The sequence below is a fragment of the Bacillus sp. 03113 genome (genome assembly GCF_006546985.1).
Classification (GTDB): Bacteria; Bacillota; Bacilli; order Bacillales; family Cytobacillaceae; genus VATK01.
Window position 1 is genome coordinate 180,266 of sequence record NZ_ML637008.1, and the last position, 57,671, is coordinate 237,936.

Consider the following 57,671-nt stretch of genomic DNA (forward strand, 5'->3'; position numbering starts at 1 on the left):
AAGAAAAGCGGAATCGCCTTGATCAGCCCTGAAGAAAAATGTTCGTTTGGGTCAAAAAGTGTTTTTTACTTTTAGAGACAAAGGGTTATTTTTCACAAGGGCTAGGCGATGGAGCTAGACAAAAAGAAAAGCGGAATCGCCTTGATCAGCCCTGAAGAAAAATGTTCTAATTTCAAAAAAATTATAATTTACTTAACTTAAATAAAGGAGCGATTAATATGAGTACAACAGTAAAAGAAGTAAACAACAATGTAGATGAAAAATACACAGAGGTGAATGAGTATATTCAGAAAGTTCTTCAGTTAATTGAAAAACAAGAGGTGACAAAAGAAGAAGCTGCGTGGATCACGCAAGAAACAGTAAATGGCTTTAAAGACCATGTGAACCCCGGGTTTCTTGAATATAGAAAAACAGTAACGATCGATACACAATTTGCAGCAGTAGAATGGTCTGATGAAGGTTCATGCTTTACTGATGTGAATGGAAAAAAATACATCGATTGCCTTGGCGGCTTCGGAATATACAATGTTGGCCACCGTCATCCGAAAGTAGTAAAAGCTGTTGAAGATCAATTAAAACGCCAAGCTTTGCACAGCCAGGATTTATTAGATCCACTTCGTGCGATGCTTGCAAAAATATTAGCAGACGTAACACCTGGGGATTTAAAATATTCTTTCTTTACGAATAGCGGTACGGAAAGTGTAGAGGCTGCTCTTAAGCTAGCAAAAATGTATAGCGATCGTACCACATTTATTTCAACGACTCGTGCATTCCATGGAAAAAGCCTTGGATCTTTATCAGGAACGGCAAAAGGTATGTTTCGTAAACCCTTTCTGCCATTAATTCCGGGATTCCGTCATGTTCCATTTGGAGACATCGAAATGATGAGAAAGACATTTGAGACATGTGCATTAGTAGGTGAAGATGTAGCAGCTGTTATTCTTGAACCGATCCAAGGTGAAGGTGGGATTATCCTTCCACCTGAAAATTATTTAAAACAAGTGCGAGAATTGTGTGACCAGTATGATGCTCTCCTTATTTTTGATGAAGTCCAAACAGGAATGGGTAGAACAGGAAAAATGTTTGCCGCTGATTTATATGAGGTTGTTCCAGATATTCTTTGTTTAGCAAAAGCATTTGGTGGTGGAGTTATGCCTGCAGGTGCCATCGTTGCGAAGGAACATGTATTCAAAAGCCTTTTTGACAATCCATTTATGCATACAACTACATTTGGAGGAAATCCACTTGCTTGTGCTGCAGCTATAGCTACTTTTAATGTGTTAATAGAAGAAAATTTACCAGAGCGTGCCGGTGAAATAGGGGAATATTTCTTAAATGAACTAAAAGAGGCTGCTAAAGGTCATGAAGATAAGGTTATGGAAATTCGCGGGAAAGGATTAATGATTGGGATTGAATTTCACCAAGATGAAGTGGGCTACGCATTATCGAAAGGGATGTTCGATGAAGGAATATTAGTAGCAGGAACACTCGTAAACTCAAAAACCATTCGTATCGAGCCGCCTTTAACGATTTCAAAAGATGAAGTAGATCATGTCGTGAGTAGCTTTAAGAAAGTATTATTAAACATTGGAAAATAAGAAGCTATCAAATTAGGATTCTTAAATATGCATAAGGATATTAATTTTCGATAGTTATTTAGATGTAATAAAAACAACGTTAGAAGATCTGCCAAGTTACAAGACAAAATTTTTATTATTGGTATATTAATAGTAAGTTAAAATGAATGAAAGTCAGTCATCTTTGGTGTAGGAATATTTACAAAGGATCAATAAATATTCCCCCTTTCCTTATAGTCAAAGAAAAACAAACTGGTCTAGATTTTTATAAAAATCATTGTGTTTATGCTAAATCTTACATTATGATGATTGACGTTCATTCATTATTTTTGCTTGATACTCTTCTTGGGGTTAATTTTCAAAATATTCAGTTTTATGATTAAAGGAGGAAGATAAATGGAAAATGCTACATTAAAACGTTCATTAGCATTATGGCAAATTGTATTAATGGGAATAGGTTATATGACCCCTATGGTTGTGTTCGATACATTTGGGATTGCTTCTGAGCTTACAGATGGACATGTCCCTTTAGCTTATATAATTGCGTTAGTTGGTATGCTATTAACAGCTGTTAGCTATAAAAAAATGATTCAAGTATTTCCTACAGCAGGTTCAGCATATACATATACACAAAAAACAATGAACGCTCATCTTGGATTTGTAGTTGGATGGTCTGCATTAATGGATTATTTATTTTTGCCAATGGTGAATGCACTAATTTTTCAAATTTATCTTCACTCTCTCTTCCCAAGCCTTCCTGAATGGATATGGGTTGTTGGATTTGTAGCTATTACAACAACGCTGAATTTACGAAGTGTGAATTTTACAGCTAACTTTAATACCTTTCTTGTTTTATTTCAAATTATCATATTAATTCTGTTTATTTCTGTTGCGATCAAAGGTCTTTTAAGCGGTGAGGGTACTGGTACGATCTTTTCTCTTCAACTTTTTTATGAAAAAGGACTAGACATATCAAGCCTTGTTGCAGGTGCAACATTGATGTGTTTCTCCTATTTAGGCTTTGATGCAGTTGCAATGCTATCAGAAGAAACGCCAAACCCTAAAAAAACAATCCCGCGAGCCATTTTTCTAACAGCTCTAATAGGTGGAATCATGTTCACAATAACAGCCTATTTTATTCAATCAGTTTTTCCGAGTCCATCAGATTTTAAAAATCCAGAAGCTTCCTCTCCTGAAATTGTTCTATATATGGGTGGAGTATTCTTTCAAATGGTGTTTCTTGCAGGTGGGCTTGCAGGTGTAATCGCTTCAGGAATTTCCTCTCATGCGAGCGTGTCAAGGCTTTTATACGTCATGGGGCGTGATAATATTCTTCCAAAAAAAGTATTTGGATATGTGCACTCTAATTTGAGAACCCCTGTTCTAAATATATTAATAGTAGGTTTAGTCTCATTGTCAGCCATCTTTTTTGACTTAGGAACGGCTACTAGCTTTATCAATTTTGGTGCCTTAATCGCATTTACCTTTGTAAATTTATCTGTTATCGCTCATTTTGTTTTCCGAAAGAAAAAGTATAAAACAACAAAAGAATTTTTCAATTACATCCTTATGCCTCTCTTAGGTGCAGCAGCCATTGCGATCCTTTGGCTAAATCTTGAAAAAAATTCTTTCATAGTAGGGATAGGCTGGGCTGCGATAGGATTTGTTTATCTTCTGTATATTACAAAATTCTTTAAATTTAATCCTGGAAAAATAGAATTTAAAGAAATGGATGAGCTTGAGCCGTCAAGCCAAATTGATATAGATGTTAAATCAATATAACAGAAAATTCAAAAAACCATGTTAGGAAATGTAACAAATATCCAGCGAATGATAAACAAACGTGGTATGATGCTTCTATCAATTAGATTTACCTCACAAAGATACAATATTGGTCTAGATTTTAATAGCAGAAATTCTTTTTGTGTTAAAATCTCTACGCAATATTGTGTTTATCACCTGGATTTACAGGAGGAGGTATTTTATTGCAACAATTAAAAGTACGAGAAGAAGAAATCTATCAAATTTTAAGAAAGGCAATCTTTAACACTGAGCTTTTGCCAGGAACTCAATTAATTGAAACTTCTCTTGCTGAAGCTTTTGGAGTAAGCCGTACACCTATACGATCTGTATTACAACGTTTGAAATATGATTCCTTAATTAAGATTATTCCAAATCGAGGGGCCTTTGTATATTGTCCGGATCCAAAGGAAGCTGAACAAATCTTTTTTGTTCGTCAAATTTTAGAACCGGAAGCAGCGGCTTTAGCCGCTATTCATGCTACTACGCTACAATTGGAGTTTATAAAAAATTGTTTAGATCAAGAACTTGAGTTTTATAATCAAAATGAACCGAAAAAGGCTCTTCCGATCATTGAACAATTTCGTATGAAAATCATTGAAGCTTCGGGTAATCCATATTTATTTGATAGTCTTAGGAAATTAATTTCTCTAACTCACATTATTTTAACATTTTATGATGTTTCAGATGATCATTGCTTTGATGTATATAATGAACATGTTTTATTATATGAAGCTATTAGCGCAAAAAATTCAAAAGAAGCGAAAAAGCTTGCTCATCAGCATATACCAATGATCATAAAGGATATCGATTTTTCGAAGAAATTTACTTCTTCACTTTCTATCAACCAAATTATAGAGAAATACACTTAATTTTCGGGCGCTATTGTATACAATAATTGTACTCAAAGAGGTTCGTTCTATATCCATTTAAATAATCCAGAAAAACTCAAGAAAGAACCTCTCTTTTTAAAATAAATTGTATACAATTTTTGTACACTAAAGGAGGATTCAAAATGTCATTTATTCAAATGAAAACAGCGATACCAGGACCTAAGTCAAAGGAATTATTAAAACGAAAAGAGGCAGTTGTCCCTCGAGGACCGTTTAATACAGTTTTGTCCTTTGCAGAGCAAGGTGAAGGAGCTTTGTTAACAGATATTGATGGCAATACTTTTCTAGATTTTGCTGGGGCGATTGGTACTCTTAATGTGGGACATCGTCCTGCTAAAGTCGTAGAAGCATTAAAAAACCAGTTAGATAAGTATATACATACTTGTTTTAATGTCATGATGTATGAACCTTATGTACAGTTAGCAGAGGAGTTAGTTCGAATTACCCCTGGTGATCACGCTAAGAAAGCTTTTTTTGCAAATAGCGGTGCTGAAGCAGTTGAAAATGCTATTAAAATTGCGCGGAAATATACTGGAAAAAAAGGAATTATTTCCTTTGAACGAGGTTATCATGGCCGTACACTATTAACCTTGTCGCTAACAAGTAAGGTAAAACCTTATAAATACGAATTTGGTCCTTTTGCACCTGAAACTTATAAAATCGGCCATCCTTATTACTATCGTAAGCCAGAAGGTATGACAAATGAGCAACTCGATCAGGAAATGCTGCAAAGATTAGAAACCTTCTTTATTTCTGAAGCTCCCGTTGAGGAAATCGCTGCTCTGATTATTGAGCCTGTTCAAGGAGAAGGAGGATTTATTGTTCCATCAGCAGCTTTTATGCAAGGGCTAAAGAAAATTTGTGAAAAATACGGAATTTTGTTTATTGCAGATGAAATTCAATCAGGATTTGCTCGTACTGGATCGATGTTTGCAATTGAACAGTTCGGTGTTGTGCCTGATTTAATTACGATATCTAAATCCCTTGGTGCGGGGCTTCCTATTTCTGCAGTTGTTGGCCGTTCAGAGATTATGGATGCTCCGAATCCAGGTGAGATTGGGGGTACATATGGTGGAAGTCCGCTCGGCTGTGTAGCTGCTCTTGAAGTAATAAAAATTATTGAGGAAGAAAAGTTAAATGAACGATCTCAAAAAATTGGGCAGCTTTTAACGAAACGTTTTCTTTCATGGAAAGAAAAATATCCAGAAATCGGCGATGTCCGCGGTTTAGGTTCAATGGTGGCGATTGAGTTTGTTAAGGATCCTGTAACAAAAGAGCCGAATAAAGAGATTGTTAGTCAAATCATTAGTGCTGCTCAGCAAAAAGGATTGATTCTTTTAAATGCTGGTATTTATGGAAACTGTGTTCGTATACTAGTACCAATTGTGATTACAGATGAGCAGCTCGAAGAAGGATTGAGCGTACTTGAGAATGTAGTTGATGAGTTACTAGGTAAACAAATTACTGTTTAAATCGTAAACTAGTCTGATTTTTTTAGATTCATATTTACTATATGGGGATAAGAGTCGCTATATTTTGTAAATAAATAGGAGGTAATTCATTAACTATTAGGGGGAATTTATATGAAAAAGCAGTTTCATCTATTATTATTTGCAATGATTCTTTCAATTATTTTAGCAGGTTGTGGAACCTCAAAAGAAAAAACTTCTTCAAATGGGAGCAATAATTCTTCTCAAGCCAGTAATACTTTAGAGGAAGCAAAGAAAAAAGGAGTATTAGTCGTTGGCTCATCAAATGATGCACCTTTTGCATTTATTGATAAAGATACAAAAGAATTCAGTGGCATTGATGCAGAAATTATTACAGAAATCGCTAAACGCCTTGGTATTCCAAAGGTTGAAATGAAGGAAGTAAAATTCGAGAATTTATTGCTTGAATTAAATAATAAAAACATTGATATGGTAACAGATGCAATGTATATAAAACCTGAACGCGAGAAAATTGCTAACTTTACAAACATCTGGTACACAGAAGGGGAAGCTCTTGTCGTTTCGAAGAATTCTTCTATTAAAGGGATTGATGATTTAAAAGATAAAGTTGTTGGTGGTCAAAAAGGTACAGCTTTTCTAGAATTTGCACAAAAGCTGCAAAAAGAAGGGAAAATCAAAGAGGTTACAGTCTTTGGTTCTCAGGCTGAACTATTATTAGCGGTAAATACAAACAAGATTGATGCTTGTATTACGGATAGTGCAGTTGCAGGTTACAGTATTACAAAAGATCAATCCTTAAACTTAAAATTAGTTTCTCCTTATAAAGCAGAAGCCGCTGGAAATATTGGAGCTGCAGTAAGAAAAAATGACACAGAGCTTTTAGAGGCGGTAAACAAAGAATTAGATAAATTAAAAGAAGAAGGCTTTATCTTAGAAGTTCTTAAAAAGTATGGCCTAAACGAAGATAATTTTGTTTCTGCAGGAAAATAAGGGAGAGAAAGGGGAGGATATCCTTCCCTTTCTTCTATATAAAGAGGTGATGGTATGAATGTGATAGAGAATTTAGATTTTGCAACAGCTTTTCGTGATCTTAGTTCTGTTTTATGGGAAGGACTTTGGATTGTTCTAGGTGCAACGTTATCTGGTTTTGCTTTGGCTCTTCTATTAGGAACATTAATTGCACTAGGAAGAATTTCGAAAATAAAAGTCTTAAATGGTTTTCTTGTGATACTAATAGAAATTATTCGTGGTACTCCTTTACTTGTTCAATTGGTGTATATGTACTATGTGGTTCCTTTACTGATTACAATAATAGGTCAAATCTGGAGCCCGGAATTTCAATTTAATCTTAGTCCGTTTATAGCGGGTACGATTGGATTAGGCGTAAACTATGGGTGTTATTTATCCGAGGTTATTCGTTCGGCCATTATTTCCGTAGATAAGGGACAAACAGAAGCAGCTTTGGCTCTAGGGTATACTAATCGCCAAGCCATGTGGTCTATTGTCATTCCACAAGCTTCCCGAATTGCTCTTCCAACCTTAGGAAACTATGTGATTATGATGATTAAAGATACCTCTCTCCTAGCTTTTATAACTGTAAATGAATTATTGCTTCGTACTCAAGCTTATGCCTCTCAAACATTTTTAACGATTGAATCCTATACGATTTTAGCTGTAGCTTATCTTATCTTAAGCTTACCTTTATCACAGCTAGTTCGGATAATGGAGAGGAGATTGATGCGTCATGTGTAAACCAATGATTGAAGTAGAGCAGCTTCATAAGTCATTTGGATCTAATGAAATTTTAAAGGGAATTGATTTAAAGATTACACAAGGAGAGAAGGTGGTTATCATTGGTCCTTCGGGATCTGGAAAATCCACACTTCTACGCTGCCTTAATTACTTGGAAATCCCGACATCTGGAACAGTAAAAATAGAAGGACATTATTTTGAAGAACCGAAAAAGAAATTTAATGAAAAGCATGTAGCTTCTCTTCGAACTGAAATCGGTATGGTATTTCAGCGTTTTAATTTATTTCCTACGATGACAGCACTCGAAAATGTCATGGCAGCCCAAATCAAAATTCGAAACAAGTCAAAAGAAGCAGCTAGAGAAACGGCAGAAAAATATTTAAGAAAAGTAGGACTGGAAGACAGGGTTAATCATTATCCAAGCCAGCTCTCTGGTGGACAGCAGCAAAGGGTAGCGATAGCTCGCGCACTTGCAATGGAGCCCAAAGTCATGTTATTTGATGAAGCTACATCTGCATTAGACCCTGAATTAGTCGGGGAAGTTTTGAATGTTATTCGTGACCTTGCAAAGGAAGGAATGACTATGGTTTTAGTTACCCATGAGATGAAGTTTGCCGAAGAAGTTGGTGACCGTATTATTTTTATGGATGGCGGAGTCATTGTCGAAGAGGGTCATCCGAAGGGATTTTTCCACAATCCTCAGCATGAACGGACTAAATCATTTATAAAGAAGGTTGAACATTAGGAGGAAAGAAATGCTACATATTGGATCGTATATTAATGGAAAAGAATTAAAAGGAGATGAACGGATACAGCACGAAGTTCGCAGCCCATACAATGGCGAGCTAGTAGGAATCGTTGATTTTTCTACTTTAGAAGATTTGGAGAGTGCTGTTCAATCTGCTCAACATACGTTTGAGCAAACGATGAAAAAAATGCCGGCACATCAACGGTCGGATATTCTGCGCAAGTCTGCCGATTTACTTGAAGCACAAGCTGAGGAATTCGCCCAATTGCTTAGTCAAGAAGCAGGGAAGCCGATTCGGGATGCGAGAGGAGAAGTGGCTCGTGCTGTGATGGTATTGCGTTTTGCTTCTGAAGAAGCAAAACGCAACGATGGAGAGCTTATTAAAATGGATTCAGCTGTTGGTGGGGAAGGCCGATTTGGATTAGCAAAACGAGTTCCAGTAGGGGTAGTGGCGGCGATTACACCATTTAACTTTCCTCTAAATCTAGTCCTGCATAAACTTGGTCCGGCAATCGCTGCTGGTTGTACAGTGGTCTTGAAGCCAGCGGAGAAAACACCGCTTTCAGCGATGAAATTAGTACAATTAATGACAGAAGCTGGCCTTCCAGAAGGAGCGGTTAATGTTATAAATGGATTAGGTACAGAGCTTGTACCACCTTTAGTTACACATCCTCATGTCAAAAATGTAACATTTACAGGAAGTGGTCCTGTTGGCTTTAAGATTAAAGAAATGGCTGGCAATCGAAAGGTCACTTTAGAGCTAGGATCGAATTCTCCTAACATTATTTTTCCTGATGCTGATTTAGAAGCTGCAGTAAATGGAGTGGTAAAGGGCGGGTTTGCATTCGCAGGGCAAGCGTGTATTTCTGTTCAACGCATTTATGTTCATAAAGTTGTATATCAATTGTTTATTGATTCACTAATACCAAAGATTAAAGCATTGAAATTAGGAGATCCTTCCCTGGAATCTACCGATATTGGTCCATTAATTACAGAAGAAGCAGCAATACGAGCGGAAGCATGGATTAATGAAGCAGTGGCAAATGGAGCTCAGGTTTTAATAGGCGGTCATCGTCAAAACGCTATCCTTCAGCCAACTGTGTTAGCAAATGTAAGCTATTCAATGAAGGTTGTATGTCAAGAGGTGTTTGCCCCAATTGTATCGATTATTCCTTTTGAAACAGAAGAAGAGGTGATAGCTGCGGCAAATGATTCAGATTATGGTTTGCAGGCAGGTGTATTTACTTCTGATATCCAACGTGCTTTCCGACTATTTGACTCATTGGAGACAGGCGGAGTTTGGATAAACGAAGTTTCGACAGTCCGCCAAGATAATTATCCATATGGCGGGGTTAAGTTAAGTGGTAACGGACTAGAAGGAGTACCGTATGCAATTGAAGAAATGACGAAACTAAAATTCCTTGGAATCAAATTAAATTAATGACAAAAACTCAGAACGGCGTAATCGTTCTGGGTTTTTCAGTATTTATCCCGCATTAACGGGCAGTAAGACCTCCACCTCAAGGTTATAAGTTAAAACGAGAAATCCTAGGGTGGAGGATAACTGCCCGTAAAAGCCCGATTGGTTCAACTAACCATCAGTGGGGGATGAAGTAAAACCCCCACTGATGGAAGTTTTACTTTATAAAGGCTATGTTAAATAACTTAGATGATTTTTGAATCAATAGAATTGAAGAATTAACCATTATCATATATAATGAATGATAGTCAGTCATTTTTATGCTACTCTCATGATCGAGAGTTCGGGACAATTGAATTAAGTAAAAGAAATGAATTGATTGCTATAGATTAACAAGAATATAAGACTTGTATTAAAAATATAAAATGGCTAGGAATTAGTAGATAGAATGAGAGGTATACATGAAAACTTGGTGGATCAATATCCTTTTTATTATGTTAGGATCAGCAATTATGGGGTGGGGCATTAACTGTTTTAATATCGCAAATGGGCTCTCAGAAGGCGGTATCATGGGCATTGCTTTGATACTTAAGTACTTATTCGGTTGGGATCCGGGCTTGTCAAGCATCATCATTAATTTACCTTTATTGTGGATAGGGTGGAGAATAATGGGGAGGGAAAGTTTTATCTTCACCATCATAGGAACGGTCTGTTTGTCTGTTTTTCTATCCGTTTTTCAACAATATTCTCTTGTAATGGAAGATAAGCTGCTAGCATCGATTTATGCCGGAGCAGCAGTCGGAATAGGTTTAGGCATCGTTTTCAGATTTGGTGGCATGACCGATGGTGTAGATATCATTGCAAGATTGTTTCAAAAATATTTTGGCTGGAGCATGGGAAGCACGATACTGCTTCTTGATGCTATTGTTTTACTGTTATCTTTAGTTTATCTAGATTTGGAACGGGCGATGTACACGATTTTGGCCGTTTTCGTGGGAGCGAAACTGATTGATTATATACAAGAGGGTTCCTATGCAGCCAAAGCCGTTACTATTATGTCCACAATGCCGGACCAAATTTCAGAACAAATACTGGCTGAATTGAATAGAGGTGTAACCTTTCTTAATGGGAAGGGTGGATATACAAGACAGGATAAAGAAATAATATACTGCGTAATTAGCCGCAGTGAAACGGTAAAGCTACGAAATATTGTGCATGAAATCGACCCGAGCGCTTTTGTTATTTTTAATAAAGTACATGAGGTGTTCGGGAAAGGATGGAAAGAAGTCAATAATTAAAGGCTGTTTTCTCAAAGTTTGTTGCTTTTGACATAAATACAAGAAACGTTTCGGAGCAGCCTGCATACACGTAGACTCCTGTGGGAATGCGAGAAAGGCGAGACCCCGCAGGAGCGTATGCGACGAGGAGGCTGGACGCTCGCCCACGGAAAGCGAAGTGTATGCAGGCTGCGCATTTAAAAGCAACAATCTATACGAAAACAGCCTAATTAAAATATCTAAATAAGAATTAGAACAAAGTGAAACCTTGATTTTCTATGATTAAGGTTTCTTTTTTTATAGATATTGTTAAAAAGCATTGATTGTGTGAACGTTATATAACACAGCATTATTACAAAAATATTAGAAGAAGGAGGAACTAAATCGATCATTCTGGTATGATAGAGAGCACTAAGAGATCGAACTTTAATGATGCTTTTATACAAAAATTTTATATATCGATATGAGAAGCGAAGAAAGATTAGGTGAAGAGAATGAATAAAGCGATACGCTTAAAGGTGAAATCAGGATATGTGAAAAGCTTTAAAGCTGGGTATCCTCTTTTTACGGAAGATGCAATTATTAATTTAAAGGATGTAAAAACAGAGGGCTCCATTATTGAGCTAGTGGATGAACGTCAACAGTTTCTTGGCAGAGGGTATTATGGAAAACAAAATAAAGGTAGAGGCTGGATTCTAACTCGTAATCAGCAGGAATGGATCGACCAATCTTTTTTTGATAACAAAATTAAACGCGCATTTGAGTATAGGGAATCTTTTTTTAAGGCAACAGATACGAATGCTTTCCGAGTTTTTAATGGTGAAGGAGACGGCATCGGTGGTTTAACAATCGATTTCTATGATGGTTTTTTTGTGATCAGTTGGTATAGCGAAGGAATATATCAGTTTAAAAAATTTATTATTCAATCGTTAACCAATTTAGTAAAATTCAAAGGTATTTATGAGAAAAAGCGGTTTGCGGTAAAAGGGACATATATCGAAGACGATGATTTTGTTGTAGGAGAAGAAGCGAATTCTCCTCTGATCGTAAAGGAAAATGGAATTCATTTTGCTGTTTATTTAAATGATGGAGCCATGGTAGGCGTGTTTTTAGATCAAAGAGATGTCAGAAAAAAAATTCGAGATGAATATGCTGAAGGGAAAAAAGTATTAAATACCTTTTCTTATACAGGAGCATTCTCAGTTGCAGCTGCATTAGGCGGAGCCACTACAACAACGAGTGTTGACTTGGCCAATCGCAGCAGAAGTAAAACGATTGAACAGTTCAGCGTAAATTCCATTGATTTTGAATCCCAGGAAATTATTGTGGAGGATGTGTTTCATTATTTTAAATATGCAGTTCGTAAGCAACTGAAATTTGAGATGGTCATTCTTGATCCTCCTAGCTTTGCACGTTCAAAGAAGCATACCTTCAGTGCAGAAAAAGATTATACCGACTTATTAGAAAAAGCAATCATCATAACCGAGAGAAATGGAATAATTGTTGCTTCATCTAATTGTAGTACTTTTGGGATGAATAAATTTAAGGGATTTATCGACAAGGCTTTTCAACAAGCAGGAGAAAAATATAAAATTCTTGAGGAGTTTGGGTTGCCAAAAGACTTTAAGACTGTCAGAGAATATAAAGAGGGAAACTATCTTAAGGTCGTGATGATTAAAAAACTTACATAATTTTTTCTATTAGTGTGTCTTTTGCAATGGGTAACAAAGGTATTTCATTTTGAACCATTCAAGTAAAAATGAAATACCTTTTACTTATTTGGGGTAGTAATTTTTAAGTGGTAGTATGGTCTTATTTCATATAAAATGAAAGAAAAAGATTTTAGTAGAATAAAATGTAAGGGCTTTCTATTGGGGGTGTTGTATGTTTTTATCTTTGCGAAGTCACTTAATGGTTGTTTTTACTTTTCTCTTAACCATTCCATTTATATTATTATCTCTTATTATTCCAAATTGGATTACGAGAATGATGGAAGAACAAATCCAGGATTCAACTATTGAAAAAATGGATCAATATTCATTTTATATAAATTCTATTACCACTCAAGCGGAGGAGGTTGCAAGACAGGTACTCGTTAATCAAACAACACAAACATGGATGAAACTAGAAAAAGAGGATGTTGAGTCACAAGAAAATGAACGTTTATTAATGAAGAATCAGTTGAAAAAGCAGCTTTCTTCTATCATGATTAACAATTCAAATGGAATATCCCTCTCTGTCTATATGGATAATGGTAGAGAAATATGGTGGGATAGTCTTTCTTCAAAACAAATGAGCTGGTATAAACAATACTCTCAAAAAGATCAAATGTGGATAAAAGCCCATTTTGATCCTTTTCAACAAACACCAGAAATGGGCAAGCAATACGTAAACAGCTATCTTCAGCCATTGTTTGATCTTTATACGTTTGAAAGATATGGATTTATTAAGGTGAACTACCCTACTTCATTATTTACACAAGCATTAAATAATATCACACTAGGTGAAAATGGAAGGGTGTATTTATTAAATCAACAAGGAGAAAATATTCTAACTGGCAAGGTTCAGACACCAAAAAAAATTCTACAGCAAAGTCTAGAAAAAATAAAAAAGGATCAACATCTAAATGGATTGATCCATAAAGAGTATGATGGAGAAGAATACCTCGTTTTTTTTCAAAAGCTAAGAGTTGACAATTGGATATTAGTAAGTGAAGTGACTAAATCTGAATTGTTTTCTAAAGTAAATGAACTTCGAAGAAACTTATTAATTACGAGTCTTCTTCTTTTTGGATTAACTAATTTTGCTGCCTATAGACTTTCCTCTAACATTGTTAGCCCTCTTGGGAAGCTAACACGAGCGATGAAGCTTGTTGAGCATGGGAAATTTGAGAAAGCTAAACAAATGATGCCAACCATTCAATCTGAAAATCATGAAATCAGTTATGTAATTAAAGTATTTGATCATATGATAGATCAATTAAACTATTTAATCGAAACAGAATATGAAGCAAATATACGAAGGAAAAATGCGGAATACAAGGCTTTACTTTTGCAAATTAACCCTCACTTTTTAAATAATACGCTTGAGATTATTGGAGGTTTGGCAGCGCAAGGAAAAAATAAAGAGGTTATGGATGTAAGTGTTTACCTTGCTCGTATGATGAGGTATTCAATGAATACAAAAAGTGATATTGTGAGTATGGATGATGAAATAAACTATATACGAAATTACACGGATATATTAAAAGCACGGTATGAAGACAACTTATCGATTTTGATTGATGAAGACCAAAAAATGAAACCGATTCCAATTATTAAATTTATTTTGCAGCCGCTTGTTGAAAATGCAGTGAAGTACAGCTTTGAAGGTAAAAAGGTTGCAAACATCAAAGTAATCACCAAAATGATGGAAGATCAAATGGTTATAGTCGTAGAAGATCACGGTGTTGGAATGTCAGAAGAAGTTATTGCAGAATTAATGAGTCAGGAACAACATAATGAATCTAGTTACATCCTAGCAAGTAATGGGAATAGCATCGGACTAAGAAATGTTCTCGGCCGATTACAGCTTTATTACGGAAGTCAATTTTCATTCGACATTCAATCTGAGGAATGGGAAGGGACAAAAATAACATTGAGGGTAAAGTTAGATGGAGGGATGCATGATGAAGGTGATGATCACTGACGATGAGATTCAAATTCGCAAAGGGCTAAGGATGAAAATCGCATGGGAAGATGAAGGTTTTCAAATCGTTGCGGAGGCTTCTGATGGTCAGGAAGCTCTTGATCTGTTAAAAACGAATGAGATAGATTTAGTGATTACAGATATTAAAATGCCGATCATGAATGGAATTGATTTTGCAAAGGTTTGTCATAGAGAATTTCCAAAGGTGAAGATTTTAGCTTTATCGGGTTATTCTGACTATGAATATTTACGTTCAGCCATGAAGGAAGGAATAAAGGACTACTTATTAAAGCCTGTAGCTCCTGATGAGTTAGTAGACGCTTTGAGGAAGATTCGTAGTGATATAGAAAAAGATAAGAATAAGCAAAGGAAAGAAAATCAAATCCAAAGGCTTGCTTATAATCAGATGCTGGAAATGCAAGAGCAGTATTTACTTTATTTAGTAAAAGAAGAATGGTCAGATAAAAATCTATCATTAGAGAAGCTTCAGCAAGTACATTTAAGTGAACTAGGCAATGTAGAAGGTGAATTTCAATTCATAACAGTGGAAATGAGGAATTCTGACAACCATTCTAGGTTAGATGAGCTATGGCTGCCATTTCAAATGCTTTGCAGAGAAATTGCCAAAGAGCATGGAGCTTATTGCTTTTACGATCCAAGCTACAAGCATATGATTCACTTTGTTCAAAACGTTAAGGATGGAACGTTTTTGAGCAATAGGAGTTTAGGATTAAAGGTTCAAAAATATACGAAGAGCTTCTTGAAATTAGAAACCGTCATTGGGATTGGAAAGATTGTGAAAGGGATTGCAGAATTTAAAAAAGGTTATAAGTCAAGTCTGCTTTCGTGGAGCCAAAGTCAGTTAGGTACCCAGTCGCAGATTGTCGACCAAGTCATTTATCAAGAGATGTTTGAATATTCACCTGAACTTGAAAGAAAGCTTTTGAATGGGATTGAAACTGGAAATGAGCTTGTATGCAAACAAACGATTCAATGTTTAATAGAAGGAAAACCGAATTATTCCGTTATGTCCTTTTCGTTTGTATCAAATCGAGTTTTATTATTTTTGGAAACGTTATCAAGAAAATTCGGTGTCCATACAATGGATCTGCAAAAAAATATTTGGGACTGCCAACAGAGCATTTGGGAGCTTAATGCTCAAAATAAAGTCATTGAACAGCTTATTCAATTAGCCAAAACAATCATTACTCATGTACAAAAAGCAAGATACTCGAATGGAACCATTACAGTCGAGAGCGTTCGCCGTTATTTAGATCAGCATTATGCGAGTGATATTTCACTTGCAAGCGTATCAGAGCAGTTTCATATTAATGGTGCATATTTATCTGAAATTTTTAAGAATCATGTAGGGCAAACATTTAGCGACTATTTGATCAGCATGCGGATGAAAAACGCTCAGCGATTACTAAAGGACAATCAGCTGAAAATTATTGATGTTGCCTACTTAGTTGGGTTTTCAAATTCCGGATATTTTAGTACTGCGTTCAAGAAGCATTTTGGTCTTACACCTGCAGAATTTCGTAAGTCAGCAAGTGAAAACTATAATTCACCAATAGATGAGGTATTGAGAGCGTAAGGGAGCCTTGCGCTTTTCTATTTGTATAACAATGTGATTCCTTATACTTTTTCCCAAAAATATTAAACTATATAAGCCGATTGGATTATACTTTTTACTCGAGGGATTCTGATAGGATAATACTTAAAGCATTAGGGAGGGGTGAACATCATTGAGCTTTAAGAAGAGTTTCATGGTATTTCTAAGTCTTTTTTTATTGGCTGCATGTAATGGGAAGGAAGAAAAAATGAATGAAAAGAATAAAAATATGAACACGAAACCTACTCATGCTGCAGATGCTAATTATTACATCGAACCATTTCGACCGCAATATCATTTTTCTCCTGAAGAAGGAAATTTAGCTGATCCTAATGGTTTAGTATTTTTTGAGGGAGAGTATCATCAGTTTTACCAACAAAATGGCCAGTGGGCACATGCAATTAGTACAGATCTATTACATTGGAAGCATCTTCCCATTGCGTTATCCTATGATGAATTAGGTCAATCCATTTCAGGGAGTGCAGTAGTAGATTGGAAGGATACGAGCGGATTCTTTGGAGGGAAGCCAGGCTTGGTCGCTATCTTTACAAATACCAAAGAAGGGATTGAATCGCAAAGTCTCGCCTACAGTAAAGATAATGGACGAACGTGGGAAAAATATAAAGGCAATCCTATTATCCAAAATCCGGGGATAAAGGATTTTAGAGATCCTAAGGTCTTTTGGCATCAAGAGACAAAAAAGTGGGTAATGGTGGTCTCTACAAATCAAAGTGTTAGCTTTTATGGGTCATCTGACTTAAAGAAATGGAAGTTTCTAAGTAAGTTTGGGGAAGATCAAGGATCACATGCTGCTGTGTGGGAATGTCCAGACTTGTTTCAGCTTCCTGTAGATGGAAATTCCAAAAATAAAAAGTGGGTTCTTCATGTTAGTGTTGGGGATAATGCTGAAACAAATGGATCAACAGCTCAATATTTTATTGGTGAATTTGATGGCAAACATTTTTTAAATGACAATAAGAAAGATACCGTATTATGGACAGACTTTGGAAAAGATTTTTATGCAGCACAATCCTATTCGGATTTGCCAACAGAGGATGGCCGACGTATTTGGCAAGGCTGGATGTCCAATTGGAGGTATCCTTATCAATCTCCAACAAAGCCGTGGATGGGTTCAATGTCTATTCCTAGAGAAGTATCTTTACAGACGATTAAAAATGAAGGAATTCGCCTAGTTCAAAGACCAATAAAAGAATTAGAGAGTTTACGAGTAGATGAAATAAAGCTTAAGGATATAGTGGTTGATGGGAATAAGCAACTAGATCAATTTTCAGGAACAACATTTGAATTTGAAGGTGTTTTAGAATGGGAGCATGTTGAAGAGTTCGGAATTCGTCTTCGACAATCGAATGAAGAAGAGACCGTTATTGGATATGAATCGAATGGTCCACACGTTTTTATGAATCGAACAAATTCTGGTCTGCAAACGATTTTAGATCGTTCAGGACATGAATTTACATTCGGAAACAAATATACAGCTCCTTATTCACCCGAAAAAAAGAGCTTAAAGATTCATGGATTTGTGGATGAATCATCTGTTGAAATATTTATAAATGATGGGGAACAGGTCTTTACAAACCTGATCTATACGAAGTCAACAAATGGTGGTGTTGAGCTCTATTCGAAAGGAGGTTCGGTAACCTTTAAATCTCTTAAGTTGTATCATTTGCAATCTACATGGAGAAAAAAATCAGAAAGCAAACATATTGAACGTATTGTTGTAAATGAGCAATCACTTGATTTAAAGGTAGGAGAATCGAAAGAAATGAAAGCTGCCTTTAAACCAGATTGGGTTAAGGACGAGGGCAACCTTATTTGGAAATTACAAGATCCAGGACTTGTAGAAATAAAAGACAATGGGAATGGAAATGTCCAAATGAAAGGACTTCAATCTGGTTCAACAGAGATTCAAGTTTCTGATCCATCAGGAAGAGTATCGACAAGCATTAATGTGTATGTATTTGATTAATTCCTTGTGATCCGAAAATTTTAAATATGGAGAACCGATGAAATTAAAATCATACGTATGGGCAATTTGTTATAGTAAATTCAAGGAAGGCATTTATCAATGAGAGGGGTAAAATAATGAAAAAGAAAAAAGTCTTCGGTATTACGGCAACGATTGTCTTGTCTGTAGGGATGATCTTAGGAGGCTGTTCATCGTCAGAAAAAACATCCATTACTAAAGGAGATGTGACAACTATCACATTCTGGCGTAATTCTGGAAATGATGCAGAAAATAAAGTTTATGAAGATTTGATCAAATCCTTTGAAAAAGAAAATCCAAAAATTGATGTTAAAATGACTCCAATTCCATTCGCTGATTATTCGACAAAACTTAGAACCGCGCTTGCCTCAGGTAATCCACCGGATATTTTAGCAGTTGATAGCCCTGATTTAGGAGCTTATGCTGAAGCAGGCGCATTGCTTTCTATCGATGATTATATGAAGAAAGAGGGAAATATTGAAGATATTCCAGAAGGAACGCTTGCTGGAGTAACATACAAAGATAAAATATATCTTGCTCCAATTGTCCAATCTGGAATCGCCATGTTCTACAATAAAAATTTGTTTAAAAAAGCAGGACTAGAGTTTCCATCTGAGGATCCAAAAAACCCATGGACTTGGGAACAGGTATTAGACGCTGCGAAAAAAATCAACGATCCGAAAAACGGTATTTATGGAATTGATCCAGCACAAGGCTTTGGGGATGGGGAAGGACCAGCTTATTTCAAATCACCTATTATTTGGCAATTCGGAGGGGATATATTAAGCCCAGATGGTTCAACAGCTGACGGGTACTTAAACTCACCCCAAACTTTGAAAGCGCTTCAATTCTTTCAGGATTTATACCAAAAAGACAAAGTGGCTGCTGTAGAATTACCACCTGATCCATTTGCAACAGGTAAATTAGGAATCAGCGTAGACGGATCATGGGCCTTATCACATTTTGCAAATAATTTCCCTAATTTTAAATTAGGCGAAGATTATGGAGTTGCACCACTGCCTAAGGAAGCAAATCAAGTTGCTCCAAATGGAGGGTGGACATTAGGAATTTCAGCGAAAACAAAACACCAAGATGAGGCTTGGAAGTTCGTTCAATATGTAACGAGCTATGATGGTCAAAAAACATATGTTGAAGCAACGGGCGATATTCCAGTAAGAATTTCTGTGGCAAAAGAAATCCCTGAAATCAATGAGTATCCAAAAAATATCTTCCTTGTTCAAGGTCAGGAGTTTTCAAAAAATAGACCGGTTACTCCTGCGTATCCAACTGTTAGTAAATCGATTAAAAAGTTGTTTGAAGATGTAGGTTTAGCGAATCGAAATGTAAAGGCCGCGGCAGAAGAAGCGGTGAAGGAAATCGATAAAGCGATTGAGCAATCAACGAAATAATGTTTTAAATTGAAAGCGTTAACTTAATTTGGGGGAGGCGCCATTTCTCTAAAAAAATGGAGAAGATGTCTCAATAAAACATGCTTTTGGTCTCCCTCCCTCATACTGTAAAAAGGGGTGATTGAAGTTGGAACCAAATCGATCAATCGGTCATCATGTGATTACGCCAAGAACGAAGAAACAGGCAAGAAAATTATCCTTAGAGCAAAGCGAAAAGCTTGCTGGCCTAGGGTTTATTTTACCAGTGTCCATTCTTTTGCTTATCTTTATGTTTTATCCAATTATTCAAGCTTTTATCATTAGCTTTCAAGAATTTAATTTGGTAAGTGCCGAAAAAAGCTTTATCGGATTAAAAAATTACATGAATCTTCTGCAGGATGAAGCGTTTATCGCTAGTTTAAAACACTCGTTTCATTTTGCGATCGTTGTCGTTCCTGTACAAGGCGCCATTGCGTTAGGTCTTGCATTGCTTGTTCAGAAAAAATCAAAAGTCAATGCCGTATTTCGCACCCTATTTTTTATTCCAGTTGTCATTTCAACAGCGGTTGCTGCAACTGTGTTTAAATTAATTTATAGCAAAGAATATGGTTTATTAAATTCAATTTTAGAAACCTTTCATTTGCCAACAGTTAATTTTCTATCTGATACAGAAACAGCGATGAATGGAGTCATTATTTTAGGAATATGGAAAGCAGCCGGCTTTTTCATGATTATATTTCTTGCTGGATTAAATAATATTCCGATCGATCTATACGAGGCAGCAAGAGTAGATGGAGCAGGGAAAATAAGACAATTCTTCTTTATTACCCTTCCTTTATTAAAGAGAACCATCGCCTTTGTTGCCATTATTACAACCATTGATGCAATCAAGCTGTCGGCTCTAGTGTATGTTTTAACAGGCGGAGGGCCTTCTGGTTCAACGGAAACGACCGTTGTATTTATCTTCAGAACCGCATTTGAAAAAATGAATATGGGGTATGCTTCTGCTGCAGCCTTTATTTTCTTTTTCATTGTGCTTATTATCTCACTCATTCAGATGAAGTTATTTAAATCAGATGTAGAATATTAATGAAAGAGGGGATCAAGCTTGTGTTAAAAATTACACTCTCAATTAAGTATCTCTTAATGGTTGTATTAGCTTTTATTGCGATTATACCAATTCTATGGATGATATTTGGTTCATTTAGGACCTATCAGGAAATATTTCAATATGCAACTAGTTTAAACATTCATTTGTTGCTTCCTGTAGATTGGACCTTCCAAAATTACATTGATGTCATTACAGATGAAAGAACGCCTATCTTCTTGTTTATCGGTAATACATTATTTGTTGCTGTGATTGTCACCATCCTAGTTCTATTTTTAAATTCTATGGCAGCTTTTGCTTTTGCAAAGCTACAATTTCCTTTTAAAAATTTTATCTTCATTTGCTTTATGTCAGCGATGATTATTCCAGGTGAAGTTACTTTAGTTCCTAACTATTTACTTATGAACGATTTGGGCTGGATCAACGATTATAAGGCGTTAATCTTTCCTTCTTTAATCAATATATTTGGGATCTTTTTATTAAGACAATTTTTTGAAGAAATCCCTAAGGATATGATTGAGGCAGCTAGATTAGACGGAGCTTCCTGGTTCAGAATTTATTGGAGCATCATTGTACCTTCTGCTGTTCCAGCCCTTATCACACTAGGGATTATCACATTTTTAGCCAATTGGGACGCATACTTCTGGCCATTAATCGTTATTAATGATGAATCCAAACAGCTTATTCAAGTAGCACTTTCCAATTATTCTTCTTTAGCTGGAACGGAATGGTCCAAAATCTTGGCGGCTAATACGTTAAGTACTATTCCAATTTTAATTGCTTTCTTGTTTTTACAAAAATACTATATTCGCGGAATTTCAATGTCCGGAATGAAATAATTAGTCCTATTTGAAAAGAAACCAAAATGAAGGTTAATCACAAATGAATCCTCATTCCATTTTAAAAGTGTAAGGAACTAATCAAAGACAATTGTCTATTGAACTCCTTACACTTTCATCATGTTACCTAATCCCATTTAGTAAACTAAAATGCTACTTCACGAAGTTTTCTAATACAATTTTTCCTATCGTACTTCCAGTTCCTATTTTCTCATGAACTAAACGCAAATTCGCTGCATGAATTGGCTGTATACGTTCGCCTATTGTGGTTTTCACTTTTCCGGTATCTATTAAATTAGCTAATTCATTAAGCAGGTTATGTTGTTCAATCATGTCTTTAGTTTGGTACATAGATTTTGTAAACATAAGCTCCCATACAACAGTTACACTTTTGAATAGAAATACATCCATGTCTAACGGCTTCTCTGCGGGGACGATAAGGCATATTTTCCCTTGGGGGGCGATCGAATTAACCATGCTTTTCCAATGCCCAGCTGTATCGTTCAAGCAGAAAATATAATCGACGACTTCAAAGCCGATTTCCTTTAGTTGGAGTGCGATATCCTCTTTGTGATTAATGATGAAATCAGCTCCAAGGTCTTTTGCCCATTGGGATGACTCTACTCTTGACGAAGTTCCAATAACCGTCATACCTGCAAGCTTAGCAAGCTGTGTCGCTATGGATCCTACACCACCCGCTGCACCAATGATCAGAATCGTTTTGTTCTGATTCTCTTGTTCATTATGACTAATTCCCAATCGTTCATATAGGGCTTCCCAGGCGGTTAGAAAAGTTAGCGGTAAAGCTGCTGCTTGTGCGAAATCTAGGCTATTTGGTTTCTTTCCTACAATTTGTTCGTCGACCAAGTGATACTCACTATTAGCACCTGGGCGAGTTAAACTGCCTGCATAATATACCTCGTCTCCAGGTTTAAATAACGTACAATCAGGCCCGATTTGTTCCACCACACCGGCTACATCCCATCCAAGAATGGTGGGGGTGTTTTCTCCGCCGATCTTCCGCGATCTTGTTCTCACATCAGCAGGATTCACAGAGATTGCCTTCACTTCTACCAGTATATCCCTTCCGGTTGGAATTGGCTTTTCAATTTCGATATCCATAAGACTTTCCGGATCGGATAAAGGGAGAGAACGATAAAAACCAACTGCTTTCATTGTTTGATGATTGCTCATTTTTCATTCATCCTTTCGAGTTGGTATATAGTACGATTTAAATTATATGATGTATAATTTATTAATAAAAGTACGCATATTTTTATTATATAGTATTAAAAATTAGACCAATGGAGGGATAAAGGGGAATGGGAGATCGACGAAACAAATACGGTTTAACTCCAAGCGCGGAAGGATGTCCGGTGGAAACAACGATAGATGTCATCGGAGGAAAATGGAAAGGAATCATTCTCTATCATCTCATAGGAGGAACGAAAAGGTTTAGTGATTTTCGGCGTCTCAATCCTGGGATTACCCAGTTTATGCTTACATTGCAGTTAAGGGAGCTTGAAAGGGATGGCATTATTCATCGAGAGGTTTATAAAGAGGTTCCACCAAAAGTGGAATACTCTCTTACTGATTTTGGACGTACGTTGGAACCGATCATATTATCTATGAAAGCATGGGGTGAGACTTATAAAATCAGACTTAATGAAGCAAGAACGGAACCAGGCGAAGATCCTCAACTCGACTCACAGTCTAAACAGTCCTAATGCATTTGGATAAGCATGAGCATTTGTCTTCATGTTAATACGATTTATAGAGGATAACTTTGAAAGAGTTAGTGTTTATTTCTAATTTATTCTCTTTTCTAATCGTGACTTTGTCTGCTACAATCAAACTTGTAGATAATTTGATTTAGCGGATAAAAAACAAAAGATTTGTAATTAGAAAGATTGATTTTTGTTATATCCTTTTTGGAGGTCTATTACCATATGAAACAAAGGATTGCTTGGCTGTGTTTATCAATTTTACTTAATGCTTTTGGAAATGCTTTGACTGTGAAAGCAGCTTTGGGATCAGCGCCATGGACAGCTGCTGGATTAAATATTGCTCATTTTTTTCATATTACCGTAGGCTGGGCATTGATTCTATTAGGCACAGTCGTATTATTAGTGGATGATCTACTTAGAAAACGATGGAATAAAAAAAGAGACATATTCAACTTTATCTATCTATTATCGTTTGGATATTTGATTGATGTATGGCTTTTTATTATGCAACATATGCAAATAAACGTTTTTGTTATCCGATTGATCGTTTGTGTTATTGGAGTATTATTTATTGGAGCAGCTGTTTCTATTTATTTAAGAGTTAACTTAGTGTTACATCCATTTGATGACTTATTAAAAATTTTCCGAGAACAGTATTTTAAAGGGAATGTCGTGTTAGCACAAAGAATTGCATTAGGCATACCGCTTTCTATAAGTTTATTAATTTGGCTTCTTACAAAAAGCATTGTTGGTGTTAATATTGGAACAATCATCACCTTCTTATGCATGGGTTATTTTATTATGTTTTTTGATAAGTGGATTCGCATAAAGATACGTGAAATTCACACAACGAAAATATAGGGAATGGTACAATAAATCCGAAACAAAATAGTTTTAAATATTGGAAAAATAGTTAATTATTCAAGAAATAGTATGAATAATTTAAGTCTCTTCTTTCTATAGAAAAGAGGGGGCCTTTTTATTGCATTTTTTTAATAAAGGGAGGCATTCTTTTGTTCAAGTTAATTAAGGATTTATTTTTTCTTCTTACAGGATCTTTTCTTTTCGCAATTGGCATTAATATGTTTGTTATTCCGCTTGGATTAGGGGAAGGGGGAGTAACAGGGTTATCACTTATTTTTTATTATCTCTTTGAGATTTCCCCAGCAATTAGTAACATTGTATTAAACGGTCTATTATTAATCGTTGGATATAAGTTTTTAGATAAAAAAACGATGATTTATACTATTATTGCTGTAGCATCTAACTCAATCTTTCTTCATTTAACGGAGGGGTGGAGTGTTGAATTAAATGAAAGTATTATTGGAGTGATTTTTTCAGGTGCTATCATCGGAGCAGGTATCGGATTAGTTGTTCGGGTAGGTGGGACAACAGCGGGTTCAACCATTCTTGCTAGAATAGCACAGAAATATTTGGATTGGAATATAAGCTACTCTTTATTATTCATTGATTTAGTAGTTGTTGCTTTCACTTATTTTATTATTGGAGCTGAAAAACTATTATTTACTATCCTAATGCTTTACATTGGTACCAAAGTGATGGATTTTGTCATAGAAGGGTTGAATACAAAAAAAGCCGTAACCATTATCTCTTCCAATAAAAATGATATAGCAAATGAAATAAATCATCGTTTAGATCGTGGGGTAACGATTCTAAACGGAAAAGGAAATTATTCGCAAGAATCAAAGGAAATCCTATATGTTGTCATTAATAAACAAGAGCTACTCCGATTGAAAAAAATGATTAAAAAAATTGATCCTACTGCCTTTGTTATAATCCATGACGTTCGTGATGTATTTGGTAAAGGATTTTTGGATATTTGAGCTATTGATAAAATTACCTAACAGTCAAAATATTTTTCCTTGCCGAATTGAGTTCACTAATCATTTCATAAAAAAATGCCCATAAGTTAGGGATTTTGGGAAGATCCCTTCTTATGGGCAAAAAACTCTTTAAAGGTCTTTATCTTCATTTTTTAGTCATCATACATAATTGTCAGTTTTATCGTATTGTTCTTGAAGGATAACAGATATTTTTTCAGGAGATACAGCGCTGCTATAAAAAGTATCCTTGCATTTCATTACATTGACTCTGTTGAAGAAAATGCAGCTGTTCCTGTGTTTCAACACCTTCTGCAATCACTTTTAAATTAAGATTATGTGCCATGTTTATGATTGTATGTACAAGTGCGGCATCTTTTGAATCCTCAAAAATATTTCTCGTAAAAGACTGATCTATCTTTAAAGTGTTAATGGGAAATAATTTCAAATAGCTTAAAGACGAATATCCCGTCCCAAAATCGTCAATAGATAAATGAATGCCCATTGTTTTTAGTTTTTGCATAATAGAAATGGCATATTTTGAATCTTGTATGATACTCTCCGTCAGCTCGAGTTCAAGATAATGAGGATCGAGTTCCGTTTCTTTTAACGTTTGGCTAATCACTTCAACTAAATCGCTTTGTTGAAACTGACGAGAAGAAATATTTACAGCTACTCTTAGAGGAGGATACCCCATATTTTGCCAAGATTTATTTTGGCGGCACGCCTCATAAAGCACCCATTTTCCTATCGGAATGATTAATCCGGTTTCTTCTGCTAATGGGATAAATTCAGCAGGCGAGATATTTCCCCACTCAGGATGCTGCCAGCGAATAAGAGCTTCTACTCCAATCACTTTACCAGAGATGGCATCAATCTGGGGCTGATAATGGACTTTAAATTCATTCCGCTCTAAACCTTTGCGCAAACCAATTTCCAACTTCATTTTTTTGGAAACTGCTTCATTCATATCAGGCGTGTAAAACTGAAAATTATTTTTTCCTTGCTCTTTTACACGGTACATTGCTGTATCTGCATTTTTAATTAAGGTCTCTATATCTTTTCCATCAGATGGGTATAAACTAATCCCAATCGAAGGGGTGACAAATATCTCGTGCTCGTCCAACACAAACGATTTAGAAAATAGGTCGATAATTTTTTTTGCGTTTTTCGTAATCTCATCAGAAGTGGTATGTGGGAGCAAGATAATAAATTCATCTCCTCCCTGGCGTGAAACTGTATCCGCATTACCTACGCATGATTGAATTCGTTTGGCAACTTCAATTAATAAACAATCACCAATAGCATGCCCTAATGTATCATTAACATATTTAAAACGGTCTAAATCAATAAACATGATCCCGATCATATGTTTACTTTCGCCTGCCATATCTAACGCATGTGAGTGACGATCGTTTAATAAAAGACGGTTCGGCAAACCTGTTAAAGGATCACGATAAACCATTTGATTGATTTTTTCTTCAGATTGTTTGCGTGCAGAAATATCACGAATAATACTGCTAAAATAGATGTTCCCTTCTTCTTTCCAAGAAGCAAGGGAAAGTTCAATTGGGAATTCTTTTCCATCATTTCTTAATCCGTGTAACTCGACTGTTTTTCCAATGACTTGAGGTTTTCCTGAAGAAATATAGCGCTGCATTCCTTTTTGATGAGCTTCCCTGTAACGCTCCGGAATAATGATGTTTAAATTTTTCCCTGAAATTTCTTTCTCTTTATAGCCAAAAATAAGCTGTGCTCCTTTGTTCCATGAAATAATAGAACCCTGACTATCTGTTAAAATAATGGCATCATTAGCGGATTCAATTACTGAGCGAAATTTTCTTTCTGATTCTATAGTTTGAGATTCAAAACGTTTGTCTATAAAAATACTGATAAATACCATTCCAAATATGATCAACATGCCGATTCCAATCAAATAGGCTAGAAGGGTATTGTCAAATGATGAATCTGCCAAGTTTATTTGATGATGATGACTATGTTTGAAGTTAGCCGCAGACATCCCAGTGTAATGCATCGCTGATATAGCGATACCCATGATAAGCGCACTGCCCACTTTTCTCCATCCAAATCCTGGTGTGTTGATATTTTCTTTTGCTAAAAACAAAAGAAGCAAGGCTACTAATGAAACAACAATAGCGATAATAGCAGAAAGAGCCCATAGAAGCGGATTATATTCAATTGTAGCTTCCATTACCATGGCTGCCATGCCTGTATAGTGCATGGAAACAATGCCTGTCCCAATAAAAAAGGCTCCAATAATGATTTGCGATTTACGCATTGTAGATCGGCTTACAATATGTAAGGCTATTCCCGATGAAATGTTAGCAGGAATTATTGACACAATCACTAAAAACAGATTATATGTCACTGGAATCGATAAATGGAAAGCAAGCATAGCAATAAAATGCATAGACCATATGCCCATCCCCATAGCAAATGCTCCACCTGATATCCACATAAAACGTACAAAACCTTTTGCTTTATGGATACGAGCACCCAAATCTAGTGCAGCAAACGAAGCGATAATTGCAATAACGATAGAAAGAAATACTAGAGTTAATTGATAGGTGCTTGTAATTGTCTCCATATATTATGATAGTTCTCCTTGTATGTTCAAAATGTATTATTTTGGTTTTTTCTTTTATTAATATGTTTAATCAGAAATAAATCATTATTATCAGGATTGTATATAGCTATTACAAAGGTATTAATAGGGAAAAACGAGTAAATGGATTAGAGGTTATATTTTAGATTATTTTACTCAAAAAATCTCATAATCTTGGAAAATATATAGAAAAAACTATCTTTATGTTCTGAGATAACCAAATTCTTTAAAAATTAAGCGGTCTATATATTTAGATATGGGTCATAAGTATGATGTTCAAATATTATATCATAATGAATGGTCTTCTTAAATTATAAGGAACATGCTGGCATCAAAGACATAAAAATAATAAATAAGAAAATCTTTAATGATTTTTTTTATACACCAGAATTTATATCTGAAGTTAGATTACTGTCTAGCTCCGACGTACAGGACGTACTAGTGCCGATGTTGCCACAGGAAGTGGCGTACTTAATCGGCCAGCACCCTATCGACTAGAAGTGCTTCACTCACCTCGTCTACGATAAGTCAACATCGACGCTTGCGCTCTTCGTGATTCCTTTATCGCACTCGATTCAGTCCAGCACTTTAAGTCGATGACCAAGGGCGCTTACGCTTTTCTAATGATCAACATCCAAGGAGTTAGAATATTTTCCTCTAAGGTAGGGCATATCTTTCGGAAATAGAAAGAATTTTATAAAAACTATGGAAATGTTGCGAAATGAAATTTATGATAAATTTATATTCATTTTTTGTAAATATATATAAATAAAAGGGGAAGGGAATGGTTTAGCTTTGAAAATGGCAACGGAACAATTAGAAAAGGAAGTAATGGACATTTTTGATTATTTGCATGCTCATCCGGAAATAAGCTGGAAAGAATTTAATACTACGCAATACATAAAGGATTTTTTTGAAAAAAGGGAAGTTAGAGTAACTACTTTTTCTGATAGTACTGGAGTAATTGCTGAGATTGGGTCTGGAAAGCCGGTAATTGGCATTCGAGCAGATATGGATGCACTTTGGCAGCAGGTAGATGGTGAGTTTCGTGCAAATCATTCATGTGGCCATGATGCGCATATGAGCATTGTGTTAGGTGCATTTATGCTTCTTCAAAAAACAGAATCAGCATTACAAGGAACCGTTCGTTTTATTTTTCAACCAGCCGAGGAAAAGGGTACAGGCGCTTTAAAAATGATTGAAAAAGGTGTTGCAGATGACCTGGATTTTTTATATGGGGTTCATTTGCGACCGTATCAAGAGTTAGAGAATCATAAAGCTGCCCCTGCGATTTATCATGGTGCCGCCCAAACGATAAAAGGTAAAATTATTGGGGAAGATGCGCACGGAGCTAGACCACACTTAAATGTGAATGCAATTGAAGTAGGTTCAGCTCTTGTACAAATGCTTCAAGGCATTCATCTAAACCCTAGCATTCCGTATTCAGTGAAAATGACAACCTTCCATGCAGGGGGAGAGAGTGCGAATATTATCCCAGGAAACGCAAATTTTAGTTTGGATCTAAGAGCACAAACAAACGAATTAATGGAACAATTAGATGATCATATTCAAAAAATTATTCATTCTTTAATACTGAGATTTGATGTTACAATTACAACAGAAGGCAATGGACCTACTGCCGCAGCACATGTTCATCCAGAAGCAGAAGAAATACTGCAGGACGCTATTTTAGAAACGATTGGTGAGGAATATTTATCTCCATCAATAGTGACGACTGGTGCAGACGACTTTCATTTCTATACGATTAAACGTTCAAATATTAAAGCCACTATGCTGGCATTAGGCTGTGATTTAAGACCAGGTCTTCATCATTCAAAAATGACCTTTGACACGAGTGCAATTGTTCGAGGATCTGAAATATTGTCGAGAGCAGTAGAGAAAACACTTGCTAGAGGAGATGTCTATAGCTGATGAACATCGAGATTAAGCGAGTGAATAGCCTTGATGATTTAAGGGAGGTGCAGCGAGTCGAAGAAGCTGTATGGCAGGGACAAGCTTCAATCCCAATCCATCAATATTACACAGCGGTTGAAAATGGAGGCATAATCATTGGAGCCTATGATCATGATAAGCTAATTGGCTTTAGCTATGGCTTTCCTGGATATCGAAATGGCTTTACGTATTTATGCTCTCACATGCTTGCCTTTGAAGATAGCTATCGAAAGAACGGTCTTGGAAAGCACCTAAAGGAACGGCAAAAAGAAGAAGCGCTTGAACAAGGTTATACAATGATTTGCTGGACCTTTGATCCACTTGAAACCGTCAATGCTAATTTAAATATACGCAAGCTCCGTGGGATTACTGGAAAGTATTTGGAAAACCATTATGGTGACATGAAAGATGAATTAAATCAAGGCTTGGCAACAGATCGTTTTTTAGTTGAGTGGTGGATAAAAAGTGACTATGTAAATGAGGTGGATCAATATCCCACAATTTTATGGGAGGAAAACTTCTCTTTAATGGATGTAGTCTTAAACGATCAAGGCTTACCTTTTGTACATAAAAATCAACTTGAAACCTTTCATGATTCACACGCTCAGTGGCTCGTACCTGTTCCAGATCAATTTCAAGCTTTAAAGAAAGCAGATTTATCACTAGCTGTAGATTGGCGCATGCAAACGAGAAAGGCATTTCAGCTGCTATTAAAGTCAGGCTATACAGCTGTAGATATAAAGCATATTCCTGAGCGAAAAATATGCTTTTATGCATTTTTGAAACGAAATCAGCTTCGTTTAGATAATGGAGGGTGTCAATGAATCATCAACATTTGATCAAAATAAAAGAGATTATTCTACATAAATTATCGATGCGATTAAAAGCACCTTTTACAACAAGCTTTGGGACGTTTCAAGAGAAGGAATTTTTCGTTATCGAAATGGTGGGGGAAGATGGAAAAGTAGGATGGGGAGAATCAACGGCTTTTTCAAGTCCATGGTACAGTGAAGAAACGGTTAAGACAAATGAACATATCATGGAGGATTTTCTTATTCCTCTGCTATTACAAAAACCAATCCTTCACCCAGATGAAGTGTCGGAACGATTTGAGTCCATTCGCCGAAACAATATGGCGAAAGCAGCAGTCGAAGGAGCTGTATGGGATCTTTATGCAAAACAGCTTCATCTTCCTTTAGCTAAGGCCATTGGAGGAACGAAATCAAAAATAGAAGTAGGAATTAGCATCGGTGTTCAAAAATCGGTAAAGGATTTAATCCATTTGATTGAAGGGTATGTAGAAGAAGGATATAAACGTATGAAAGTGAAAATTAAGCCTGGCTGGGATATAAACGTTCTAAAAGAATTACGGCAACACTTTCCTTCTTTACCTTTGATGGCGGATGCTAACTCTGCCTATACGCTAGATGATATTGAGCTATTTAAACAGATGGATGATTTAGGCTTAATGATGTTTGAACAGCCTCTAGCACATGATGATATTATCGATCACGCAAAGCTGCAAAAGGAAATCCAGACGCCAATTTGTTTAGATGAAAGCATTCATTCGTTAGAGGATGCGAGAAAAGCAGTCGAATTAGGGAGCTGCAAAATCATTAATATAAAAATTGGCAGAGTAGGCGGCTTAACAGAAGCAAAAAAAATTCATGATTATTGTAAGCAGCATGGGATTGCTGTTTGGTGCGGCGGTATGCTAGAAGCAGGAATTGGCCGTGCTCATAATGTGGCCATTACGGCTTTAGATCAATTTGTATTACCTGGGGACACCGCAGGCTCCTCAAGATACTGGGACAGAGATATTATTGATCCAGAGGTAATGGTAGAAGATGGGTATATTCACATTCCTGAAACATTTGGGATCGGTTTTGAAGTAAATCGAGATATGTTAAAAAAATACACGGTAGAAAAGAAGGTATTTCATCAAGAATGATTTCTTTTTGAAGCTTTCCAGAAAAATCCTTAACAAAAAGAAGAAAATATCAGAAAACTATTTACATAATAGAGAAAATTTAGAAAATAACATCATTAAGAAAAGAGGAGTGCTATAATACAACTATTAACTTTGCAAGACTTGTTTTGCATAACCTGTCTATGCCCAGTTGATATGATGGTTGGGAGAATCTATTTTTCTACCAATTATTCATCATCACTGGGTTATTTTTTGCCAGGTTTAAAGGAGTGTGGTTCTATTTGGATATTGATATTAGACTGAACAGACTGTATCGATTAAGTTAACACTGTTTTTATGGGAATGATCTAGCTATTAACAGTGGAATTGCCATGAGATCTACTTCATTTATCGAACGATTTCTACTTCATTTTTGACAATTCCTAGTAAAAAATTTCGGAACAAAATAGAGGAGTCGGTAGTAATGAAAGAATATATAAAAGATCGAATGTATAAAGCGTCAGCAGGTATGGCGAATGCGGTGCTAGTTACTTTGGGAATTGGTCTTTTGCTAGAATCAATCGGAAGATTTTTTGGCTGGGATACACTTGTCACAGTTGGGTCTTCAGCAAAGGTATTATTAGCTCCAGCCTTTGGTGCTGGGGTTGCCTATAAATTAGGTGGAAATACGTTAGTCATTTTTAGTGCGATGGTTTGTAGTTCTATTGGTGGAAATGCTCTTCATATAACAGCAGAAGGAGCTGTAACGATTGCTCCTGGACAACCTGTTAGTGCCGTTGTGGCAGGCTTAGTTGCAACATATGTTGGTAAACGGATAACAGGTCGGACGATACTGGATATGATAGCGATTCCTGCCGGTGCTATATTTGTAGGTGGCTTGGCCGGTGTTGGTTTAGCAATGGTAACAACTCCATTTCTACAATGGTTGAGTGGAGAAATCACAACTTCTGTACAAGGCTCTCCTTTAATTGCTTCGATGGTTATTAGTTTGGTATGGAGCATTCTTCTCATGTCCCCAGCCTCTTCAGCAGCACTGGCGATTGCCCTTCAATTGGACCCAGTATCTAGTGCAGCTGCTCTGATCGGATGTACCGTTCAATTTGTAGGCTTTACAGCGATGTCATTAAAACAAAATGATCTCGGTGGCTTTTTAGCACAATTTTTGGTAACTCCTAAAGTACAATTCCCAAATTTGGTGAAGAATCCTTTGCTGGTGATCCCACCTTTTATCTCAGCAGTCATTTGTGCGCCAATCGCAACGCTTGTATTGAATTTTCAAGTTTCTTATGAATTAGCAGGGCTCGGTTTGAATTCATTTATTGCTCCATTAAATATTTTAGCAACCCAAGGAATAAAAGGATTTATTATTTATTTAACAGTAGGTGTCCTTCTTCCAATTCTCATTACAATGAGTTTATATTATGTTATCAAATTAGTTGGTTGGGCAAAAGCAGGCGACTTGCATATGGAAGTGCAATAGTGGATTAGTATGAAAATCCTTTATAGTGTATAAAAAAACTCATCCACTGCTTTTGTAATGGATGAGCTTTTTTTTAAGTAAATAGAATTCTTGAAGGTAGACTTGTGTCTAGCTTCAGGCGCCTAGCCCTTGTGAAAAATAACCTCATGCCTCTAAAAGTAAAAAACACTTTTTGATTCATGAGAACACTTTTCTTCAGGGCTGACCAAGGCGCTTCCGCTTTTCTAATTGTTTTGCAGCTCCCATCTGAATTGCTGCTCAACTAGCTTTTGATAGAGAGCATGGTTTTTCAATAGCGTTTCATGATTGCCAATACCAGTTAGTTCTCCTTGCTCCATAACTAGGATTTGATCCGCATCTACAACGGTTGATAAACGGTGTGCGATAACAAGGGTTGTACGGCCTATCATGAGATTTTGCAATGCCTCTTGGACTACTTTTTCTGAGGTTGAATCTAACGCTGAAGTGGCTTCATCGAGCATTAAAATTTTAGGATCATGCAGGATTGCTCGGGCAATTGCAATACGCTGACGCTGTCCTCCAGAAAGCATAATCCCTCGTTCCCCAACCTCCGTATCATAGCCTTTAGGCAGATTTTTCACAAACTCATCTACATACGCTAATTCTGCTGCTTTTGTTAATTCCTCTTCTGTCACTTCACGATCCATAGCATAGCATATATTTTCACGAATGGTTCCGGCAAGGAGTGGGCTTTCTTGTGAGACATAACTAATTTCATTTCGCCATTCGCTTAACCCAATATCGGTTAAAGGTGTATCTCCAAGAAGAATCACGCCATCTGATGGCTGATAGAACCGTTCAAGGAGAGAAAAAATCGTCGTTTTTCCACTTCCACTTGGACCAACGATGGCAGTCACTTTCCCAGAATCGATGGTAAAATTCACATTGTGCAAAATGGTTTCACTACTTTGATAGGCAAATGTAACATTGTCAAATCGGATTGGTAGAGTAGGATTGATTTCTTGTTCAGTAGTATGATGATCCTCTTGCTGATGATCAAATATTTCCATCATCCGTTCTGTAACACCCATTGTTTTTTGCAAGCTTGCAAAGAAACGAGTCAACATTGTAATGGGCATGATAATTTGGAAAAGATACAAAATGAACGCAACAAGATCACCAGCGCTTAATCCTCCTGAAGCAACGCGATAACCGCCATATCCAATGACGATAACGAGCATAAACATGATGACAAAGCCCATTAATGGTTGTAGAATCGCAAATAATCGTGCTTCCTTTAAGCCAACCTCAAAAAGATGTTCAACACCCTCTTCGCCATTTTTCTTTTCAACAGGTTCCGCAACATAGGCTTTAACTAATCGAATTTCAGAAATAACCTGAGTGATATGGCTTGTAAAATTAGCTGTTTCCCCTTGTAAACGAATAGAGATTTTCCTCATTTTGCTGCCGATAGGTCTCATAATAAAGAAGATAAGAGGAACAGCAGTCAGCATCACTAGAGTCATAGACCAATCCAAAAATAGTAGAATCCCTATAGATCCAACGAGGGAGATCATACCCGTAAAAATTGAAACGAGTTGTGTGCTAATTAATTCTTTGACAACAGCAGTATCACTATAAATACGGCTAATCGTTTCTCCTGAGCGATTTTTATCAAAATAGGAGATCGGTAAGAGCAATATTTTTCTCCACAGTTTTTTTCGTAAATTCGCTACAACCTTTTCCCCAAGATAAGCAAGAAAATAAGTTGAAAAGCCTCCCGTAATCGCTTGAATAATAAATGCCCCTAGTAAAAAAAGAAGTGTTGTGTAGTTAATGGATTGAGTAGACATAACATCAATTAAATTTTTGGTGAACAAGGGGACAATTAAGCTGGCAATAGTTGAAATCAAGCTTAATCCAAGAACTAGAATCATAAGTGTTTTTGGTAAAGACTTGAAATCGATTAATTGAATTAATTGTTTTATTTCTATTTTCGGTTTTGTTTCTTTCACTAAAAAGGGCCTCCTTTTTTTTCCTTTTTATAGAGATAACTATACATAATTTTTGTGAACTGAATATGAACGGATGATTTTGTTTACTAATTGAATGGGATATAAACGATCATTTTGCAACCTTCCTTAACCTTACTTTCTACTCGAATATGTCCTTGGTGCAAATCAATAATTTTTTTTACAATCGTAAGACCCAAGCCACTCCCATTGACGGTTCTATTACGTGATTTATCTGCTCTATAAAATCGTTCAAAAATATGAGCTTGATCCCCCTCTGAAATGCCAATACCAGAATCTTCAATTGTAACTACAGCTTGATGTTTGTTATTTTGCAGGTGTACTTTAATGGTTCCATATTGCGGTGTGAATTTAATACTATTACTAATCAGGTTTACCCACAATTGATTCATAAGCTCTTTGTCAGCTACAATATTCACTTCATCAAGATAAACCTCTATTTCAATTGATTTTTCCATCCATTGAGGCTCACATGAAAGAATCACCTTTTGAAGTTGCTTGTCTAATTGAAATGGGGTAGGCTCAAACGGGTGATTATCTGACTCCAAAGAGGTAAGTTTCAATAGGTTATCACTTAATTTAGATAGCCTAGCACTTTCCGTTTCAATAATTTTGAGGTAATGCGTACGTCTGCTTTTGTCTAATGATTCATTTTGCAGAGCAATTGAAAAACCTTTGATAGAAGTAAGAGGTGATTGAATTTCATGGGAAACATTTGAAATAAATTCTTGGCGCATTTGTTCCATACGTTGAAGTTCCTCTGCCATATGGTTGATGCTGCTATATACCTGACTAAAAGGATTGGATTTGTCCTCCAGTTTTTTAGCGTTCAGCTTCACATTAAAGTTCCCTTCAGATATTTGTTTAAATGCTTCTGTCATAACATTAAATAATTCAAATCGCTTAGGAGAGAGATATTTTCCAATTAAGTATCCAATTAAGTTTAAGATGAATATACTTATCAGTCCAATAATAAGAAACCTGATAAAATCATTAGGTTGCGTGATGGAGCCATCATAAAAAAAATTAGTCATCCAATAGCTTATTATCCAAATGATCATAGTTGTACCCCAAATTTGCAGGACACGGAAGCAGAAAAGGAATTTCTTTTTCATGTTCGAGCCTCCATACGGTAGCCTAATCCACGAATTGTACGAATATGGAATGAATGCGATTCTTCAGGAAATCTTTCACGTATCCGTTTAATATGGACATCAACCGTCCTTTCGTCTCCCGGATAGTCATAGCCCCAAATTTCTTCTATGAGCTGCTCTCTTGTAAGTGTTTTTCCTACATAACTGGCAAGCTTGAATAAAAGCTCAAATTCTTTTAACGGGATGGAGATCCTTTGATTACTTACATATATTTCATATGTTTTATGATCCAGTAACAATTCTCCAATTTGGACTCTTTGTGATGTTGCAATACGGTATCTTTTTAATAGTGCCTTCACCCTGGCAATTAATTCAAGAGGTTCGAATGGTTTAACAAGATAATCATCAGTGCCTAAATGAAACCCCTTGATTTTTTGGGATGTTTCGCCTTTTGCTGTTAACATGAGCAATGGAAAATCATAATATTCTCTTAGTTCACGACATAGATCCCAGCCATTCATGTTAGGCATCATAATATCCAAAATCACCATATCGACATTTACCGATTCAAGCATACTGAGTGCTTCAACTCCATCTGAAGCTTCGACAATATCAAATCCTTCATTTGATAAAAAATGATTGATCAATTCTCTAATGTGTGGGTCATCATCTACAATTAATATTTTGGGCATTGTTTACCATGCACCACCTTATCTAAAGTTCTTAACTATATTGATTACATTTGAAAGGTCCTCATCGAAAGTGAACTCTCGAATAATCGTGAGTGGCTGTTCATCTTTCTTACGCCAAACAAAGTGATAAAATAGTCGTCTATCTCCTTTAACACGAGTCATAATAATTGATCCATACTCTCCATAACAGTTAGTAGAAATAAACTTTGCATCATCAATTGGCCCCAGGCTTTTACCTTCAATGCGTATAGCACGAAACTGTTGCATAAAATCAGCCTTGGAAAAGACAATTGTACGTCCGAGAGGATCTACGCGGATATTTTCGAATTCAGAGTCATACATTTCATCTAATTTTTTTAGATTCATTAACAAGCCTGCTCTTAAATATTCATTCATTGCGTCTATAAGGAGACTATTCATATCCATATTTATTTTCATAATCGATTATCCTCCATTATGTTTTATATGACAAAAATAAATGTACAAAAATTGTATGAACTGAATATGAACAGGTAAAGTGAAAGGTATTGTATGTAAGTCAGTTTTAGTAAAAAGATAAGCATTTTTATGAAAGCGCTACTAAAAATTAATGTGAGTTAATACTGTTATTACAGTAAAATTAGATAAAAATTTTTGATTTTTGAAAAATTATTGATTGTAAGCGGTTAATTTGATATATTTGATTTAGTAAATATTAGTAAATGAATTAGGGAAGAAAATGCAAACGCTTTAATTTTTTGGCCATGAATATATCTTTATAAGGAGAAGATGGTTTATGAAAATGAATAAGAATTTTTGGGTGTTTGGTAGTTTCTTTTATTTATACTTTTTTATATGGGCTGCGTGCTTTCAGTTTCTTTCAATTTGGTTAATCAATGCAGCTGGTTTGAATTCAACAGAAACAGGTCTTATTTTTTCAGCGATTTCAGTTGCCGCTATTTGCTTTCAGCCTTTCTTTGGGATATTGACAGATAAATTAGGGATGAAAAAACATCTTATTTGGATATTAATTTTTCTACTAATCTTTATTGCACCATTTTTCTTATATGTATTTGCTCCTTTATTACAGACTAATATTATTTTAGCGTCATTAATTGGAGGCGTTTACTTAGGGGCAATCTTTAATGGTGGTGTCGGTGCCATTGAAGCTTTTATTGAAAGGGTTAGCCATATAAGCGGTTTCGAATATGGACGAGTAAGAATGTTTGGATGTCTTGGAGCAGCAACGAGTATGTTTATATCAGGGCAGCTATTTAAAACTGACCCTAATCTTATTTTTTGGATTTGTACACTAAGTGCTGTACTGCTGGCCATAGTTTTTTATTTTTCAAAAATTGATTTGAGTCAATCTAAAACAGTGCAGCTGCAAAAAAAAGGAACCAATTAAAAAGGAAAATGTTCTTTCCATATTTAAAAATAAAAAGTTTTGGTTTTTTGTCATGTATGTTGTTGGCGTTGGATGTATCTATGAAGTGTATGATCAACAATTTGCGGTATTTTTTACTCATTTCTTTGCTACACCTGAAAAAGGAACCGAAATTTTTGGGAATTTAGCATCTATACAAATTTTATCAGAAGCTGTTGTCATGGTCTGTGCACCGTTTTTTATTAGAAAAATCGGAGCAAAAAATGCCTTACTTTATGCGGGATGTATCATGTCAATTAGAATATTAGGTTCATCATTTGCAGATGGACCCATTGCAATCAGTTTGTTAAAACTTATGCATGCTTTAGAAGTTCCTGTTCTATTAGTAGCTGTATTTAAATATATTAATGAGAATTTTGATTTATGATTATCTGCGACAATCTATTTAATCGGATTTCAATTTTCAAAACAAATAGGATCGATTTTTCTTTCTGCTATAGTCGGCAGAATGTATGATACAGTTGGGTTTAATAGAGCGTATTTATTATTGGGTAGTATCGCTTTATTTTTCACAATCATTTCTTACTTTACCTTAAAAGGGGACAAATCTAAAAATAATAAAATCCCTACATACAAAACTGAGGAAGTTACTGGATGATGAGTTAAAATTGTTAAGATCCCTCTGAGTATCTCAAAGGGATCTTATTTATTCGACTTTTGTCGTCTATACTTGTACTTTTTCTTCTTGTAAAGCAAATTCAACGGCTGCTTCTGCATGAATGCAGGTTGTATCAAAAAGTGGAATATCAGAATCTGCTTGTTTAATTAATAAAGGTATTTCAGTACATCCTAAAATGATCCCTTCAGCCCCTTTTTCTTGAAGCTTAGACATAATTTGAAGATAAGCTGCTTTTGATGATTCTTTGATCATCCCTTTACATAATTCATCAAAAATAACATTATGAATGGTTTGTCTGTCATCTTCATTAGGAATCACAACTTCAATACCATGCGCATTCAAACGTTCTTTATAGAAATTCTGTTCCATCGTAAATTTTGTTCCAAGAAGCCCTACCGTTTTTAAGCCTTGCTGCTTAATTTTTTTTGCCGTTGCATCAGCAATATGAATAAGAGGAATTTGAACAGATGCTTCAACTTCTTCAGCCATTTTATGCATCGTATTCGTACAAATCAAAATCACATCTGCTCCACCATTTTCTAATTTTTGTGCAGCGTCTGTCATACAATTTGTTGCTTTATCCCATTCAGCGTTTTTTTGCAGAGTTACGATTTCTTCAAAGTCAAAGGAATGAAGTAAGCATTTAGCAGAATGCAAGCCACCTAATTTTTCTTTTACAAATGTATTCAAATATTTATAGTAGTCAGCTGTTGATTCCCAGCTTAGACCTCCGATTAGACCAATTGTTTTCATAATTGAATCCCTCCTGTTACAAAAAGGATATCACTCATAAGTGGTATAAAGTAGATCCAATTATTATAAAGTTTTATAGGTCCAGATTTCAGTTTTAGTGGGAAGCTACACTATGAATATCGGTTACTCTTCTAAAAAAGATTTGTTGACATAATAGTACATAAATCCCATTAATATGGTTCCCCCAATAATGTTTCCGATTGTGACAGGGATAAGGTTATGGAGAATCTCACTAATAGAATAGGTACCAGCAGTGCTTGAGACAATAGCAATGGCAAAAGTGCACATATTCGCGATGCTGTGCTCGTATCCTGAGATAAAAAAGCAGAAAACAAAGAGTATCATTGTGATCAATTTTGCACTATCACCCTTGAGATTCATTGGAATAAAGAATGCTTGACATACTAACCAGTTACAAAGAATGCCTCGAAAAAACAGCTCACTAATCGGGGCATGAATCTTTTTTTCAACAACCTTAAGTAAGAAGCTATTTACAGAAGGATCTTTAAAAAGTCCAGTTGCATAAATAAAAATGGAAAAACAAATAGCTCCAATAATGTTTCCACCGTAGCTTAAAGCCCATATCTTCAAAACGTCCTTCCATAACACCTTTCCTCTTAAGGCTGCAAATGTAAAATAGAACGTATTGCCCGTGAATAAATCACCGCCTCCATATACAATTAAGACAATGGCAGCACCAAATGTAAAGGCAGCCATAGGATAGGCAAACGGAGAATGCTCTAAGTAAAAATAATTTCCTGTTTTAAAGGCCACAATCACACCAAATCCAATAAACATGCTAGCAAGCATAGATCTAGATAAAAATCGTAGCGGGCTTGTACGGAAAAGCTTTAACTTTTTTAATGCTAATTTTTGTACATCCAATAATGCAGTTTGTTCCATATAAACCACTTTCCTTTTAAAATGGATTCATCTATCTCTAGGGTATCCATTAACTACATTCGTATGTATAAAGCAGCGTTACGATGCAAAATTGAAAGGGAACTGACATGATTTTGTAAAAAAAGATTTGGTACAATAAAAAGATACCTTTAAAAAGTTTACTTTTAATGAAAATGGTAGGAAGATAAAAGTAACAGAAAGATAAAAAAAGAAAGATCGGGGGATAACCATGACACTTGAAAATCTACTGATCAACAAGTCTTATTATGAATCGTTAATAGAGAATAACCATGAAAAAAGTGCCATAGAGGTACTTGGGCAATTGTATTTTTCGGAACAAAAAAAAGATGTTCCAGATCTATCTTATATTCGATATGCACAAGGGGAAGTTTATTTCCAAAGCAAGGATTTTGAGGCAGCTATTTTCAAATGGGAAAATATTACGAATGAGCTAGAACCATGGGCGAAGAAAAATATGGCTGATTCTTACTACGAGCTCGAGCTATTATCATCTGCAGAGGAAATATATAAATCCATATCAACAGAGAGTGTGATTTTGAAGTCCGAGGTTATGCTCCAGCTATTTTTATTATACATAGATGAGGGGAGACGTGAATTAGCTGATGAGGTAATTCAAAAATTAGTATCTTTTAATCCGGATTACCCTAATGTGGCGAAAATAGCCCTTGCGTTCTATGAAGAAAATGAGGATTGGGATAAAGCAATTAAGCTTGTAATAAATGAAGCGATACGTACAGAATCAATTACTAGCTTTGAAATTTTAAAAACATATGTTGAAAAAGGATTAACCATTACCTATCCACCTGAATTTTTTCAAACAGCTTTACAGATGCTGTACAGTTTAGATCAAGTGCGATTTCAGCAGCTTGTTGGATGCTTATGGCTGCAATATAAAAAAGAAGAGTCTTATTTGGTCTGGTTAAAAGAGCTTGAAAATGTATTCTCTAGCATTCAAATAAACCGCTTTGATTCATGGGATGAGTTGTCCAATCTCTATCGTCAAGCATTTGTGGATTTAACTAATGGTGATTATTTATTGAGAGATGTTGCAGGTTTATTGCCAAGATTTTTAACAACTTGGTATACACTAGCAGATTCTACTCAAAATCATATTCCAGCAGCAGCTATTTTGGCTTGGAATGATGGCTTTCATTCCTCTATCCCAATGGCTATAATCACAGAAGCTGAAAATACGTTAGAACAGCATAGGGCAGACTTGAATATAGAGGATATCTTATTTCTTTATCAATCCATTTCTAGTTGGGCTAAAAACCATGATATTGAGCTAAATCATCAAATGAAATCGGTTGTGGAAGAGCTCGTCCATTCGAAGGAACGATACGTGCTAGTGATCGAGAACATGGAAAATGATCGATTTGCTTTTATTGATTCGATTATTCGAAAGGATTTTATTCACGAGCTTCATTCATCAGTTGTTTTATATAAGCATGACGATCATATTGAGATCAATGAAGGAGAGGAAAGCAAGGATATATTGCCTTCCATGGATGATAAGGCCTATGTAGAGTGTAGACTTCCAAATCAGTTTTTATTTGAAAATGATCTATCTCTTATTCATATTCCCAATTTGCTTGATAGAGGGCAAAAAAGGAATGAGGTTCTTTCCTATATTTATTTAGCTGATTCACTCCTTTTTGTATTAAATAAAAAAGCGTCCTTAACGTCGAGAGAAGAAGATTTGCTTTTACAAATAAAAAAGAATGCTCCTAAGCTTCCAATCTACTTTTTAGTTACAGCAGGTGATTTAGATGAAGAAGAAAAAGGAAGACTTGAAGAAGAGATTTATTCTCGATTGACGCCCGAATTTTCAGAGGAAAAGGTAATCGTTTTTTCTCCTTCTAAAGGAATTGAGCAGCTATGGCAATTAACAAATGAAATCAAAAATAAAGTTAATAATGAAAAGCTTGTTTCAGAAAAAATGCTCGTATTTATTCGTAATTGGGTGAAAGCTATTTCAGAAAAAAGAATAGAAATGAAGAAACATTTGTATGGATCTATTCAAAAAAATGAAGAAATGAAGGCTAAGCTCTCAGGAACTGTTCATCAATTATCAGATGTTGAGAAAGAAAAGATTGGAACGATTAAAAAATCATTTCGCCTTATTTTAGATGACATAAATAATAGTTTAAAAACAGATATTCCTAAACTGTTAAAGGATTGTGCAAATTTTATAAAAGAAGATAGTGATTATAGAAAGATCCATCTTGAATTGAATAAAGAAATGAACCAACGAATTCAGAACCATATTCACCAGGTTATCTTACCAAAGTTGTTTCATATGTTAATGGAATGGATTTTGAATGCGCAAAATGAGTTTAATGCAAGTCAATTGTTTTTAGAGGAAATGGGAGAAAGCTTTAATAGCTTATATGGACAAGAGAAAATTAAACTGCAATGCGATTTTAAAATTCTTGAGGATTGGCGCCGTGATGCTGAACGTTTAAAAAGAGGCGTACACATGGAGGAAGTCAATATTTTACTTCGTTTAACACCTTCCCAAATCCTCTTAAAAGGAGCCGGTAAATTACTCGGAGGCATTACACAAAATAAATCAATGCTTTTTCATAGGTATCAAAAGTATTTAGAGAATGAAACGTTTGAAGATACAACGGAGTTAATTATTAAAAGATTTATGCAGCAATTTGAACTATTTGAAAATGGGCTTGAGCGGGATGTTACACTTTTCTTTCAAAACCCATTTATTGAACTTGAGACTGTGATTGAAGAAACAAAAGTTGAAATTCAAAAAAATAAAGAAAAATTAAATGCAATGAATGAAAAACCTGAAATTTTCCATGATCCACTTACCTTGTTTGAAATCAGAATCCGACAATTTGAACGAATGAATGATTCAAATAAGGAATTTCATCAATCTATTTAGAAACATGGTATAGAATTAAAAGACCGAGCATTTTTTGCCCGGTCTTTTGATTTTTTAGGAAATTATAAATTAGTTGGCTATGAATAACTTTGAAGGTTATGTATCGACGTCCAGCTCCAGCGCCTATCGACTATCAAACTTCAGGACTTCTCCCTACGATAAGTCAACATCGATTCGCTGTCGCTCATCGTGTATCCTTTATCACGTTTTAACGGGCAGTAAGATATGACCTAAAAAAGTGTACGGTGGATAAAAAACTGCCCGTAAAAACCTGATCGGCTCAGGCTAACCATCAGGGAAAGAACACCCTGATGGAAGGTTCGCCTTATCTCAGTCGAAGTCCCTTCAGTTTGTACGTCGATGATCAAGTCGCTTGCGCTTTTGTTCTTATAGTTTAAATGAGCTTTTTAATGAAACGATACGATTAAATACTGCTTTGTCTTTTGTTGAAACCTTCGGATCTACGTTGAAATACCCATGGCGGAAGAATTGGAATTTATCGTACGGTTTTACGTCCATCAGATTAGGCTCAATAAATCCTTGTATGATCTCTAACGAATTCTCATTGACAAAATCTAAGAAGGTTTTTCCTTCACTTTCTTCATTTTGTTCATCTTCGTCTAAAATAAGAGGCTCATACAAACGGAATTCAGCTGGAATGGCATTCGTAGCTTCTACCCAATGGAGAGTTCCTTTCACTTTACGACCAGTGAATCCAGTACCGCTTTTTGTTTCAGGATCATACGTACAGTGAAGCTCGACCACTTCACCGTTTTCATCTTTAATTACCTCTTCACATTTAATGAAATAAGCATGTTTTAAGCGTACTTCATTTCCAGGGAAAAGACGGAAATATTTTTTCGGCGGATTTTCCATAAAATCTTCTTTTTCTATATAAATTTCTCTCGAAAATGGAATTTTTCTAGTCCCCATTTCTGGATTTTCTGGGTTATTTTCGGCATCGAGCATTTCAACTTGATTTTCAGGGTAGTTTGTAATGACGACTTTAAGCGGATTTAAAACGCCCATTGTACGAGGCGCCTTAAGCTTTAAGTCTTCTCGTACAAAATGATCAAGCATTGCAGAATCTACCTTGCCTGAACCTTTTGAAACCCCTGTTTCGCGAACGAATTCTCGAATAGACTCTGGTGTGAAGCCTTTTCTTCTTAAACCAGATATAGTTGGCATACGAGGGTCATCCCAGCCGTCAACATATTTTTCATCTACTAGCTGTTTAAGCTTTCGTTTACTCATGACCGTATTTGTGATGTTTAAGCGACCAAATTCAGTTTGTTCTGGTTTATTCTCCATTTCACATTCAGCGATCACCCAATTATAGAATGGACGTTGATCTTCGAATTCAATTGTACAAAGTGAATGTGTAACGCCTTCAATGGCATCCTCAAGCGGGTGAGCAAAAGCATACATCGGATAGATGCACCATTTGTCGCCAGTATTATGATGGGTCACATGCGCGATACGATAAATAACAGGATCCCTCATGTTAATATTAGGGGAGGTCATATCAATTTTTGCTCTTAACACTTTTGTACCATTTTCAAATTCGCCATCACGCATTTTCGTAAACAATTCTAGATTTTCCTCTATAGTTCGATTACGATATGGACTCTCTTTTCCAGGCTCTGTTAATGTTCCGCGATATTCACGAATCTCATCTTGTGTTAAATCATCGACATAAGCTTTATCTTTTTTTATTAAAAGAACAGCTCGAATATACATTTCTTCAAAGTAATCGGAAGCAAAGAATAAACCATCCCATTCGAATCCGAGCCATTTGACATCCTCTTTAATCGATTCAACGTATTCTATATCTTCCTTTAAAGGATTGGTGTCATCAAAACGCAAGTTCGTTTTTCCGTTGAATTCATCTGCAAGACCAAAGTTAATCACAATGGACTTTGCATGTCCGATATGGAGGTATCCATTCGGCTCTGGAGGAAAACGGGTAACGACATGGCTATATTTACCTGTTTCAAGATCATCCTTGATAATACTTTTAATGAAATTTGATGAATTATTTTCCAAAGTATACCACCTTCAATTTGTATGTATAGTTTTTAAAATATCAGAATTTATTAGTTTTCTGAAATACGACTGGTGTCTAGCTCCGACGTACAGGATGTACTAGTGCCGATGTTGCCACAGGACGTGGCGTACTTAATCGGCCAGCGCCCAGCGACTAGTGTCCACCCCACTCCTCCCTACGATAAGTCAACATCGAATCGCTATCGCTCTTCGTGTTTCCTTTATCACGTTTTAACGGGCAGTAAGATATAACCTAAAAAAATTTACAGTGGATAAAAAACTGCCCGTAAAAACCTGATCGGCTCAACTAACCATCAGGGGAAGAACACCCTGATGGAAGGTTCGCCTTATCTCAGTCGAAGCGGGGCCCAGTCCATACGTCGCTAAATGGGCGCTTCCGCTTTTCTTATTTTATCAATAATTTAATTAAATTTCATTATAACATAGACACATGTTATCCTTCCAAATGTCTATCCAATTTATAGAATAAATAAAGGTTGCATTTTCCAATTTTTCAAGTTAAGATATAAACAATAAAATACCTTTTTATTCTAGGTAGGTGATAAATGAGATGTTTAATCGAGAGCTAGTAAAAGGAAGTACATCATTAATATTGTTGCAATTATTAGCAGAAAAAGATATGTACGGCTATGAAATCGTGAAAGAAATGGAAAGAAGAAGCGATTATATTTTACAGGTCAAGGAAGGTACCTTATACCCTGCTTTGCACAAATTAGAAAAACAGCAATATATTGAGCCATATTGGAGGGAACCAGATAAAGGTCCAGCGCGTAAATATTATCGTATTACTGATAGCGGGAAAGAGATTTTGCAGAAAAAAACGAGTGAGTGGCAAAGCTTTGTTCAGGTCATTGATAAGGTGATGGGGAAAAAGGGATATGATTCAATCTAAACAAGAGTATTTGTTTGAGTTAAAAAAGAACTTAAAAAAGCATCCGAATATGGAGGAAATCACAACGGAAATTGATCTTCATATTACGGAAATGCTTTATGATCTTAAAATAGTGGAAGGCTTGGAAGAGGATGCAGCTATTAATTCCATTATTAATAAGGTTGGAGCTCCAGAAAAAGTAGCCATGCTCTATCAGCAGGAGATTATCGTTACTCCAGCAAGAACACAATGGACTTTTATCTTAGCAAATATTCTATTTTTTATAGGCGGTATTGGTTTGACCATTTTCTATCATACGGTTTCTGATCCGATAGTCGATCATGTATGGGTTTTTCTGACGAGTATCCCTTCGTTAATCATGATGCTTTATATGATTTTTTGGGCACTTCTTGGTTATGAAATAGGCAAAGAATTTGGGCTAGGTGGAAAAGGTCTTTTAATGAAAACATTTCATCTGTCATTAATTCCTAATTTAGTGTTAATGTCGTTAGTTGTATTGCGAATTGTCCCTTTTCATTGGTTCGAGCCTTTACTAACCCCATCGTTTATTGTCGCATGTATTTTCTGCACAATCCTTTTATATCCCATAAGCTATTTGGCCTTCCATTGGGGAACAAACAGATCAATCTAATTGCTTAGAATCGATATAATGAGTGACTAATAAATTAAACAGAAGAAAAGTCTTATTTATCTACATAGATAATCTATATAGAAAAAAATCTATATAGTTAGTATTGTAGATATTTCTATAGAACACTACATAGAAAATCTATTTAGAAAAGGAGAATCTAATATGATGCTTCGAAACAACTTATTATTTGTCTGTACTTGTTTTTTATTAGCCATTATCGCGGAGGTTTGTTTGTTTGAAGATATGGTGGGGATTTCTTATAGTATTGTAATCGCTAGCTTTTATCTCTTCTTTTTTTACCGATTTCGTACGTTTACATTTAGCCATAAACAAATAAGTGGAATAGTATTTGTCTCGATTTGGATCTTAACCATTACCTTTGGGGTAAATCCGTATTCCATCTTTAGTCCGCTTAATTTTATCATTATTCCGATTTTAGTATTTGTTCATATCGTTTTATTAACTAGTTTATCGACGATTCCATGGTATTCAAATTCTTTTTTAAGGCTGATCGCCAAAAAGATAAGTGAAACGTTTAAACAGTGCAATATGTCTGTCGTAAATGTAGGGAAATTACTAAAAAGCAGTATGAATGAATCTGTTTACCGGACTGGGAAAAAAATTGGGATTGGCATCTTTATTTCTATTCCATTGCTGTTTGTTATTACACTATTATTATCAGCGGCTGATCAACAATTTGCGAACCTTCTTTCCGTAATCCCAAAAACATTATTTAATTTTCAGCTAGAGTTTTTATGGAGAATCGTAAAAATTGGAGTTATTGCGGTTCTATTCATAGGATTTTTTAACGCTGTTGTTGTTAATACAGTGATAGTAGATAACAGTTCTAATAAAGACTCTATCCAATGGGATGGAATTATTGTCACAACTATTCTTATCGTTATCAATCTTGTTTATCTTTTGTTTACTATTGTACAGTTTCAATATTTTTTCAATGGATCGCTGAATGATCAATTTTCCTATTCTGAGTATGCAAGAAGAGGCTTCTTTGAATTAATAATCGTTTCCATTATTAATTTTGCTCTTCTTATTAGTGTAGTAACTTTTCACAAAAAAAATATTTCAATGATTATAAAAGGATTGTTAACTCTCTTGATCGTTTTTAGTGGGGTTATGCTTACTTCAGCCTTTCTACGTTTAATGATGTATGAACAGGCTTATGGATTTACTTACTTAAGAATTTTAGCCCATTCTTTTATGATTTTATTAACGATCTTGTTTGCCTATACACTTGTAAAAGTTTGGATACAGCGGTTATCTCTTATTCATTTTTATATCATTAGCACTCTTCTTTACTATGTTGGACTAAATATGGTTGGTGTTGATCAGATGATCGTTTCCAAAAATATTAATCGATATGAGCATACAGGAAAAATAGATACAGCCTATTTAAGTACTTTATCATACGCAGCTATTCCTAAACTAGTAGAGTTATATAAACATGATCCGAGTACACCAGGTTTGAAAAGCTTGTTAATTAATAAACGAGATGAGTTAACTTATGAAAGTACAACTTGGCAAGCCTTTAACCTCTCAAAGCAAAAAGCAGCTTTGTTATTAAAAGAAATAGAATAAGTGTTTTCTGTTTTGTGAAAAGATATTAGATGAAAGGTTAAGACGCTTTTTTATAGGTTAATTTCTCTGAAAGGTAGATGATACAAAGTGGATCAAGAGCAAGAAATAACACAAATTAAAAAAAGGGTAAAAAATATATGCCTTATTTGGATTCTAATATTAATAATGCCAATAAATTGGTTTGTGGGAAAAGCAGCCTATACTCTATTTTTTAAGGAATCAACTATATTAGTGAGCTATTCTCCTAATCATACAAATAAGGTTGAAATTGTGCAGAAGGGAGAAGCTCTATTCTTTGGTCCTTCTTCAGTTAGAGTTTACTACGGAAGAAATAGCGAACTAAATGAACACGATGATTATATCATCGGCAATGATGGCGCCACTCTTTATCCAGAAAATTTCAGAGTTCAATGGGAGGATTTTGATCGAGTGGCAGTAACGTTAATAGGTGAAGAACAAAGACCTGAAACCGTTAAGATTGATGTATCTAAATAACTATATTTATCAAAGGAGTAAATAAGGTGACTAGCATTTTATTTTTAGGATTGATTGGAATTATATTATTCTTTCTTTTTCAAAACAAGTTTATCTGTCATGTTAATAATAATAGAAGAGCCGTTCAAATACTGAAGGGAGTAAAATGGTTTCAAAATTATTGGTTAAGCGGCATCTTTTTATTTTTTATGAATGCAGGTTTATTTTCAGTCGTTGTTGGTTTAATCTTTGTAGTGGGTTATTTCACTATTCCATTTGTTCATATTATTTTTATGATAGCTGGTGTTATTAGTAGTTTTTATATCTGGGCGATTATTCGTCAAGCATGGGTCGGGATGCGAGTGCGACGCATAAAGATGGCGTTGATCGGAAGTAGTTTTTATGCGCTATTATTGCTTACTTTTGTATACATGTATATTACTTTAAAGCCTTCCTATCCAGGAGATGACACCTTTATGGCTGCGATTGGACTATTATTTGGAATGATTGTAACGGCAGTTGCGTTTGTAAGCTGCTTAGTTTTTGTTGGATTACGAAAAAATGAATAAGTGCTACGTTCGCATAATTATAAAATAGTTTAGATTAAAGGATATCAAAGTTAAAAAAATATCTTTTTTAATGTTAAATTAACTACAATTTTACGTTAAAAAAGCTTACAATATAATCAGAAAACTAACATTAATCAGAATTTTTTTGTAGATTTTCTCCCATATAACGTATTTAAAGGAAGGAATTATTAAATCCTTGTCGAATTATATTCCTTAAATTAAAGGTAGGTGTGTCAGATGATAAAAGAATACGACGTTGCAAAAGGATTTTACGATGAAATGTTTGCGGAAAATAATGAACCACATGAACATTATCAAACCTTTTTGCAAAATATGTCAGGGTTTACTGAGCAGATGGTTGAACAAAGACACCAATTGGCACAGCAAAATTTCCTTCGACAAGGGATTACATTTACGGTTTACAATAATTTAGAAGGTACGGAGCGAACCATGCCATTTGATCCTCTTCCTCGCATCATTCCAAAGGATGAATGGGAAGTTATTGAAAAAGGATTAAAACAAAGGATTTTGGCGCTTAACGCCTTTTTAGAGGATGTTTATACAAAACAAGAAATTTTTGAACACGATATAGTTCCGCGTGATTTAGTTGTTACGTCGGCCGATTTTGCCCATCAAGTATATGGAGTCAATGTTCCAAAGAAAAATCATATTTTTCTAGCAGGAATTGATCTTATAAGGGATAAGGATGGAAATTATTTGGTTTTAGAGGATAATGTCCGTAACCCTTCTGGACTTTCATATGTTTTTCAAAATAGATTTGTAATGAGGAAAATATTCCCTGAAGTATTTGGGAATTATTCTATCCAATCACTGGAAAATCAAATTCATGAAATGCATCAAGCTTTAAAATATATTTGCCCAAATGAAACGAAAAAACCTACTATCGTTTTATTAACCCCAGGGGTCTATAATTCAGCTTATTACGACCACAGCTTTTTGGCCAAGCAGATGGGAATTGAATTAGTTGAGAGCAGAGATTTATTTGTAAAAGATCGTGTTGTTTACATGAAAACGATTAGAGGATTAAAGCAAGTTGATGTTGTTTACCGCCGTATAGATGATGATTTCCTAGATCCGTTAGAATTTAGAGAGGATTCGATGATTGGCGTACCTGGCTTATTAGATGCATATCGAGCTGGGAATGTAGCCATTGCAAACGGGATAGGAAATGGGGTGGCAGATGATAAAGCTACATATGCGTACGTTCCGGATATGATTCGCTTCTATTTAAAAGAAGAACCAATCTTACAAAATGTTAAAACATACTTATTGAAAAATAAAGATGATTATCATTATGCACTTGAGCATTTAGATGAATTGGTCTTTAAAGAAAGAAATTCATCTGGTGGATATAATATGCTAATTGGGCCCCACGCAACAGAAGAAGAAAAGGAAGAGTATAGAAAAAGAATAATTGAAAATCCTGAAAACTTTATCGCTCAGCCAACCATTTCACTTTCAAAGCTTCCTACCTATACAGATGAGGGAGTGCAAGGGAGACACGTTGATTTAAGGGCGTTTGTTGTATTAAATGAGAAACCTCAAGTGGTTCCGGGAGGACTTACAAGGGTTGCATTAACGAAAGGATCCCTCGTTGTTAATTCATCGCAAGGCGGAGGCAGTAAGGATACTTGGGTTTTAGAGTAAGAATGTGTTTAGTGTTCGGTCAGTTTAACCTCGTCTAGCTGGTTAAACTGGCTATCGCTTATGCTTTTAGTCAACGAAAAAAGAAGAAATAAAGATTGTTTAGAAAAGAGGTAATTTAATGTTAAGTAGAGTGGCTGATTCACTATTTTGGTTATCGCAAAACATAGAAAGAGCAGACAGAATGGCGAAGCTTTTGTCTGTACGATTAATAAGCATACTAGAGAATAGTGATCCAATAAATAGTGATGAGAACGATTGGAAGGAAGTGATAGAGATCACATGCAACAAGTCGGATTATTTAAAGCTGTATTCGACATTCGATCGTCACTCTGTTATTTATTTCGTTGCATTTTCAAAGGAAAACATGAATTCCATTTATTCATGTGTATCAATCGCTAGAGAAAATGCAAAGATGATTCGTGAGATCATTCCGATCGAGCTTTATGAAGTGATAAATGAATTGTTTTTTAAAATTAAAGAATTTTCAACTATTTCTGTTACCACAGAGCAGCTTAATGACTTTTTTCAAATGATTCATGAAAAATATTTTTTAGCACAAGGAGTTATTGCGAGTTCTATGCCTCGGAGTGATTGTTATTCTTTTTTTAAGTTTGGCAAATACTTAGAAACGATTCGGAAGACTGTAAGCACAATTGATGTATATTATGACAAAGAATTATCTGCTCGTTTTGATAAAGATGATATAACCTATCATTATTGGACATCTGTTCTAAAATCACTAAGTGTATATGAATCTTATGTGCAGAAAAATCAAGCGTTTATGGATCCAAAGACAGTCATTAATTATGTTCTATTAGATGAAAAATTGCCTCGATCAGCAAAATATAGTGCCTATCAATTATTAAAGGCTTTCCAAGAGTTGGAGAACCATCGTGTAAATCCATATTCAGAAAGCTTGAATAATAAAATACATGAATTACTTGAAGAAGTAAGCTATCAGTCGCTCGAACATTTAAATATACCACTGCATGCGTATTTTCAAAAACTTCTACAGTTATGTGATCAGGTTGGGTTTGCTATAATGGAAACATACTATTTAGGAGAGATTAAATCTACATGAAATACGAAGTGTTACAAAGTACAAAATACACGTATAGCAGACCAGTAAGTCAAAGCATTAATAAATGTGTTTTTAAACCCCTATCTAATAGCAATCAGAATTTGATTTTATATGAGCAAATCATTAATCCGAACGCAACTGGTTCTGAGTATCTTGATTACTGGGGCAATGAAGTTTCAACCTTTTATGTGTGGGAGCCACATGATTTTTTAGAAGTCCAAACTAGATCCGTTCTAGAGATCTCATATGAACCTGTTAACGTTATCATCACTTTAGATATCGAAAAAGAGATGAAAAGCAACGCTTTTAAAAAGCGGTATGCAGAATTTTTATGTCATACAGAGTATTCAATATTGCATGATCACATGATAGAAGAGGTCTTAAAAAAAGTTGGTAGGGATCAGCTCGATCTCTACCACTTTGTAGAAAAAGTTAATCAGTATATTTACAATCATTTTTCATATGTGCCAGGTGCAACACATGTAAAAACGGTAGCAAGTGAAGCTTTTGAAATGAAAACAGGTGTATGCCAAGATTTCACTCATATTATGTTAGCTATTTGCAGAAGTCAGGGAATTCCTTCTCGATATGTAAGTGGATATATTTATAACGGAGAAGATGCAGCAATGCGGGGCGATGCAGTTACACATGCTTGGGTTGAAGTCTATTTTCCAACCTATGGATGGATAGGCTTTGACCCAACAAACGACATGCTAGCACTTGATTATCATATTTGTGTTGCAACGGGCCGCGATTATGCTGATATTACGCCTATGAAAGGGGTATACATGGGAAACGCTTCTCATGAGATGAATGTTTCCATAAGAGTAAGTGCGGTAGAGAGTGAGAAAATATTCTAGTCATTACAAATTATTCTAAATTTGTATACAAGTATATAAAGAGGAGATTCTATTCGCTATTGTTCATAAACGAAATAACCCTATATTGCAGCTATATACAAGAATAGAAGGAAATAAAAAGAACCATCCTCTACATAACCTTGAGAATGGTTCTTTTTATGTTTCTTTTCATAGCTTAATATAGAAGCTTTCTTTGTTTTTGTTTGACGGCTGATTGGATTTATATTACCCCAATCTCCTCTTCGAATTGTCACATCTAACAAACCTTCACGTATTTGTTTTTCCCGCTGTTTCTTTGCTTTGGATTTTCCCATCGTCTCACTCCTTATGATGAATTGTATATATTATACAATTCATCATATAAAAGTACCAGGTAAATATGATAGTAAATCTTCTCAAATATAGATTATTTTATTTACAAAAACAGTGAAGGTTCATTTACATACAAAATTAAATAGAATGCTTGACCACGTTGGGATGACGATAGAGAGCTGCTAGTAAAATCAATCCACTTATAAGAAGAAGTGTACTTGTCACAAGAAATACACTAGAGAATCCAAAATAACCAGAAATAACCCCGCCCATAGAAGGACCTATAATGTTTCCGAAGAAACGAAGGCTTGTATTATAGCCTAGCACTTCACCTTGCATCGCAACTGGGGCTTCTTGACGAATGTAGGCAATTCGGACGGGAATAATTCCGCCAATTGTAATACCAAGTGCAAAACGAATAAGGAGAAGCTGCCAAAAGCTTGTTACGAATGCTCCCGGGAAATAAAAAATAGCGGCTGCAAATAGAAGAATTAAAAGAATTTTAAGATACCCAACCTGATCTCCTATTTTCCCCCAATATCTTGCCATCATTAAATTTCCAAGACCAGCTACAGAAAATGCTAATCCAGAGTAAAAAGCTAAGTTTTCAGGGCCGTGTATTTTATCTACATATAAGGATAAAATTGGTTGGATGCTGAAGTGTGCGATTTGTATTAATGCAGAGATAAGAAGAACAGTAAGAAGAACAGGGTTTCTCATGATGTGAAGGAGTACTTCTTTGCTTGAATAACGAGTTTTTGTCCCCTCATTAATATCTACTCTAAATTCCTTTGCAGCAAGAACGATAAGAGCTGATAATATAATGAAGCCAGAAGTCCATTTGAAGGTTGTAGAATAGCCAACGGCATCAGCGATTATTCCTCCCAATAATGGTCCCATTAGTGTACCAGTAATACTTCCTGTTTGGAGTGTTCCAAGTACTTTCCCGGCGACTTCCTTTGGTGTTTGAGTTGAAATAAAAGCTTGAGACATTGGAATAAAACCTGTAAAAATGCCCATAAAGAATCTAAGAAAGAATAATTGCCAAACTGAGCTGGCAAAGCCCATTAAAAATATGGATACCCCCATGCCAAGTCCAGAAAGAATGAGTATTTTTTTTCGACCATATCGATCCCCAATTCTCCCCCAAATAGGAGAAAAGATAAAAGCAGTGACAAAGGTAATTGCAAACGTCCATCCTGACCAATGCTGAACATATTTTTCAGAATACTCCCCAAAGCTTTTTATATACAAAGATAAAAATGGGATAACCATTGTCATGCTTCCGCCTAGAAAAAAATTAGCAAACCACATGATGATTAAATTGCGTTTTACTGCCAATTGTTGATTCATGAATAAAAGCCTTCTTTCAAAAACAATTTCGTAAAGCTAAATAATATGATATCGAAATATAAGTAAAAATTAAATATGTTTGATTAAATTTTTTTGACAAATTCGACAAATTTGTAAATAAGCGAAATGTAAATAGAATTATTGAATAAATTAAGCTGAAAAAATTTATACTATTTTAATAGGTGATTATGTGAAATCTATAGACTAATTGTAATAGTTGTCTATCAGAAATGAACACTTGTACGTATAAGGAAGAAAAAGCTTGATTCTTTTTCAAAAAAGAGTAATAATAAGAATAAATTTGCGGAAAATTATAAACTAGTAGGGGTTGTCTTAAAAATGAAAGTCGTTAAATTTGGCGGTAGTTCACTGGCTTCAGGTGAGCAAGTAGAGAAAGTCTATAATATTGTTATATCTGATCCTGAGCGAAAAATAGTGGTCGTTTCTGCTCCTGGGAAACGCCATCCAGACGATATAAAAGTAACAGATTTATTAATTAGCTGTGCTGAGAAGTATTTAAATGATGAAAATGCTAGCGATGTTTTCGAAACAATTATTAATAGATATAAAAGCATAGCAGAAGAACTGGGTCTCTCAAATGAAATCATTCAAAAAATAAGAGAAGATCTTTCGTCCCTGCTTAATGGTGATAAAAGCAAACCAGAATCTTTTATGGAAGCAGTGAAGGCTAGCGGCGAGGACAATAATGCAAAGCTAGTTGCAGCTTTCTTCGAGTATAAAGGATTAGAAGCACAGTATATTAATCCGAAAGAAGCCGGTTTATTAGTAAGTAACGAGCCGGGAAATGCTCAAGTACTGCCCGAGTCTTATGGGCGTTTATACGAGTTAAGAAATAAATCTGGTATTGTTGTTTTTCCTGGATTTTTTGGCTATAACATAGACGGCGATGTCGTGACCTTCTCACGCAGCGGTTCGGATATTACCGGTTCCATTCTAGCAAACGGTATTAAAGCTGATCTATATGAAAACTTTACAGATGTAGATGCAGTTTATGCAGTTAATCCAAACATTGTAAATCAACCTAAGGAAATTCGTGAGCTTACTTATCGTGAAATGCGAGAGTTATCCTATGCTGGTTTTTCTGTGTTTCATGATGAAGCACTTATTCCAGCCTTCCGTGCAGAGATTCCAGTAAATGTGAAAAATACGAATAATCCAGAAGCACCCGGAACAAAAATAGTTAACATAAGGAAAAATACAAATGGTCCTGTAGTTGGGATTGCTAGTGATGAAGGGTTTTGCAGTATATACGTAAGTAAATATTTAATGAATAGAGAAATAGGTTTTGGCAGAAAAATTTTATTCATCCTAGAAGAATTTGGATTATCTTATGAACACATTCCTTCGGGTATTGATGATATTACTATTATTTTAAGGCAAAATCAGATAGACGAGAAAATGGAAGAAAGCATTGTCAAAAGAATTATCGAGGATCTTGATGCAGATGAAGTAAAGGTTGAACATAATCTAGCTCTTATTATGCTCGTTGGTGAAGGCATGCGCCAAAATATTGGGACGATGGCAAGAGCATCAAAGGCATTAGCTGAAGCGAAAGTGAATATTGAAATGATTAACCAAGGCTCCTCAGAAGTAAGCATGATGTTTGGAGTAAAGGAAGCAGTAGAGAAAAAAGCAGTACAAGCACTATATGAAGAATTTTTTGTAGGTGTAATGGTATAAAAAACGAACTTTAATCTTTGTAAACAACTAATATTTCTATTTAAAAGAGGGTATCTAGATGCCCTCTTTTGTATTGTTCTAATACTTATTTTTCTATAGTGCTAATAATAAAAATAGTAAAATTTAGACATCTTACTAATTTTTGAAAAAGGTGATATTGTATATATAAGTAAATAAAGATATAATGTTGTCGAAAGTACTTTTACATCAGCGTATTTAAACTAGATTGGTGAATAAGTATGTAGGACATTATTTTTTTTAAAATGAAAATTTTTGTAATATTTACAAAACTTAGGAGGCAATATAAAGATGAAGAAGTTTTCTATTTTATCGCTTGCTCTTATTTTTGCTTTGATTCTATCTGCATGTGGGACAAGCAAAGATAAAGCGGAAGAGGGTGCTAGCAGCGGAGCAGATTCTAAAAAGACGTTGAGAGTCGTAACGGATGCTGCTTATGCACCATTTGAATACATGGATAAAGGGAAAATTGTTGGTTTTGATGTCGATTTTCTTGAAGCGGTGGCAAAAGAAGCTGGCTACAAATATGAGCTTGTGCATGTAGGCTGGGACCCATTATTTGTAGAAATTGATAAAAAGACAGCTGATATGGGTATTTCAGCTATTACAATTAACGACGAAAGAAAAGAATCGTATGATTTCTCAGTCCCATACTTTCTGTCAACAAATAAAATATTAGTGCCAGAAGGCAGCAATATTAAAAGTGCTAAAGATTTAGAAGGAAAAACGATCGCTGTTCAAAATGGAACAACTGGTCAAGAAGCAGTTGAAACTCTATTAGGTAAAAATAATAAAAATATTAAAAAGTTTGAAAACAACAATCTAGCAATCATGGAATTAGTGAACGGCGGAGCAGATGCAGTTGTAGCAGATAATACCGTTGTTGAAGAATATGCTAAAAATAACCCAGATAAAAAATTAACCGTTA

General features: G+C 35.4%; 46 protein-coding genes and 1 pseudogene (1 of these 47 cut by a window edge). 36 read left to right on the plus strand and 11 right to left on the minus strand.

The genetic code is table 11. From position 1 onward, the window contains the following. Positions 1-218 precede the first annotated feature (218 nt). The 16 genes from FDO66_RS00810 (at position 219) to FDO66_RS00885 (ending at position 21,560) form a co-directional block, all read left to right on the plus strand. Positions 219-1,598 carry a putrescine aminotransferase gene (locus tag FDO66_RS00810; protein WP_141430503.1) on the plus strand — a complete coding sequence of 460 codons (1,380 nt, stop codon included), beginning with the start codon at positions 219-221 and terminating at the stop codon, positions 1,596-1,598. A gap of 375 nt (positions 1,599-1,973) precedes the next feature. After that, positions 1,974-3,359: an APC family permease gene (locus tag FDO66_RS00815; protein ID WP_141430504.1), complete on the plus strand. Its 1,386-nt coding sequence runs from the start codon at positions 1,974-1,976 to the stop codon at positions 3,357-3,359. A gap of 203 nt (positions 3,360-3,562) precedes the next feature. Continuing rightward, the gene (locus FDO66_RS00820; protein ID WP_141430505.1) at positions 3,563-4,249 is read left to right on the plus strand and encodes a GntR family transcriptional regulator; all 687 of its coding nucleotides are present in this window, start codon (positions 3,563-3,565) and stop codon (positions 4,247-4,249) included. Positions 4,250-4,392: 143 nt separating this feature from the next. After that, positions 4,393-5,742, plus strand: coding sequence for a 4-aminobutyrate--2-oxoglutarate transaminase (gene gabT, locus FDO66_RS00825; RefSeq protein ID WP_141430506.1), 1,350 nt, complete (start codon positions 4,393-4,395; stop codon positions 5,740-5,742). A gap of 111 nt (positions 5,743-5,853) precedes the next feature. Continuing rightward, complete coding sequence (locus FDO66_RS00830; protein ID WP_141430507.1) at positions 5,854-6,711, plus strand: substrate-binding periplasmic protein; 858 nt, start codon at positions 5,854-5,856, stop codon at positions 6,709-6,711. Positions 6,712-6,765: 54 nt separating this feature from the next. Beyond that, a complete protein-coding gene (locus FDO66_RS00835; protein ID WP_141430508.1) occupies positions 6,766-7,473 on the plus strand; it encodes an amino acid ABC transporter permease in 708 nt (235 codons plus the stop codon). 4 nt (positions 7,474-7,477) lie between these two features. After that, a complete protein-coding gene (locus FDO66_RS00840; protein ID WP_141430675.1) occupies positions 7,478-8,218 on the plus strand; it encodes an amino acid ABC transporter ATP-binding protein in 741 nt (246 codons plus the stop codon). 10 nt (positions 8,219-8,228) lie between these two features. Next, positions 8,229-9,662 (plus strand): aldehyde dehydrogenase family protein, encoded by a 1,434-nt coding sequence (locus tag FDO66_RS00845; RefSeq protein ID WP_141430509.1) that lies wholly within the window; start codon positions 8,229-8,231, stop codon positions 9,660-9,662. A 440-nt stretch (positions 9,663-10,102) separates the two neighbouring features. Next, a complete protein-coding gene (locus FDO66_RS00850; RefSeq protein WP_141430510.1) occupies positions 10,103-10,939 on the plus strand; it encodes a YitT family protein in 837 nt (278 codons plus the stop codon). A gap of 473 nt (positions 10,940-11,412) precedes the next feature. Continuing rightward, on the plus strand, positions 11,413-12,609 hold the full coding sequence (locus FDO66_RS00855; protein WP_141430511.1) for a class I SAM-dependent rRNA methyltransferase: 1,197 nt from the start codon (positions 11,413-11,415) through the stop codon (positions 12,607-12,609). A 193-nt stretch (positions 12,610-12,802) separates the two neighbouring features. Beyond that, positions 12,803-14,605: a sensor histidine kinase gene (locus tag FDO66_RS00860; protein ID WP_141430512.1), complete on the plus strand. Its 1,803-nt coding sequence runs from the start codon at positions 12,803-12,805 to the stop codon at positions 14,603-14,605. Next, positions 14,586-16,202 carry a response regulator transcription factor gene (locus FDO66_RS00865; RefSeq protein WP_141430513.1) on the plus strand — a complete coding sequence of 539 codons (1,617 nt, stop codon included), beginning with the start codon at positions 14,586-14,588 and terminating at the stop codon, positions 16,200-16,202. The genes FDO66_RS00860 and FDO66_RS00865 overlap by 20 nt, the downstream gene beginning before the upstream one ends. Before the next feature lie 151 nt (positions 16,203-16,353). Further along, a complete protein-coding gene (locus FDO66_RS00870; RefSeq protein WP_258535519.1) occupies positions 16,354-18,207 on the plus strand; it encodes a glycoside hydrolase family 32 protein in 1,854 nt (617 codons plus the stop codon). A gap of 116 nt (positions 18,208-18,323) precedes the next feature. Next, positions 18,324-19,634: an ABC transporter substrate-binding protein gene (locus FDO66_RS00875; protein ID WP_141430514.1), complete on the plus strand. Its 1,311-nt coding sequence runs from the start codon at positions 18,324-18,326 to the stop codon at positions 19,632-19,634. Between the two features lie 127 nt (positions 19,635-19,761). Further along, positions 19,762-20,703 (plus strand): carbohydrate ABC transporter permease, encoded by a 942-nt coding sequence (locus FDO66_RS00880; RefSeq protein WP_258535520.1) that lies wholly within the window; start codon positions 19,762-19,764, stop codon positions 20,701-20,703. Positions 20,704-20,723: 20 nt separating this feature from the next. Beyond that, entirely contained in the window at positions 20,724-21,560 is an 837-nt protein-coding gene (locus FDO66_RS00885) for a carbohydrate ABC transporter permease (RefSeq protein ID WP_258535521.1), read from the plus strand. Positions 21,561-21,713: 153 nt separating this feature from the next. Here the strand turns inward: FDO66_RS00885 and FDO66_RS00890 are convergent, their stop codons facing one another. Continuing rightward, positions 21,714-22,754 carry a zinc-binding alcohol dehydrogenase family protein gene (locus FDO66_RS00890; protein ID WP_141430516.1) on the minus strand — a complete coding sequence of 347 codons (1,041 nt, stop codon included), beginning with the start codon at positions 22,752-22,754 and terminating at the stop codon, positions 21,714-21,716. A gap of 128 nt (positions 22,755-22,882) precedes the next feature. Between FDO66_RS00890 and FDO66_RS00895 the strand changes: the two genes are divergently transcribed. The 3 genes from FDO66_RS00895 to FDO66_RS00905 all read left to right on the plus strand — a co-directional run bounded on the left by FDO66_RS00895 (position 22,883) and on the right by FDO66_RS00905 (position 25,131). After that, positions 22,883-23,287, plus strand: coding sequence for a winged helix-turn-helix transcriptional regulator (locus FDO66_RS00895; protein WP_141430517.1), 405 nt, complete (start codon positions 22,883-22,885; stop codon positions 23,285-23,287). A 222-nt stretch (positions 23,288-23,509) separates the two neighbouring features. Then, on the plus strand, positions 23,510-24,148 hold the full coding sequence (locus tag FDO66_RS00900) for a YczE/YyaS/YitT family protein (protein WP_141430518.1): 639 nt from the start codon (positions 23,510-23,512) through the stop codon (positions 24,146-24,148). 152 nt (positions 24,149-24,300) lie between these two features. Beyond that, positions 24,301-25,131 (plus strand): YitT family protein, encoded by an 831-nt coding sequence (locus tag FDO66_RS00905; protein ID WP_141430519.1) that lies wholly within the window; start codon positions 24,301-24,303, stop codon positions 25,129-25,131. Positions 25,132-25,363: 232 nt separating this feature from the next. On the opposite strand, the gene FDO66_RS00910 is transcribed toward FDO66_RS00905, so the two are convergent. Beyond that, on the minus strand, positions 25,364-27,736 hold the full coding sequence (locus FDO66_RS00910; RefSeq protein ID WP_141430520.1) for a bifunctional diguanylate cyclase/phosphodiesterase: 2,373 nt from the start codon (positions 27,734-27,736) through the stop codon (positions 25,364-25,366). A gap of 819 nt (positions 27,737-28,555) precedes the next feature. On the opposite strand from FDO66_RS00910, the gene FDO66_RS00915 reads away from it, so the two are divergent. From FDO66_RS00915 to FDO66_RS00930, 4 genes are all read left to right on the plus strand, one after another. After that, the gene (locus FDO66_RS00915) at positions 28,556-29,686 is read left to right on the plus strand and encodes a M20 peptidase aminoacylase family protein (RefSeq protein WP_141430678.1); all 1,131 of its coding nucleotides are present in this window, start codon (positions 28,556-28,558) and stop codon (positions 29,684-29,686) included. Continuing rightward, positions 29,686-30,531, plus strand: coding sequence for a GNAT family N-acetyltransferase (locus FDO66_RS00920; RefSeq protein WP_141430521.1), 846 nt, complete (start codon positions 29,686-29,688; stop codon positions 30,529-30,531). The genes FDO66_RS00915 and FDO66_RS00920 overlap by 1 nt, the downstream gene beginning before the upstream one ends. Positions 30,532-30,545: 14 nt before the next feature. Continuing rightward, complete coding sequence (gene menC, locus FDO66_RS00925; RefSeq protein ID WP_141430679.1) at positions 30,546-31,658, plus strand: o-succinylbenzoate synthase; 1,113 nt, start codon at positions 30,546-30,548, stop codon at positions 31,656-31,658. Positions 31,659-32,100: 442 nt separating this feature from the next. Next, the gene (locus FDO66_RS00930) at positions 32,101-33,117 is read left to right on the plus strand and encodes a PTS sugar transporter subunit IIC (RefSeq protein WP_141430522.1); all 1,017 of its coding nucleotides are present in this window, start codon (positions 32,101-32,103) and stop codon (positions 33,115-33,117) included. 224 nt (positions 33,118-33,341) lie between these two features. Here the strand turns inward: FDO66_RS00930 and FDO66_RS00935 are convergent, their stop codons facing one another. From FDO66_RS00935 to FDO66_RS00950, 4 genes are all read right to left on the minus strand, one after another. Continuing rightward, a complete protein-coding gene (locus FDO66_RS00935) occupies positions 33,342-35,093 on the minus strand; it encodes an ABC transporter ATP-binding protein (protein ID WP_258535522.1) in 1,752 nt (583 codons plus the stop codon). A gap of 86 nt (positions 35,094-35,179) precedes the next feature. Continuing rightward, positions 35,180-36,226 (minus strand): sensor histidine kinase, encoded by a 1,047-nt coding sequence (locus FDO66_RS00940; protein WP_220095134.1) that lies wholly within the window; start codon positions 36,224-36,226, stop codon positions 35,180-35,182. Next, positions 36,223-36,897: a response regulator transcription factor gene (locus FDO66_RS00945; protein ID WP_141430523.1), complete on the minus strand. Its 675-nt coding sequence runs from the start codon at positions 36,895-36,897 to the stop codon at positions 36,223-36,225. The genes FDO66_RS00940 and FDO66_RS00945 overlap by 4 nt, the downstream gene beginning before the upstream one ends. A gap of 18 nt (positions 36,898-36,915) precedes the next feature. Beyond that, complete coding sequence (locus tag FDO66_RS00950) at positions 36,916-37,335, minus strand: hypothetical protein (protein WP_141430524.1); 420 nt, start codon at positions 37,333-37,335, stop codon at positions 36,916-36,918. A 337-nt stretch (positions 37,336-37,672) separates the two neighbouring features. On the opposite strand from FDO66_RS00950, the gene FDO66_RS21070 reads away from it, so the two are divergent. Together FDO66_RS21070 and FDO66_RS21145 are read left to right on the plus strand one after the other, a co-directional pair. Beyond that, positions 37,673-38,284: an oligosaccharide MFS transporter gene (locus FDO66_RS21070; protein WP_220095135.1), complete on the plus strand. Its 612-nt coding sequence runs from the start codon at positions 37,673-37,675 to the stop codon at positions 38,282-38,284. After that, positions 38,280-38,921, plus strand: a pseudogene (locus FDO66_RS21145) (oligosaccharide MFS transporter). Before FDO66_RS21070 ends, FDO66_RS21145 begins: the two are co-directional and overlap by 5 nt. A 66-nt stretch (positions 38,922-38,987) precedes the next feature. Here FDO66_RS21145 and FDO66_RS00960 read toward each other — a convergent pair. Further along, positions 38,988-39,695 (minus strand): aspartate/glutamate racemase family protein, encoded by a 708-nt coding sequence (locus FDO66_RS00960; RefSeq protein ID WP_141430525.1) that lies wholly within the window; start codon positions 39,693-39,695, stop codon positions 38,988-38,990. A gap of 123 nt (positions 39,696-39,818) precedes the next feature. Then, positions 39,819-40,598: a formate/nitrite transporter family protein gene (locus FDO66_RS00965; RefSeq protein ID WP_141430526.1), complete on the minus strand. Its 780-nt coding sequence runs from the start codon at positions 40,596-40,598 to the stop codon at positions 39,819-39,821. A 229-nt stretch (positions 40,599-40,827) separates the two neighbouring features. Between FDO66_RS00965 and FDO66_RS00970 the strand changes: the two genes are divergently transcribed. Next, on the plus strand, positions 40,828-43,521 hold the full coding sequence (locus FDO66_RS00970; protein WP_141430527.1) for a tetratricopeptide repeat protein: 2,694 nt from the start codon (positions 40,828-40,830) through the stop codon (positions 43,519-43,521). A 387-nt stretch (positions 43,522-43,908) separates the two neighbouring features. Here the strand turns inward: FDO66_RS00970 and FDO66_RS00975 are convergent, their stop codons facing one another. After that, positions 43,909-45,567 (minus strand): glutamine--tRNA ligase/YqeY domain fusion protein, encoded by a 1,659-nt coding sequence (locus FDO66_RS00975; protein WP_141430528.1) that lies wholly within the window; start codon positions 45,565-45,567, stop codon positions 43,909-43,911. A 571-nt stretch (positions 45,568-46,138) separates the two neighbouring features. Here FDO66_RS00975 and FDO66_RS00980 point away from each other — a divergent pair. The 8 genes from FDO66_RS00980 (at position 46,139) to FDO66_RS01015 (ending at position 53,359) form a co-directional block, all read left to right on the plus strand. Next, the gene (locus FDO66_RS00980; protein ID WP_141430529.1) at positions 46,139-46,480 is read left to right on the plus strand and encodes a PadR family transcriptional regulator; all 342 of its coding nucleotides are present in this window, start codon (positions 46,139-46,141) and stop codon (positions 46,478-46,480) included. Continuing rightward, entirely contained in the window at positions 46,467-47,111 is a 645-nt protein-coding gene (locus FDO66_RS00985; protein ID WP_141430530.1) for a hypothetical protein, read from the plus strand. Before FDO66_RS00980 ends, FDO66_RS00985 begins: the two co-directional genes overlap by 14 nt. A gap of 162 nt (positions 47,112-47,273) precedes the next feature. Further along, positions 47,274-48,707, plus strand: coding sequence for a DUF4153 domain-containing protein (locus tag FDO66_RS00990; RefSeq protein ID WP_141430531.1), 1,434 nt, complete (start codon positions 47,274-47,276; stop codon positions 48,705-48,707). Positions 48,708-48,872: 165 nt separating this feature from the next. After that, positions 48,873-49,202 (plus strand): hypothetical protein, encoded by a 330-nt coding sequence (locus tag FDO66_RS00995; protein ID WP_181444395.1) that lies wholly within the window; start codon positions 48,873-48,875, stop codon positions 49,200-49,202. 26 nt (positions 49,203-49,228) lie between these two features. Beyond that, the gene (locus tag FDO66_RS01000; protein WP_141430533.1) at positions 49,229-49,750 is read left to right on the plus strand and encodes a hypothetical protein; all 522 of its coding nucleotides are present in this window, start codon (positions 49,229-49,231) and stop codon (positions 49,748-49,750) included. 237 nt (positions 49,751-49,987) lie between these two features. Further along, on the plus strand, positions 49,988-51,418 hold the full coding sequence (locus FDO66_RS01005; RefSeq protein WP_141430534.1) for a circularly permuted type 2 ATP-grasp protein: 1,431 nt from the start codon (positions 49,988-49,990) through the stop codon (positions 51,416-51,418). A gap of 118 nt (positions 51,419-51,536) precedes the next feature. After that, positions 51,537-52,499 (plus strand): alpha-E domain-containing protein, encoded by a 963-nt coding sequence (locus tag FDO66_RS01010; RefSeq protein WP_141430535.1) that lies wholly within the window; start codon positions 51,537-51,539, stop codon positions 52,497-52,499. Then, positions 52,496-53,359 carry a transglutaminase family protein gene (locus FDO66_RS01015; RefSeq protein WP_141430536.1) on the plus strand — a complete coding sequence of 288 codons (864 nt, stop codon included), beginning with the start codon at positions 52,496-52,498 and terminating at the stop codon, positions 53,357-53,359. The genes FDO66_RS01010 and FDO66_RS01015 overlap by 4 nt, the downstream gene beginning before the upstream one ends. An 80-nt stretch (positions 53,360-53,439) precedes the next feature. Here FDO66_RS01015 and FDO66_RS01020 read toward each other — a convergent pair whose 3' ends face one another. After that, complete coding sequence (locus tag FDO66_RS01020) at positions 53,440-53,673, minus strand: hypothetical protein (RefSeq protein WP_141430537.1); 234 nt, start codon at positions 53,671-53,673, stop codon at positions 53,440-53,442. Between the two features lie 136 nt (positions 53,674-53,809). After that, positions 53,810-55,024, minus strand: coding sequence for an MFS transporter (locus tag FDO66_RS01025; RefSeq protein WP_141430538.1), 1,215 nt, complete (start codon positions 55,022-55,024; stop codon positions 53,810-53,812). Positions 55,025-55,363: 339 nt separating this feature from the next. On the opposite strand from FDO66_RS01025, the gene FDO66_RS01030 reads away from it, so the two are divergent. Beyond that, positions 55,364-56,725 carry an aspartate kinase gene (locus FDO66_RS01030; RefSeq protein ID WP_141430539.1) on the plus strand — a complete coding sequence of 454 codons (1,362 nt, stop codon included), beginning with the start codon at positions 55,364-55,366 and terminating at the stop codon, positions 56,723-56,725. Between the two features lie 309 nt (positions 56,726-57,034). Further along, positions 57,035-57,671, plus strand: partial view of a basic amino acid ABC transporter substrate-binding protein gene (locus FDO66_RS01035; RefSeq protein WP_141430540.1) — the 5' portion only. Its footprint extends 182 nt past the window's final position; the window shows 637 of its 819 coding nt (coding positions 1-637); it begins with the start codon at positions 57,035-57,037; its stop codon lies beyond the right edge, outside the window.

Excerpts from the sequence above, each read along its gene's own strand:
- gabT (WP_141430506.1), top strand. The coding sequence starts at position 4,393 with ATGTCATTTATTCAAATGAAAACAGCGATACCAGGACCTAAGTCAAAG.
- FDO66_RS01025 (WP_141430538.1), bottom strand. The coding sequence starts at position 55,024 with ATGAATCAACAATTGGCAGTAAAACGCAATTTAATCATCATGTGGTTT.
- FDO66_RS00840 (WP_141430675.1), top strand. The coding sequence starts at position 7,478 with ATGATTGAAGTAGAGCAGCTTCATAAGTCATTTGGATCTAATGAAATT.
- FDO66_RS00915 (WP_141430678.1), top strand. The coding sequence starts at position 28,556 with ATGGCAACGGAACAATTAGAAAAGGAAGTAATGGACATTTTTGATTAT.
- FDO66_RS00910 (WP_141430520.1), bottom strand. The coding sequence starts at position 27,736 with ATGGAGACAATTACAAGCACCTATCAATTAACTCTAGTATTTCTTTCT.
- FDO66_RS00990 (WP_141430531.1), top strand. The coding sequence starts at position 47,274 with ATGATGCTTCGAAACAACTTATTATTTGTCTGTACTTGTTTTTTATTA.
- FDO66_RS00815 (WP_141430504.1), top strand. The coding sequence starts at position 1,974 with ATGGAAAATGCTACATTAAAACGTTCATTAGCATTATGGCAAATTGTA.
- FDO66_RS00835 (WP_141430508.1), top strand. The coding sequence starts at position 6,766 with ATGAATGTGATAGAGAATTTAGATTTTGCAACAGCTTTTCGTGATCTT.
- FDO66_RS01020 (WP_141430537.1), bottom strand. The coding sequence starts at position 53,673 with ATGGGAAAATCCAAAGCAAAGAAACAGCGGGAAAAACAAATACGTGAA.
- FDO66_RS00845 (WP_141430509.1), top strand. The coding sequence starts at position 8,229 with ATGCTACATATTGGATCGTATATTAATGGAAAAGAATTAAAAGGAGAT.
- FDO66_RS00970 (WP_141430527.1), top strand. The coding sequence starts at position 40,828 with ATGACACTTGAAAATCTACTGATCAACAAGTCTTATTATGAATCGTTA.
- FDO66_RS00940 (WP_220095134.1), bottom strand. The coding sequence starts at position 36,226 with ATGAAAAAGAAATTCCTTTTCTGCTTCCGTGTCCTGCAAATTTGGGGT.
- FDO66_RS01005 (WP_141430534.1), top strand. The coding sequence starts at position 49,988 with ATGATAAAAGAATACGACGTTGCAAAAGGATTTTACGATGAAATGTTT.
- FDO66_RS00855 (WP_141430511.1), top strand. The coding sequence starts at position 11,413 with ATGAATAAAGCGATACGCTTAAAGGTGAAATCAGGATATGTGAAAAGC.
- FDO66_RS00920 (WP_141430521.1), top strand. The coding sequence starts at position 29,686 with ATGAACATCGAGATTAAGCGAGTGAATAGCCTTGATGATTTAAGGGAG.
- FDO66_RS00895 (WP_141430517.1), top strand. The coding sequence starts at position 22,883 with ATGGGAGATCGACGAAACAAATACGGTTTAACTCCAAGCGCGGAAGGA.
- FDO66_RS00960 (WP_141430525.1), bottom strand. The coding sequence starts at position 39,695 with ATGAAAACAATTGGTCTAATCGGAGGTCTAAGCTGGGAATCAACAGCT.
- FDO66_RS00875 (WP_141430514.1), top strand. The coding sequence starts at position 18,324 with ATGAAAAAGAAAAAAGTCTTCGGTATTACGGCAACGATTGTCTTGTCT.
- FDO66_RS01015 (WP_141430536.1), top strand. The coding sequence starts at position 52,496 with ATGAAATACGAAGTGTTACAAAGTACAAAATACACGTATAGCAGACCA.
- FDO66_RS00865 (WP_141430513.1), top strand. The coding sequence starts at position 14,586 with ATGAAGGTGATGATCACTGACGATGAGATTCAAATTCGCAAAGGGCTA.
- FDO66_RS00985 (WP_141430530.1), top strand. The coding sequence starts at position 46,467 with ATGATTCAATCTAAACAAGAGTATTTGTTTGAGTTAAAAAAGAACTTA.
- FDO66_RS00850 (WP_141430510.1), top strand. The coding sequence starts at position 10,103 with ATGAAAACTTGGTGGATCAATATCCTTTTTATTATGTTAGGATCAGCA.
- FDO66_RS00810 (WP_141430503.1), top strand. The coding sequence starts at position 219 with ATGAGTACAACAGTAAAAGAAGTAAACAACAATGTAGATGAAAAATAC.
- FDO66_RS00830 (WP_141430507.1), top strand. The coding sequence starts at position 5,854 with ATGAAAAAGCAGTTTCATCTATTATTATTTGCAATGATTCTTTCAATT.
- FDO66_RS00965 (WP_141430526.1), bottom strand. The coding sequence starts at position 40,598 with ATGGAACAAACTGCATTATTGGATGTACAAAAATTAGCATTAAAAAAG.
- FDO66_RS00930 (WP_141430522.1), top strand. The coding sequence starts at position 32,101 with ATGAAAGAATATATAAAAGATCGAATGTATAAAGCGTCAGCAGGTATG.
- FDO66_RS00980 (WP_141430529.1), top strand. The coding sequence starts at position 46,139 with ATGTTTAATCGAGAGCTAGTAAAAGGAAGTACATCATTAATATTGTTG.
- FDO66_RS00945 (WP_141430523.1), bottom strand. The coding sequence starts at position 36,897 with ATGCCCAAAATATTAATTGTAGATGATGACCCACACATTAGAGAATTG.
- FDO66_RS00950 (WP_141430524.1), bottom strand. The coding sequence starts at position 37,335 with ATGAAAATAAATATGGATATGAATAGTCTCCTTATAGACGCAATGAAT.
- FDO66_RS00995 (WP_181444395.1), top strand. The coding sequence starts at position 48,873 with ATGCCAATAAATTGGTTTGTGGGAAAAGCAGCCTATACTCTATTTTTT.
- FDO66_RS01010 (WP_141430535.1), top strand. The coding sequence starts at position 51,537 with ATGTTAAGTAGAGTGGCTGATTCACTATTTTGGTTATCGCAAAACATA.
- FDO66_RS01030 (WP_141430539.1), top strand. The coding sequence starts at position 55,364 with ATGAAAGTCGTTAAATTTGGCGGTAGTTCACTGGCTTCAGGTGAGCAA.
- FDO66_RS00900 (WP_141430518.1), top strand. The coding sequence starts at position 23,510 with ATGAAACAAAGGATTGCTTGGCTGTGTTTATCAATTTTACTTAATGCT.
- FDO66_RS21070 (WP_220095135.1), top strand. The coding sequence starts at position 37,673 with ATGAAAATGAATAAGAATTTTTGGGTGTTTGGTAGTTTCTTTTATTTA.
- FDO66_RS00890 (WP_141430516.1), bottom strand. The coding sequence starts at position 22,754 with ATGAGCAATCATCAAACAATGAAAGCAGTTGGTTTTTATCGTTCTCTC.
- FDO66_RS00860 (WP_141430512.1), top strand. The coding sequence starts at position 12,803 with ATGTTTTTATCTTTGCGAAGTCACTTAATGGTTGTTTTTACTTTTCTC.